This is a genomic window from Pseudomonas idahonensis (assembly GCF_037903935.1).
Lineage (GTDB): Bacteria > Pseudomonadota > Gammaproteobacteria > Pseudomonadales > Pseudomonadaceae > Aquipseudomonas > Aquipseudomonas danubii.
In genome coordinates this window covers 3497168-3553095 of the sequence record NZ_CP149586.1, presented here as the reverse complement: position 1 = coordinate 3553095, position 55928 = coordinate 3497168, and the positions used below count along the sequence as shown (strand labels likewise).

Sequence of the window (55928 nt, the reverse complement as noted above, 5' to 3'; positions counted from 1 at the left end):
GCCAGGCAGGTATCGCGGCACTCCTGCTCGATGAAGTGGCGCACGTACTCACCCACCTGGATGCCGCCGAAGTGCGCTTGCAGCTCGGCCGCCAGCCAGCTTTTGCCACTGGACTCGGGGCCGGTCAGCACCAGTACCTTCACGACTGCAACGCCGGGTCGGCGCGCCAGGTGCGCCAGCCCTGGACCGCCAGCAGGGTGAACAGGGCGTAGAGGGCCGCGGTCAGGTACAGCTCCTTGTAGATGAACAGACCCACGAAGATCACATCCACGGCGATCCACAGCGGCCAGCATTGCACGCGCTTCTGCGCCATCCACCACTGGGCTACCAGGCTGAAGGCGGTCAGGGCGGCGTCGAGCCAGGGTTGCGCGGCATCGGTCCAGTGGGCCATGGCCGCTCCCAGCATCAGGCTGCCCAGTGCGCCGAGGGTCAGGCCCTGGAGCAAGCCGACGGGCTGCAACTGGCTGACCGGGCGCCCCTGATGGCGGTCGCCGCCCCGGGTCCACTGCCACCAGCCATAGAGCTGCAGCACGGCGTAGACCACCTGCAGCAGCATGTCGGAATAGAGTTTGACCTCGTAGAAGATCCAGCTGTAGAGCAACACCATGACCAGGCCGATGGGCCAGCACCAGGGGTTCTGTTTAACCGTCAGCCAGACGGCAATGACGCCTAGCGCAGCGGCAAACAGTTCAAGCCCGGACATGGCGGTTCCTTGGGGAAGTGGAGGAGGGGGCGGATTGTACCCAGTCTGGGCCTTGGGCGTCAGCCCGGGGCCCAGACCCTGAAGTGACTCAGACGCGGAACTGACGCAGCAGGCCATTGAGCTGTTCCGACAGCTCCTTGAGGTGGCGGCTGGCGGCGCTGGAGTGCTGGGCCGCCAGAGCGGTGCCCTGGGACAGGCCTGCCGCCTGGCCGACGTTGTGGTTGATGTCTTCCACCACATGGGCCTGTTGCAGGGTGGCGCTGGCAATCGAGGCGTTCAGGCCGTTGAGGGTACGCAGTGCCTGGCCAATGGCATTGAGGCTGGTACCGGCCAGGCCTGCCTGCTCGATGGTCAACTGCGACGCGCGGCTGCTGTCGCCAATCACCTTGACCGCCGCTTCCGAGTGATTCTGCAAGCGCTCGATCATGCCCTGGATTTCTGCGGTCGATTGCTGAGTGCGCTGGGCCAGCAGGCGCACCTCGTCGGCCACCACGGCAAAACCCCGACCCTGTTCCCCGGCCCGGGCCGCCTCGATGGCGGCGTTCAGGGCCAGCAGGTTGGTCTGTTCGGCAATGGAGCGGATCACTTCCAGTACGGTGCCGATCTGGGTGCTTTCTGCCGCCAGGGTGCGGATCACTTCCACCGCCTGATCGATGGTGCTCGACAGCTGATCGATCTGCTGCAGGCTGCCGTCGATATTGACCTGGCCTTGCTGGGCCTGGGCTTCGGCCTCACGTACTTCACTGGCGGCGTGCTCGGCATTCCTGGCGACATCCTGAACGCCACTGGTGACCTGACTGATGGCTGCGGCCACCTGTTCCATCTGCTGGGACTGTTGCTGGCTGCGCTCCTGGGCCTCGGCGGCGTTGCTGCCCAGCTCGCTGGAGGACTGTTCCAGGGCCGCGGCGCTGGTCTGCAACTGCGTCACGACCCCACGCAATTTGGCGGTGAAAGCGTTGAAGTGTCGGGCCAGCTCGGTGACTTCATCCTGGCCATGGGTATCCAGGCTGCGGGTCAGGTCGCTTTCGCCGCTGGCGATATTGGCCATGGCGTGCACGGTCTCGCGCAGCGGGCTGACGATGCTGCGCACGATCAGCACCACCAGGCCCGCCATCAGCAGGGCAATCACCAGGCCGACAGAGGAGGCCCGCAGTACCTGGGCATAGAACTCCTGTTGCAGGTCATCGATGTAGATCCCGGAGCCGATGATCCAGCCCCAGGGCTGGAACAGCTGGATATAGGAGGTCTTCTGCACCGGCTGCTCGGCCCCGGGCTTGGGCCAGCGATAGTCCACCATGCCGGCGCCCTTGGACTTGGCCAGGGCCACCATTTCGTTGAACACTTCGAAGCCGTCCGGGTCCTTGACTGCCGCCAGGTTCTGTCCGTCGAGCTTGGGGTTGGCCGGGTGCATGATCATGACTGGCGTCAGATCGTTGATCCAGAAGTAGTCGTTCTGGTTGTAGCGCAGCCCGCGAATCACCTGCAGCGCCTGTTTCTGCGCCTGTTCGCGGCTCATGCTGCCGGCAGCTTCCAGGCCCTGGTAGTAAGTGAGCACGCCGGCGGCGGTCTGCACCACGTGCTGGGTCTTCTGCGCCTTGGCCTGGTACAGGTCGCCATGAATCTGCTTGAGCATCATCACGCCCAGGGTCACCAGGGTCAGCACCGCCACGATCAGGATCAGCCACAAACGCTGACTGATGGACATCTTGCGTAAGCTATTCATCATCCGGTCACTCCAGATTCTTGTTCTTGTCATAAAAGGCCGTGAGCATCCAAGCACGCCTGCCTTCGAGCGCCAACCCTACGGAAGTCCAATAACACCACAGGCGCATTTTGCGCCTGTCTGTTAGGATTTCGGCGCCTTCACGCAAAACCTGAACCTTTCTGAATTTTTCACAGAATTTTCATAGGTTTGTGTTGATCTTATGGGCGCCGAAAACTCGGCTACGCTCGTCGCAGTAATGGCTTTGAATACTTAAAAAAGAGGCATGCCTGGAGCATCGCCTTATGGGGGATTGATGGATTTTTGGACCGCCGCGCAGGCATTGATACTTGGGATTGTCGAAGGCCTGACCGAGTTTTTACCCATCAGCAGTACCGGGCACCAGATCATCGTCGCCGACTTGCTCGACTTTGGGGGCGAGCGGGCGATGGCCTTCAACATCATCATTCAACTGGGGGCGATTCTTGCGGTTGTCTGGGAATTTCGGCGCAAGATCTTCGATGTGGTACTGGGCTTGCCCACCCAACCCAAGGCCCAGCGCTTTACCGTCAACCTGCTGATCGCTTTCCTGCCAGCGGTGGTGCTGGGGGTGATCTTCGCCGACCTGATTCACGCTTACCTGTTCAACCCCATCACCGTGGCTTCGGCTCTGGTGGTTGGCGGCATCATCATGTTGTGGGCCGAGCGCCGGCAGCATCAGGTACATGCCGAGACGGTGGACGACATTACCTGGAAGGACGCGCTCAAGGTCGGTTGCGCCCAATGCCTGGCAATGATCCCGGGGACCTCGCGTTCCGGCTCGACCATCATTGGCGGGCTGCTGTTCGGCCTGTCGCGCAAGACCGCCACCGAGTTCTCGTTCTTCCTGGCGATGCCCACCATGGTGGGGGCCGCGGTGTACTCCGGCTACAAGTACCGCGACCTGTTCCAGCCGGATGATTTTCCGGTGTTCGCCATCGGCTTCGTCACGGCCTTCATCTTCGCCATGATCGCGGTCAAGGGCCTGCTGAAGTTCATTGCCAGCCACAGCTATGCGGCGTTTGCCTGGTATCGCATTGCCTTCGGCCTGCTGATCCTGGCGACCTGGCAGTTCGGTTGGGTCGACTGGACGGCGGTCCAGCCGTGACGACGGGCCGCAGTGAACCGCGCGCCGGCAGTGGCGCGCGCATCCACAATCTGAAGCTCAAGTTGCTGGTATGGGGCCTGCTGTGCGCACTGCCGTTGTTCGGCTCGTTATCCCTGTGGTGGCGAGCAATCTCGATCATCCCCCTGGTCGCCTATGGCGCCGTCAGCCTGTTGACCTTCCTGCTGTACTGGCACGACAAGCGCCGGGCCAGGGCCGAGGGGCAGCGCACGCCGGAGAAGGTCCTGCACGCTCTGGAGCTGGCCGGTGGCTGGCCCGGTGCCTTGCTGGCTCAGCAGCTGTTGCGGCACAAGACCCGCAAGGTGTCCTATCAGGCGCTGTTCTGGCTGATCGTGGCCTTGCATCAGGTCTATTGGATTGATCGGTTGTTCCTGGAAAGCGGGCTGCTGAGCCTGTTCTAGAGCAGCAGGCCGACCTGGGTGCGCTTGGGCAGCTTGCTCACCACCAATTGATGGGACGCTTGCAGCAGGGCTTTGAGTTCATCGGCCCCCAGCGGGTAGGGGCTGTGCATGATGATCCAGTGAGCCCGGGCCAGGTAGGGCGCCGGGGCAATGCCCGGACGGTCGACATGGCCAAGAAACAGTTCCCGGTCGACCTTGAAGGCCAGGGACTCGCCCCGCAGGTTCTGCAACGCAAACATCTTGTTGCCGGCAATCGAGAACACCCGCACGCCGCCCCATTTGTAGTCTTCCCGCGCGCCTGGCAGGTCCAGGCAGAATTGCGCCACTTGCTCTTCATTCAGGGTTGCAGCTTTCACAGGGCACGTTCTCCACAGCGTTCGAAGGATTCACTCAGGTGTTCGATCCAGGCCCGCACGGCCGGCAGCACACCCCGGCGGTGAGGATACACCGCTTGCAGCCAGCCGCCGGGCAGTGACCACTGGGGGAGCAGTTGCACCAGCTGACCGCTGGCCAGTTCGGCCTCGCAGTACAGCATCGGCAGCACGGTGCAGCCCAGGCCGGCGAGGGCGCAGGCGCGACGGACGATGAAGTCATCGATGCCCAGGCGCGCTTCCAGGGCCAGGTCGCAGGCGTTGCCCTGTTGATCCAGCAGCCGCAGGTGTACCAGCCGGTCGGCTTCCAGGGCGCCGAGTATGGGCAGGTACCTCAGGTCTTGCGGGTGGGTCACCGGGTTGTCCCGCAGGAAGGCCGGGGAGGCGACCATCGCCGTTTGCGCCGGGCGCAGACGCCGGGTGACCAACAAAGGGTCTTCGTCGCCTTGCTCGCGTACTCGCAGGGCCACATCTATGCCTTCGGTCACCAGGTCGACACGGCGGTTGAGCAACAGCATCTCCAGCTGCACCTGCGGGTATTTCTCCAGAAAGCTGCTCACCAGTGGCGTCAGCAATTCATGGGCCAGGCCCACCGGGCTCGACACCCGCAGGCGTCCCCGGGGTTCGCTGGCCATGCTGGCCACGGCTTCGTCGGCCATCTCCGCTTCCAGCAACATGGCCTGGCAATGGCGCAGGTAGCGCTCGCCCACGGCGGTGAGCTTGAGCTGCCGGGTCGTGCGCTGCAGCAGCCGGGCCTTGAGGCGCTCCTCCAGTTCGGCGATACGCCGCGACAGACGCGACTTGGGAATGCCCAATTGGCGCCCGGCGGCGGCGAAGCCACCGGCTTCCACCACTTTGGCGAAGTAATAGAGATCGTTGAGGTCTTGCATGGGGAAAGGCTCGATTGTCCTGCTGATGGGACGAACTATCGCATTTATGCCGACTAATCAGCTATTGAATTCATCTGTAGGATTGCCAGCATCCGATCGCCCAGTGGCGGTCCTCACTTGGAGATCCCACATGAAACTCTTGCATATCGATTCCAGCATCCTGGGTGACAACTCGGCGTCCCGCCAACTGAGCCACGCCGTGGTCCAGGCCTGGAAAGCCGCCCAGCCTGACCTGGCAGTGACCTATCGCGACCTGGCCGGCGATGCCATCAGCCACTTCTCCGCTGCGACCCTGGTGGCCGCCGGCACTGCCGCCGAATTGCGTGATGCTGCGCAAAAGCACGAAGCCGAACTCAGCGCCCAGGCCCTGGCCGAATTCCAGGCCGCCGACGCGGTGGTGATTGCGGCGCCCATGTACAACTTCACCATCCCGACCCAGCTCAAGGCCTGGATCGACCGCATCGCCGTGGCCGGCCAGACCTTCCGCTACACCGAAGCCGGCCCGCAAGGCCTGTGCGGCGGCAAGAAGGTCATAGTGGTCTCCACCTCCGGCGGCTTGCATGTCGGCCAGGCCACTGGGGCGGCTCATGAGGACTACCTCAAGGTGCTGTTCGGCTTCCTCGGTATCACCGATATCGAATTCGTTCGCGCTCACGGCCTGGGGTACGGTGAAGACGTGCGCAACAAAGCCATGAGCGACGCCCAGGCGCAGATCAGCGAACAGCTCTTCGCCGCGGCGTAAGGCTTGTGTAAAGACGCTTTCCGGCACGGCAAGCGCCACTAGACTCCGTATTCTGATGACTGTTTGAAGTGATCAGAATGCGGAGTTTTTTTGTGGGCGTTTTCAGTGTTGCTGGCCCAGGTTATGCAGGTTTTTCGAGGCCGGGAGTCCTGCTCCCTGGCCGTGCGTTCGCATTGATGGGCCAATCTTGTTTCAAGGCCTTGGCAGCAAGGGATGGCAGGGGTAACGGGCTTTCTCGATCCGGCAGCAAAGGTGGGCGTGTGATGAAGCGTGTTTGTGCAGTGTTACTGATGTGCCTGCTCGGCAGCCCGATTTCAGTGCAGGCCGCTCCCGCGCCACACCCGCACTGGAGCGTGGGCTTTCATGAGATGAGCTTTCTCGATCCCCTGGACCTGCAGCCGATGCGCGCCATTGCCTTTTACCCGTCCACCGGCATCGAGCACCCCAGTCGGGTCGAGGGGTATCAGATCGCCGCATCCCGGGATGCCAAGGTCGCCATCGGCCGCTTCCCGATGCTGATGCTGTCCCACGGCAATACCGGTACACCCCTGGCCCTGCATGACCTGGCGACGTCCCTGGCACGCAAGGGTTTTGTCGTGGTGGCGGTGATTCATCCCGGTGACAACTCCAAGGACCACAGCCGCCTGGGCACTTTGAGCAACCTCTACGGACGGCCGATCCAGATTTCCGAAGCCATAACCGCCACCCTTGGCGACCCGATGCTGTCGCCCTTCGTCAATGCCGATCAGGTCGGGGTCATCGGTTATTCCGCCGGCGGCGAGACCGCCTTGATCCTGTCCGGCGCCACGCCTGACCTGGACCGCCTGCGGCGTTACTGCCAGGAACGTCCCGATGATCGCGATGCCTGCAATACCCAGGGCGAACTGATTGTCGACCGCGAGGATCTGCAGCCAGTGGCCGACCCGCGGGTGCATGCACTGATGCTGATGGCGCCCCTGAGCCTGAAATTCGGTCGCCAGACCCTGGCCGGGGTGCATGTGCCCGTGCTGCTCTACAGCGGCGATGGCGACCAACTGGTGGCCCTGGACAAGAATGCCGCGGCCCTGGCGCGCAAGTTGCCCGTGGCCCCGGACTTCAAGCTGCTGGCCGGCGCCGGGCACTTCGTGTTCATGGCGCCGTGCAGCGCCGAGCAGTTGGCGGCCATGCCGGCCCTGTGCACCGATGCCGACGGCGTCGACCGCGAGGATATCCATCGCAACCTGATTGCCGAGGCCGGCAGGTTCTTCACCCATACCCTGGGCCGGCCGAGCCGGGCAGGGATGCAGACCGCCGTCCAGTAACTCAGGCACCGGCCCGGCGCTTGAGCAGCAGCGTCAGTCCCAGGCCGGTGATCGAGAGCAGGGCGGCGCAGAAGAAAATCCACGAATACCCCAGGTTCAGGGCCACCGCGCCCATCAAGGGGCCAGCGATGGCCAGGGCCAGATCGAAAAACACCGCATAGGCACTCAAACCGGCACCGCGGCTGCTGTTGGGCACTTGCTTGATGGCTTCCACCCCCAGCGCCGGGTACACCAGCGACAAGCCGAAGCCGGTGAGCCCGGCGCCGATCAGCGCCCAGGCCGTGGACGGCGCCAGCCAGAGCAGGGCCAGCCCCAGGGTTTCGACGCACATGCAGGCAATGGCCGAGCGAAAGCCGCCAAAGCGGCTGATGCTGGAGATGAACAGCAACCGCGAGCAGATGAAGCACACCCCGAACACCGTCAGGCAATAGGCGGCGCCGGTCCAGCCGCGGCTCAGGTAGAACAAGGTAATGAAGGTGGTCAGGGTGCCATAGCCGATGGAGGCCAGGCTGAGGCTGGCGCCGAAGGGGGCAATGCGCCCGAAGACCGCCCAAAACGGCAGGCGCTCGCCGCGAATCACCGGCACCGAGGGTTTGTTGCGAATCAGCAGCAGGGCCAGCACCGCCAGAACCGACAGGGCGATGCCCAGGCTGGTGAAACCGTATTGCTCAACCATCACCACCCCCAGCGGCGCGCCGATGGCAATGGCGCCGTAGGAGGCAATGCCGTTCCAGGAAATCGAGCGTGCCGTGTGTTCCGCGCCCACCTGGCCCATGCACCAGCTGATGGTGCCGACCCCGATCAAGCCTTGGGCCACGCCCAGCAGCAGGCGCCCGCCCAACAACACGGCAAGGCTCAGCAGTGGCCAGTGTTCCAGCCACACTGAGATCAGGGTCAAAAGCCCGCTGAGGAGAATCCCCAGCAAGCCGTAGATGATCGAGCGCTTGGTGCCCACGGTGTCGGACATGCGCCCGGCCATGGGCCGGCTGAGCAGGGTGGCCAGGTATTGCGCGCCGATGGTCAGCCCGGCAATCACCGCGCTGAAGCCCAACTGTTCGTGGACGTAGCCCGGCAGCACGGCGATTGGCAGGCCGATGCAGAGGAAGGCGATAAAGGTATAGAAGACGATGGAGACGATCTGCAGGGTGATCGCCATGGAGCTTTGAGCGGAGATCTGTGGCTCGGGCATGAAGGCTCGTTCGCGGGCGGCGGTTAGAGATCCGCATCATCGCGTGCCGCGATCATAAAAGGAAGCAGGCTAACTATCTTTCCCCAACGCCTCGCAGAGCGCTGATGTGCAAGGCCTGAAGGCTGCTTCGCCGATAAGCCCAGCGGCGCTGCGAGCCCTGCAAGCGCGGGCTTACCGGCGAAGACGCTGACCGATAGTGCACAAGGTTCGAAGGTTTCTGCACCGGCCAGCGAGGCCCAAATGAAAAAGCCCCGTCACACTGGACGGGGCTCTTTTCTGGTCGCTTGACGCTTGCTGCCGCCTTAGAACATCACGCCCTGGCTACGCAGGTAGTCGTCGTAGGTGCCGCTGAAGTCGGTCACGCCGCTTGGGCTCAACTCGATGATGCGAGTGGCCAGGGACGATACGAACTCACGGTCGTGGCTGACGAAGATCAGGGTGCCCGGGTAGTTTTCCAGGGCCAGGTTCAAGGCCTCGATGGATTCCATGTCCAAGTGGTTGGTCGGTTCGTCCATCACCAGCACGTTGGGCTTTTGCAGGATCAGCTTGCCGAACAGCATGCGGCCTTGCTCACCACCGGAAATCACCTTCACCGACTTGAGGATCTCGTCGTTGGAGAACAGCATGCGGCCCAGGGTGCCACGGATCATCTGCTCGCCCTGGGTCCACTGGCCCATCCAGTCGAACAGGCTGACGTCGTCTTCGAAGTCATGGGCGTGGTCCTGGGCGTAGTAGCCGATTTCCGCGCTTTCAGTCCACTTGACGGTACCGGCGTCCGGGGTCAGCTCGCCCACCAGGGTGCGCAGCAGGGTGGTCTTGCCGATACCGTTGGGGCCGATGATCGCCACGCGCTCGCCGGCTTCGACGGTGAAGCTGAAGTTCTGGAACAGGGTCTTGCCATCGAAACCCTTGGACATGCGCTCCAGGGTCACGGCCTGGCGGTGCAGCTTCTTGGTCTGTTCGAAGCGGATGAACGGGCTGACCCGGCTCGACGGCTTGACTTCGGCCAGCTGGATCTTGTCGATCTGCTTGGCCCGGGAAGTGGCCTGCTTGGCTTTCGAGGCGTTGGCCGAGAAGCGGCTGACGAAGGTCTGCAGTTCGGCGATCTGGGCTTTCTTCTTGGCGTTGTCCGACAGCAACTGCTCGCGGGACTGGGTCGCGGCGATCATGTACTCGTCGTAGTTGCCCGGGAACAGGCGCAGCTCGCCGTAGTCCAGGTCGGCCATGTGGGTGCAGACGCTGTTGAGGAAGTGCCGGTCGTGGGAAATGATGATCATGGTGCTGTTACGCGCCGTGAGAATGTTTTCCAGCCAGCGGATGGTGTTGATGTCCAGGTGGTTGGTCGGTTCGTCCAGCAGCAGCACTTCCGGATCGGAGAACAGTGCCTGGGCCAGCAGCACCCGCAGCTTCCAGCCTGGAGCGACTTCGGTCATCGGGCCGAAATGCTGTTCCAGGGGAATGCCCAGGCCCAGCAGCAGCTCACCGGCGCGGGATTCGGCGGTGTAGCCGTCCATCTCGGCGAATTCGGTTTCCAGCTCGGCCACGGCCATGCCGTCTTCTTCGGTCATTTCCGGCAGCGAGTAGATGCGGTCGCGCTCGGCCTTGACCTTCCACAGCTCTTCGTGACCCATGATCACGGTGTCGATCACGGTGAATTCTTCGTAGGCGAACTGGTCCTGGCGCAGTTTACCCAGGCGCACGTTCGGCTCCAGCATGACCTGGCCGCCGGACGGCTCGAGGTCGCCACCGAGGATTTTCATGAAGGTCGACTTGCCGCAACCGTTGGCGCCGATCAGGCCGTAACGGTTGCCACCGTTGAACTTGACCGAAACGTTCTCGAACAGTGGCTTGGCGCCGAACTGCATGGTGATGTTAGCTGTGGAGATCAATTACTTACCTACCAATGATTTAGCGCCAGCCTTGAATCCACGAAGCGCGATCTGGAGCCTTCCAGGTCGGGCCGGTCTGGGTGTGGAACTGAGCCAGCGGGCGTACGTCGAGCGCAACATTCCGGCGACGGGGCCGGGTTGCTGAGCAAAGAGTGCGGGGTGCATGTTGGAATTTGTGCGCATTGTCGCATATGTAACCGAGCAGTTGTATGACGCTCGGGTAGGGATTTTCGCCGCAATGGCCGATGTTCAACTGCCGTTAAGTGCAACCTGGGCCTGAGCCAACTCGTGCATGAACCGCTGCAAGTGCACGGCGGCCTCAGTGGGTGCGGCCTGCAGCAGGCAGTGGGGGCCGTCGATGGCCACCAGCCGGGCGTCCTTGCGCAGTTGCCGGATCAGGATGGATGCCGAGGCCGGCACCAGCCGGTCGTGGCGGGCCTGGAGGTAAAGCAGCGGTACATCCGTGGCCACCAGGGCCTGGCTAGCATCCACCGCAATCACTGACTGCAACCGGGCCCGCAGTACTTGGGGCGTCACCTGGGCGATGGCTGCCGCCAGGGCACTGCGCAGGGAGGCAGTGGAAAAGCCGCCGAGCAACAAGGCATCCATCGGCCAGAATGGCAGGTGTCGCAAGGGCAGCAGCTTGAGCAACGGTGACAGCGGCGCCAGTGCCGAACGTGGATTGCGCACAAAACTGCTGCACAGCACCAGCCCCAGCAAGGCGCTGGGTCGTCGGGCGGCGATGCTGACGGCCACCGGCCCGGAAAACGACTCGCCCAGCAACACGAAAGGACGGTTCAGCGGCAGTTGTTGCCATACCCGCTCTACCAGGGCGGGGTAGTCCAGCACCTGATCGGTGGGATAGCGCAGCACCTGCACCGCTACGTTCGGGGGCAGGGCGTGGAGCAGGGGGTCGAACAGCCTGCCGGTGCCATCCATTCCAGGCAGCAGGACCAGGATCGGGAGCGGTGTGGGGTCGATCAATTCAGCGATCCTTGCCGGGTACAAAGAAAAAAAGCGCCCGGCAGGATACCTCGGGAGTCCGGCCAACACAGCTCGTTTGTGCTGGCCAGAGCGCTGGAGGGCATTTTATTGAGCTGAAGCAAAACCTGGCGCAATACAGGCAAATTTCGACAGAAGTCGCGCAGCTTTTCACAAATTTGAGTTAACCATTGGTTACAAACTGTGGCTAAAATGCGATCCGACGGCCGGACGCCGAGGGTCGGATCGACGACGAAGATGTTCGCCGATTGCGCTTTTTTCAACTCAGACGCTGCCATTTGCCTTTGGCCCTTCGGGCTTTCAGGGGCGCAGCATGCTCTCTTCTGAAGTGTGACAATTTCCGTGAAACTCATCATTGCCGCTGTATACGTTTTATCCATTGCGTACGTACACCTGCGGGGGCGCGTGCGCCACAAGCTGGGTCGCCAACTGAGTGATCACTCCACCTTCCTGGCCCCCATCAACTGCTTCCTTTATCTGTTCTCCAAGTTTCCCAACCGGCCCTACCTGGACCCGGCCGACTTTCCCGAGATGAACAAGCTGCAGGAACACTGGGAGGAGATTCGTGCCGAGGGCCAGAACCTGTTGCAGGCCGGTGAGATCAAGCGCTCGGATCAGTACAACGATGTGGGTTTCAACTCGTTCTTCAAGACCGGCTGGAAACGCTTCTATCTGAAGTGGTACGGCGACAGCCACCCTTCGGCGATGAAGCTGTGCCCGCGCACCACCGAGCTGGTGCAGAGCATCGGCTCGATCAAGGCGGCGATGTTTGCCGAACTGCCACCGGGCTCCAAGCTGGTGCGTCACCGCGATCCGTATGCCGGTTCCTATCGCTACCATCTGGGGCTGTCCACGCCGAACAACGAAGGCTGCTACATCGAGGTCGATGGCGAGCGCTATCACTGGCGCGACGGCGAAGCGGTGATGTTCGACGAGACCTACATCCACTACGCGGAAAACACCACCGATCAGAACCGCATCATTCTGTTCTGCGACGTGGAGCGGCCGATGAAGTATCGCTGGGCTGCGGCGTTCAACGGCTGGTTCAGCCGCACGGTGATGTCCGCTGCCGGTTCGCCCAACGATGCCGGGGACAAGACCGGTGGCCTGAACCGTGCCTTCAACAAGCTGTACAAGATCCGCCTGCGGGGCAAGGAACTGAAGAAGCGCAACCGCACCCGTTACTACCTGGAAAAGTGGGCGATCTTCGCCGCACTGCTGTTGCTGTTCATCTATATCTGATGGGCCATCCGCCTTCTGCACAGCGGTAACGCGGCGCCGCCAATGGCGGGCCGCGGATACCGGGTGTTACATGTTCTGCAGGATTATTTAATTAACAAAGGCGAACCCTGGGCGTAGCGTGGAATCGTATTCGATACCTTGTCGCTCTTCAGGAGGCTTGTCATGAACAGTCTGGCTCGCAGGTTTGCCGCATTCATCGCGCTGAGTTGGGCCAGTGGCGCCGTCTGGGCCGCCGCTCCTGAACCGCTCCCGTCCCTGCACTTGCCCAGCACTCTGCTGCTGGCGCAGAACCTGCCCAACAGCGGCAACAACGATCCCTACAGCAACCCCATTCGCCGGGCCAATCCCAACAGCATGCAGGGCACCCAGCCCATCAGCCCGCCTGTGCGCGGCCCTAGTACCGCCCCCAGCGTCCGGCGGCCCACCCTGGAGAACGGCGGTATCGGCAACGGTTATCCCCGGGGCGGCGTGCAGCGCCCCAACCCCGATCCCCGAGTGCAAAGCCCCCGAGCCAACGATCCGAACAACCGGCGCTAAGATGCCGGTGTACTGCGTTGTCGGCGCCGCCTGCCTGGGGGCGCGAGGGAATTTCTTGATCCACAGAAGGAAGCGAGCATGTTGCGTAAAACCCTTTTCGCCACCTTGTGCGCCAGCGTCCTGCTGGGCAGCGCGTTGCCGGTCTCGGCGGCGGGCGAACAGTCGTTTCCCAGCGAGCAGGGCACTCTGAGCCTGACGCCGCTGGTGCAAGGTTTGAACCACCCCTGGGCCCTGGCCTTCCTGCCGGATCGCCAAGGCATGCTGGTTACCGAGCGTCCCGGCAGCCTGCGGCTGGTGAGCCCGGACGGCAAGCTTTCGGCCCCGTTGAACGGGGTGCCCAAGGTCTGGGCCAATGGCCAGGGCGGCTTGCTGGACGTGGTGTTGTCGCCGGACTTCAAGCAGGACCGCCTGGTGTATCTGTCCTACGCCGAAGGCGGTGGCGAGAACGGCACAGCCGGCACTGCGGTCGGCCGGGGCCGATTGGCCGACGACCTCAGCGGGCTCAAGGACTTCAAGGTGATCTTCCGCCAGGAGCCGAAGCTGTCCACCGGCAACCACTTCGGTTCTCGCCTGGTGTTCGACCGCGACGGCTACTTGTTCATCACCCTGGGCGAGAACAACAACCGGGCCACCGCCCAGGACCTGGACAAACTCCAGGGCAAGATCGTGCGCCTGTACGCCGATGGCCGGGTGCCGGACGACAACCCCTTTGTCGGCCAGCCCGGGGTGCGTCCGGAGATCTGGAGCTACGGCCACCGCAATCCGCAGGGCGCGACGCTCAACCCCTGGAGCGGCACCTTGTGGGAGAACGAGCACGGACCCAAGGGCGGTGACGAGATCAACCTCATCGAACGGGCCAAGAACTACGGCTGGCCTCTGGCGACTCACGGGGTCAACTACTCCGGCCAACCGATTCCCGAGGCCGGTGGCCAGACAGCGCCAGGCACCGTGGGCCCTCATCATGTCTGGGAGAAGTCACCCGGCATCAGCGGCATGGCGTTCTATGACGGTGATCGCTTCAAACCCTGGCAGCACAACCTGTTCATCGGCGCCCTGGCCAGCCGTGAACTGATCCGCCTGCAATTTGACGGCGACCGTGTCATCCATGAAGAGCGCCTGCTGGGCGACCTCAATGCGCGTATCCGTGACGTGCGCCAGGGCCCGGACGGTTATCTCTACATCCTCACCGACGAGGATCAGGGCGGCCTGTACAAGGTTGGCCTGGAATAATCCGCCAGCCCGACACCATTGCTGTAGGAGCTGGCTTGCCAGCGAAGGCGTCAACGAGGACAGCACAAGGCCCAAGCCGCTGCGCCGGCAAGCCGGCTCCTACGCTTGGGGGCACGTGGAGAGGATGACGGCGGCCCGCAGTTTGCTGCTGCCGAAGCTGCACATTTTGTCGAACTCGCTGTGGCTGACCGGCAGGTGCTGGCAGTCCATCGGCTGGCGATGCTGGCTATGGTCGACATCCGGGTCATGCAGGTAGACGAAGTCCTCGTCGCAATCGGTGACTATCACCCAATGGGGCGCCTTGGAGCGGGTCAGGCGATAGCTGCTGATCAGCACCAGGGGCTGGCCGCCCGCACTCAGTAACCTCGGCAGGTCCAGAGGGCCACCCAGTACCTGTTGCACATCGCTGGCATCCAGCTCCTTGCAGAACTCGTCGTGGACCAGGCGCATGACGTCCTTTTTATGCTCGTCGCGCACGCCGCTGAGAAACAATGGCCCGGCGCTGTTGACCTGCAGGCGCACGGCAAAGCCGCGGCGCCAGGCAGACAGCGCCAGGCCCTGGGGGCTGCAGCCGCCATGGCCGGCGGTCATGAATACGGTGGTGGCTTCACGCCAGATCTGCAGTTCCTCTCGGCGCTCCAGGGGCCGCGATGGCTGCAGGGCGGCCATGGCCATCAGCAAGCAGGCCGGACCGCAGGTGAAGTCGGTGGTCTGCTGGTAGTAGGGCACGCGGATGCTGCGGGTCTCACGGTGCTGGAGAATGCGTTTCTCCAGGCGCAAAGCGTCGGCGTGGTCTTCGTAGTAGTCGTGGATGCGGGCAAAACGCCGGTAGCCATGGCGTTCGTACAGGGCAATCGCGGCCGGGTTGTCGGTGCGCACTTCCAGGCGCAGATAGGCGCAGTCGTGTTCCAGGGCACAGGCCTCGATCCGTTGCAGCAGGCGCCGGCCCAGGCCAAGGCCCCGGGCGTCTTCGGCAATGGCGATGGAGTACAGCCGCGCCAGCGAGGTGCCGCGATGAAACAGCACCACGGCATAGCCCAGCAATCGCGCTTGATGCTCGGCCACCAGCAGTTGCCCGTGGGCGCGGCTGATCATCCATTGGAAGCTGCGTGGAGTCAGCCGGTCGCTGGTGAAACATTGCTGTTCCAGGGCCACCAGCGCCGGCAGATCGTCGGGGGTTGCAGTGCGAAAGACAAGATCCATATAACCGCCGTAAAAGTTGCGTAACGAAACGAGACTTCGAAAAAAGTTCGTGCTTAATAGAAAGGGTCAGGTTCTTAAGCGAGAGCGAACTTTATGTCAGCGGTACAAGGTCATTGGCGAGAAGTATCCGAGCAAAGTTTGCCGGCGACAATCACTTCGGCAAGTTATTTTTCCCCCGGGGATAAAGCTTCAAGTCAGGTGATTATCATTGTCGAACGCAAGGAAGACTGGGCTTCCTACTTTCCCAGTGAAGATATTCTCACGGCCCAGGAGTACCTCGAGCAGAGCCGCGAACGTGCTCCGGGAAAACGGGTTCAGGTGATCAACCTGTGCCGCAGCTACAAGTACCTGGGACACGGCTACTACTGCTCGCTGCTGGCTGAAGCCCGCGGCCACCGGGTGATTCCATCGGTACGGACCATCAGTGAACTGACCCGCAAGGCCCTCTATGGATTGGCCCTGGACGACCTGGACAAGGCCCTGGAAAAAGCCCTGAGCAATCACCTCTACAGTGATACCGAAGGTTTTACCCTGACGCTGTATTTTGGCCGGACCCATATCGAGCCCTTGCAGGAACTGGCTCGTCAGTTGTTCGAGCTGTTTCCGTGTCCGATCTTGTTAGTTGATTTCAAACGAACTAACACATGGCGTATCGAAGGCGTGAAGTCCGGTGCCTTGCATAAGTTGCGAGAGGATCAGGAAGATCAGTTCGCCAACTCCCTGGACAGTTTCAGTCGCAAGGTCTGGCGTATTCCACGCTCAAGGCAGTTGGCCCGTTATGACCTGGCGATACTTCACGATCCCCAAGAAGTCCTGCCGCCTTCCAATGCCCGGGCGCTGGAAAGCTTCATCCGGGTTGGCAAGGGGCTGGGCATCGATGTGGAGTTGATCGAGAAGAAGGATTACTCCCGTCTTGCCGAATACGATGCGTTGCTGATTCGCGAAACCACCAGCGTCGACAACCACACCTATCGTTTTGCCAAGAAGGCCGAGAGTGAAGGGCTGGTGGTGATGGATGACCCCACCTCGATCCTGCGCTGCACCAACAAGGTCTACCTCACTGACCTGCTCAAGGGCCATCAGTTGGGGATGCCCGCCACCGAGATCCTCTACAAGGAGCGACCGGAAGACTTCGAACGGGTCGGCGAACGCCTGGGCTTTCCCCTGGTGCTGAAGATTCCCGATGGCTGTTTCTCGCGAGGCGTGATCAAGGTCGAAAGCCAACAGGCCTTGCTGGCGGCCACCGCCGAACTGTTCGAGCACTCGGTGCTGCTGCTGGCCCAGGAGTTCTTCTACACCGAGTACGACTGGCGCATTGGCGTGCTCAACCGCAAGCCGATCTTTGCCTGCCAGTACTTCATGTCCAAGGGCCACTGGCAGATCTACAACCACAAGGCCAAGGGCCAGGACATCAACGGCGAGTGCCGCACCCTGGCAGTACACGAGGCGCCGCGGGCCGTGGTGGAGCTGGCTGTGAAGACGGCCAACCTGATCGGCGACGGTCTGTACGGGGTCGATCTCAAGCAGTCCGGCGACAAGGTGGTGGTGATCGAGGTCAACGACAACCCCAATCTGGACGCCGGTATCGAGGACGCCTACCTGCAGGACGACCTGTATTCCCTGGTACTGGAAGAGTTCGTGCGCCGCCTGGAGCTCAAGCGTCGCGGCCAGGCCTGGTGAGGCGGCGATGATCCACAGCTATCGACTGGCCCATGGCGGCCTGCAAGCCGTCCCGGAACTGGATGCCCAGGTCATGCTGTTCAGCAACCCGGACCTGGCAGAGCGTGATTTGCTGCACAGTGCCTTCAAGCTCGATGAGCACGCCCTGGCCTCGGCGCTGGACCCGGACGAGGTGTCGCGCATCGAGTTTCATCCCGATTACCTGTTCCTGATCTGGAAGCGCCCGGAAAACTATTCCGGCGGCGGCAGCCTGTCCTTCGAGGTGTCGTCCTGCGGCCTGCTGTTTTCTGCGGACCGGTTGCTGGTGATCGCTCCCGACGATACGCCGCTCCAAGGGCTGGGGGCGCGGCACAACCTGCACAGCCCGCTGGATGTGCTGCTGGACCTGCTGTTCAACAACATCCATCACTACCTGGGCCACCTCAAGGTGATCAAGCTGGTGGCCCGGGAGCTGCAGCACAAGTTCAACAGCTCGATGGAAAACCGCCACCTGATGCAGATGTTCAATCTCAGCGAGAGCCTGATCTATTACCTCAATGCCTTGCACAGCAACGGCGCGCTGCTGACCCGCCTGCGCAATCACGCCGAGAAGGAGCAGTTCGGCAGCCAGGCCATCGGCCTGATCGACGACCTGATCATCGAGAACAACCAGTGTTACAAGCAGGCGGAGATCTACTCCACGGTGTTCGCCGGGCTGATGGATGCCCGGGGCAATCTGATGAACAACAGCACCAACCAGTTGCTGCGCAAACTGACCCTGATCAACGTGGTGTTCCTGCCGCTGAACCTGATTGCCAGCATCGGCGGCATGTCCGAATTCAGCATGATGACCGCAGGCACGCCGTGGTGGATCGCCTACTCGCTGTTGCTGCTGGCCATGTTGCTGGCCGCTGGGGCCATGTCCCTGGGGCTGCGTCGGCTCACCGGCCATGGCGACAAGGTCATGTGAGCCTTATGGCGCTTGCAGGGTCAGCACTTCGAAACCGTCGCGGGTCACCGCCACCGTGTGTTCCCACTGGGCGGAGAGGCCATGGTCGCGGGTGACCACGGTCCAGCCGTCCTTGAGCCCGCGGACCCGGGCACTGCCCTGGTTGAGCATGGGTTCGATGGTGAAGACCATGCCTTCGCGCAGTTCCAGGCCGGTGCCTGGGCGGCCGAAGTGCAGGATCTGCGGTTCTTCGTGCATCTGCCGGCCAATGCCGTGGCCGCAGTATTCGCGGACCACGCTGTAACCCCTGGCTTCGGCGTGAGACTGGATGGCATGACCGATGTCGCCGAGGCGAGCGCCCGGGCGCACCACCTTGATCGCCGCCCACATGGCCTCGAAGGTGGTGTCGACCAGGCGTTGAGCCTTGGGGCCGACCTGGCCGATCAGGTACATCTTGCTGGCGTCGGCGATGTAGCCGTGCTTCTCCAGGGTGATGTCGATGTTGACGATATCCCCGTCCTTGAGCACCGCTTTGGGGTGCGGCATGCCGTGGCACACCACTTCGTTGATCGAGGTGTTGATGCAGTAGGGGTAGTTGTACTGACCCTTGCTCGCCGGGCGTGCCTTGAGCTCATGGCGGATGAAATGTTCCACCGCGCTGTCCAGCTCCAGGGTGGACAGGCCGGCGGCGACAAAACCGTCGAGAAAGTCGAACACCTGGGCTAGCAGGCGCCCGGATTCGCGCATCAGCGCCAGTTGTTCCGGGGTCTTGATCAGGGCCTGGGTCATGGGCGCCCCCTGAGCAGGTCGGGTTTGTTCAGCAGCAGTTTGTTGATCAGGTCGTTATAGGCCAGGTGTGGGTTGAGCTCGGCCAAGAGACCGATCTTGATCCAGAATTCGGCCTGGGCGTTGATCGAGCGGTCCATGGCGGCGCTGGCGACGCGGATCTGCTGGTGCAGTTCATCGGAGATTTTGACGATACCCATGTGGATAGGGGGCTCTCTTGAGGGGATATATGAATCGTATATGTTTCGTATAGTCAGCCGCAAGCGGGGAGCAGGCGGGGGAGCGGTGTTGCTGTAGGTGAGCCTCGCAGAAATGCGTTGACCGCCAGGGGCTGGCGCGGTTAGTTTCCGGTCCATGACTTTTTCTGCCAATCGTTCCCAGCCAAGCATTATTACCGCCATTCCTGATTGGCGGGCTTGCTGACGACTGCACCCAACCCGCCCTGGAGGCGGGTTTTTTCTCTCTGTCTCCCGGGCTCCGAACACAGCCAGGAGATCCATCATGCATTGCCCCAGCCGTCTTGCCAGCACGCCCCAGCCCAGCGCCGACATGGTCCTGCTGGAACGCTATGTGAAGATGATCCTCGCCGCGCCGGTCTACGACCTGGCAATCTGCACGCCGCTGCAGGCGGCGCCCGCCTTGTCGCAGCGGCTGGGCAACCAGATTCTGCTCAAGCGCGAAGACCTGCAGCCGACCTTTTCCTTCAAGATCCGCGGCGCCTATAACCGTCTGGCCCAGCTCACCGCCGAGCAAAGGCAGCGCGGGGTGGTCACCGCGTCCGCCGGCAATCATGCCCAGGGTGTGGCCCTGGCGGCGCGGGAGCTGGGGATCAAGGCCAGCATCGTCATGCCCGACAGCACTCCTGAGCTCAAGGTATTGGGCGTAAGCAGTCGTGGCGCCGAGGCGATCCTGCATGGCGAAAGCTTTCCCTTTGCCCTGGCCCACGCCCTGAGCCTGGCCCAGCGCACTGGGGGCACCTTTGTTTCACCTTTCGACGACCCCCATGTGATTGCCGGCCAAGGCACCGTGGCCATGGAGATCCTGCGCCAGCAACAGGGGGCGCTGGACGCGATCTTCGTCCCGGTGGGCGGTGGTGGGTTGATCGCCGGGATCGCCGCCTACGTCAAATACCTGCGGCCGGAGATCCGTATCGTGGGTGTCGAATCCGAGCATTCCAATTGCCTGCAACAGGCGCTCGCCGCGGGGGAACGGGTGGTATTGCCCCGGGTCGGGACCTTTGCCGACGGCGTTGCAGTGGCGCAGATCGGCGAGCATGGCTTCCAGATCTGCCGCCATCACGTGGATCAGGTGATCAGCGTCAGCAACGACCAGTTGTGCGCCGCGATCAAGGACATCTACGACGACACCCGCTCCATCACCGAGCCGTCGGGCGCCCTGGCGGTGGCCGGGATCAAGGAATACGTAGCCCGCAGCGGCAGCAGCGGCCAGACCCTGGTGGCCATCGACTCCGGCGCCAACATCAATTTCGACAGCCTGCGCCACGTCGTCGAACGCGCCGCCTTGAGCAGCCTGCCGATGTAGACGCGAGCTTGCCAACGAAGATGCCGGCTAGGGCGGCACCCGCCTTTCAGGCTTCTTCGCCGGCAAGCGGAACGCCGCCCGGCAGGTTCTTAGGAGAGCAGCGGGCGCAGGAAGCTGCGCTCGTAACTGAGGATGAATTTTTTCTTCATCACCGACGCCACCAGGGCCACGCTGTCCGGATCGCTCAGAGCGCTCTGGCGGTAGGCTTCGTAATCGGCCAGGGACGGGAAGCTGAACAGGCAATAGGCAATGTTGCTGGCCCCTTCCGAGGGCAGGAAATAGCCATGATGGGTGCCGCCCAAACGCCTGACCACAGCGATCCAGGCTTTGGAATAGGCTTCGAACTCGGCCAGTTGGTAGGGATCGATCACGTATTTGACATGGCAGGTAATCAAGGAGGGAACTCCGGGCGAGGGCAAGGATCAGCCTTGTATCAGGTGTGACTCTTCGAGCGGGCCACGCTGTTGAGCAAGGCTGGCACAACGACCCGGGCATTCTGCGGGGCGGCAAACCAACAGCGCAACCGCCTGCCATTCCCGGCGTTAAAGTCAAAACCCCTGGTACTGAGAGCGAAATCGAATTTAGCAAGGTCGCCAAAGCCGCTTACTCTGTAGTCTGGCTTCGTCTGTCAGGACAAAACGGACCTGAGCCAGAATCGCTAGCGAACATGGACGTCGCGGCCAGCAGGCATTCGCCCAATCATTGGTCGTGTTGAATAAAAGGAGAGCGTCAGCATGTTTTTATCTGCCCTGGAACTGCGCAACATCATTGAGAGCAGCTTTCTGCCCAAACGCTGCCAATGCACCCTGAGCCCGGACCTGTCGATGACGGTCAAGGTCTATGGTGACCATGAAACCGACCGGGTCGAGCTGGTGGTCAGCGGTATCGACGCTGCGCAGCTCAATGGCTGCCGGGAAATCAACGAATTGATCGCCGAACTGCGCTACGACCTGGCCAATGCCCCGGGCGGGCTGTCTGGCCTCAAGCGCAGGGCCCATTGAGCGCGGTCCCCTGACAACGCTCACCAGCGCGGGCCGCTCTGGCTAGGGCACGGCGCATCAGTTTTCGTACATGCAGGCGTGGGCGTGCTTCTGGTAGGAGATTTCCGCCAGTTCTCCAGCCTTGTTGATGTAGCGCATATTGGCGGTCACGACTTCACAGCGGCTGGTCGGCGGCTCGGTCATGGAGATGACCTTGGCGACGTCCAGGCGCATGCCGTACTCATAGGGCACCACCTCGACATTAACATCCGAGGCCTGGGCCAGGCCGCTGAATCCGCACAGGGCCAGGGCGGCCAGGGCAAAGCGCTTGTGTGTGTTCATATTGGTTCTCCATTACAGGCAATGACGGTTCAGTCTGGGGACTGAACCCGCTGCACGAAGCCCTGAAAGCGTTGCGGGCCAGTGCGCTCCGGAACAGAGTGCTGATTTAGGATTAATCTATCATTAAGAGATCATTGATAGATTTTGAAATATTTAGTTCCCGTCCCATATACGATCCAGCGACCGACTGCTCCCGGGTCACGCCCGGTCCGGTTTCACAGTTCGCTGTAGGCAATCCGCTGATGACTGGGCAAGGCGCGGTTCAACAGTTGCTCCAGGGATTGTTCCGGGGGCAGGTAATCGTCGCCAAAATCGCCGTCGGCCAACTGCGTCGGGTGGGCCACCACTTCGACCACCCCCATGGGGATGAAGCCGTCCAGCAGATCCTTCGGCGTACACACCGTGTTCACCCAGCGTCCCGCGAGCCAGTTAATGCGCCGGTTCAACGCACTTTTGAACAGGCGCTTGAGGGGGCCGATATTGCCGCCGACATTGCGCGCCAGGCGCACCGGCACCCCTTGGCGGGCGGCGAAGCGGGCAACGATGGCCGCCACCGGCCATAGATTGTGCACGTGCTGGTGGGAGTCGATGTGACTGGGCCGCAGCCCCTGGTCGACACAGCGCTGCCATTGCGCCGCCAGTTCCTGCCACACGGCCTCTGCGGCTGCCGGCGGCAGGCGCAGGACGGAGCGCGGCAGGTTCAGGTCGAACTGCCCCTGGGCATTGCAGAACAGTGCCTGGCTGCGGATGCCCTGGCTCAGGGGCGTGCCGTAGGTCAGGTTGAAATGCAGGCCTATGCGTCCCAGCAAGGCGTGCTCGTGGCTCAAGCGACAGGCATCCTCGAAGGCCGGCATGTTGGCCATCAGGGTGGCGGAACTGATCACCCCGCGCTGGAAGGCACGCAGGGTCAGTTGGTTGTAGTCCAGGTCGAGGCCGAAGTCGTCGGCGTTGACGATGACCCGCTGCGCTCGGGTGACGGCCAGGGTGTGTTTCATGGGCGAGCCCCTTGTGCGGTGGTGGTCTGGCGGCGCTCGCGCCAGGCCTTGAGATGAGGTTTGAGCTGTTGCCAGAGGCGCTCGGCAACACCGGCCAGCAGGCCCCGGGGACGCCAGGAGTAGAAGCTCCAGCGCTGGTGCTCCACCAGGCCGCTCATGCGTTCATGCAACTGATGGCTGGAGCGGCTGAGGCTGACCCGGGAAGCGTCCACCCACTGCCAGCCTTCCTCCAGGCCCCAGCGAATCCATTCGTCCAGCAGCAGGCGGCCACTGCCCAGATTGGCGTAGTCGGCGAGGAAGGCGATGTTGTAGTCATACAGGCGACCGCGCTCCAGCAGGCCCAGGCGATAGCTGATGCAGCGGCCCTGGTGTTCCAGCATCACTACCCGCACGCAACCCTCGGCCGCCAGGCCATGCAACGCGGTGTGCATCCACTGTTGGCGTTGTGCTCCAGAGAAGATCCCCAGGCCGTCGGCGCCTTTCCAACTGGCCTGTTCCACCTCGCGGAGCATGTCCAGTACCGCATCGATACCGTCGGCCTGGGGCGTCACGCGGATCACCCGGGCGTCAATCTCCGCACAGCGCTTTTTCGCCCTGCGCAGCTCGTAACGTAGGGTGCCGCTGGCTTCCTCCTGGTCACTGGGGACGATCAGGTGTTCTGGCGCGCGGCAGCTCAGGGACTGTTCGCTGTACCCGCTTGCCCGGCGCCAGGGCGCCAGCAGGGGGGCGGCATCCACCAGTTCATGGAATTGCAGCAGGTCATGGGGCAGTTGCCGGCGGATTTCCCGCAGGGCCGCGGGCATGGCGTCTTGTGCTTGAGCGGCCACCAGCAGCGCCAGGCGGTCGCTCAAGGGATGGCCCAGGTGGCGGACCACCTGCAGGGGCAGCCCGGCCCTGGATTCGCGGCCGCGGATCAGCGGCAGGCACAGCAGCAGGCGCTGGTCCTGCCAGCCCAGCAGAATCTGCAGCTGCTGATCCTGCAGTGCCTGTTCGGCGCCTCGCAACCAGCTCAAACGATTGAACGGCGTGGCCTGCTCGACGGTTTGTCGCAGCTGTTCATAGGCCTTTACGGGGAAATCCTGGGCACTCAGGCTGGTGCACCATTGCCAACGCAGGTTCACGTCCGCTCCTTGTCTATTTCAGTGGCTGGGGCCGGTGACTCGGCCAGGCGACCCCGGCGCAAGTGATGCAGGCGTGTCTGGTGATAAGGGCGACGCCGGTGGAAATGCAGGCAGCGCAGCAGGCAGTAGACGTGCAGGGATTCACCGACTTCCTGGAAACCCAGGCGCATGTGCATCTTCAGCGCCGGCTCGTTGCGCACATTGACCAGGGCCCGGGTGGCCTTGAAGCCCCGCTCGCGGTACTCGTCCCAGAGCATCTTCTGCGCCAGGATCACCACCCCCGAGCCGCGAAACGGCGGCGCGCATTCACCGGCGAACTGATACAGGCAGCCCGGCGGCATGCGCATCCAGCAGCGGTACAGCTGATCGTCGTAGTAATCGCGCTCGCTGACCCAGACCATCATCATCACGTTGCCGTCCGGGTCCAGGTGCGCGCTGCCCCGGTTGCCCTTGTCCAGCAGGCCGCGAATGGCCGGCAGCTGGGCCTTGAAGTACTTGTCGAAGGCCGGCAGCAACTCCCGGGTAATGTGCACCTGGGGCCAGCGGCTGGGGTTGATGGGGCAGGGCACCGGCAAGGCCAGGGAGCGCTCCAGGGTCAGCAGCTCCCAGTGGTAATAGAAGAAGCGTTCAGAAAAGACCCGCAGGCTGCCCCGCAGGCCCTTGCGGCGGATTTTGGCCAACAGGCCGGTCAAGCGACTCATAGGGTTTTCCAGGTCAAGGCAAACAGGGTTTCACCGGGCACTTGGAAGCTGGCCCGGCCATCGCTGCAGTGCAGCTCGGTGTGACGGCTGCGGCCATCGGCGCCCAGCAGTTCGAGGGTGGGGTTCGCTTGGCAGATGCTGGCGTCGCCCAGTTCGACGTTTTGCGTGCGCGGCGTCTTGGCCACCCCCAGCAGGCTGTGGCGCTGACCATCGCGCAGGGCCAGGGCATCCACCTCAAAGGAGGGGTTGTCCAGGGCTTGGACCTGGCCCAGCCAATGCTGCCGGATGAACTGTTGGGCCACGGCCACCGGCTTCAGGCTGAAGCGCTGGGCATCCTGCTGGGACAGCATGCCCTTGGGGTATTCGGGTTCGTCGGCGGCCTGGAACCAGTTGAGCATGTCCAGCAGGCCGTCCTGGGAGGCGTTGATCACCACCGAGGTCCACCACAGCGCGGCGTAGTGGGTGTCCTGCTGATAGGGGCTCAGGTCCGGGCCGCTGGAGATGTTGGTCTGGCTCAGCAACAGCGCCTTGCGTGGCCGGCCCTGCGCATCGAGGCCCACCAGATCGGCGGCGGCGCGCACGCTGGTGCGATAGCGACGGGTGGCCAGCAGGTCGCGGACCATCCATTCGTGCCAGGCCAGGGCATCGATGTCGGCACCGTGTTCGGCCAGCAGTTGCCGGGCCCAGTCGATGCCCCGGCGTTGCCCGGCGCCAATGCGAAAGGGACCGTCCAGCAGTCGTGAACTCACCGGCATGGCAATGCGCACTCCGGCGGCGCGGGCGTCGGAGTTGGCCTTGGTGTGTTCCAGCATTTGCGCAAAATAGGCGGCAAACGCTGCGTAGCTGGGGAAGTTGAGGTTGGGTTCGTCGGCAAAGGCCAGGTAATGCAGGCCCTGGTTGCCCAGGCGCACGCTGTCCGCCAGCCAGGCGTCGAGCCCGGCCAGGGTGGCGCTGTCGGCGTCCAGCACGGCCCGGCGTCCGGTGCCGGCCAGCAAGGTGATGTCGCGCTCGATCTTGAAGTCTTCGCGGTACAGCCGGCGAAAGGTGATTTCCCGCTGGGGTTCTTGCTGGATCACATCGACGAAGCTGTAGAAGTTGGCAGCCTGCGGGCCCAGGGCGCGCAGCAGTTCGAAGGTCGACGACGGCGGCTCGGCATAGGGCAGGGCGATCCCCAGGTGCGGGCTGGGACCGCGCACCTGGGGTTTGAGGCGCAGCTCGACCCGCGCCGGCGTCCATTGCAGCGGGTGCAGCTGACGCAGGTCCTGGGCGAACAGGTTGGCAGTGCCGTCGAGCCAGAACGCCACCTTGCCGGAGCCGCCCAGGGACAGGCGCCAGACTTCGTCCTGCTGGGCCACCGGCAAGGCGCTCTGGTCGAACTGCCCATAGTGCGGGTGCTCCACCAACGGCAGGCGTACCTGCTGGCCGTCGCTCAGACGCGTGGCCTGAAGCACGCTGACCCCGCCGTAGTATTTGCCCGCCAACTGCGCCTGCTCTCCGGCGGCCACGCGAAAGTACAGCTCGACGCCGCTGGGCACATCGGCACTGAAATGCACCTTGGCCGGCTCGAACTGGGCCAGGGTCGAACGGTCGTGGCCGACCTTGAAGTTGCGAAAGCTGTAGCCCGGCACTTGCAGGCGATAGTCGCCGCGGGCGGCGGGCAGCTGGATCTCCCGCTGGCCGTAAGGTTGGTCGGCGCGGATGTCCAGCTGTTGCAGCAACTGGCCGTCCGGTTGCAGCAGGTACAGCTGTTCCTGGTTGGCGTCGCTTTGCCAGGCCGGGCTCCAGCGCAGTTGCAGGGTGTCGGCGCTGTCGGCTTGCAGATACAGGCTGCCGTCGCGGATATCCCCCCATTGCATGGGCTCCGCGTGCAGGGATGAGGCCGCCGCGATCAGCATCAGGGCGAGCAGGGAACAGGGTTTCATCAGGCCGTTTCCTTAGGGCGCAGTAGATGGCGCACGTAGACAATGTCTCCAGGTAGCAGGATCAGGGTGCGGTACCAGGCCACGCCGCTGAGGTGGCAGTACAGGCCGAGCATCACCAGGCTCACCGCCAGGTAGGCCATCGACGAGGCCAGGCCGGCGCCGACGATGCCCAGTGGCGCAATCAATACCGCGTTGAGGATCAGGTTCAGCAGCGCGCCCCCGGCCAGCAGCAGCGACAGGCTGCCGGGGCGCTGTTTGCCCAGCAGGTCCAGGCGCAGGATGCTGGCGTAGCACAGGCCGAACAGCCCCGGCAGCAGGGCCAGCAGCGCGTCGTAGGCTGGGGCGTAGGCGGCGCCGAACAGGGTGACGATCAGCCACTGGCCGATCAGCGCCATGCCCAGGCAGGCGCCAAGCATTACCGTGGCCGTCAGGCGCAGGGCCAGGGCCGTCAGTTCTTCGATACCGGAACCTTGCTGCAGCAGGCGTTTCATCAGCGGCGTGGTCACCGCCTCGGGAATGATCAGCAGCAGTTCGGCGGCGGCGCTGGCCATGGCGTACCAGCCCAGGGCGACGGGGTCCAGCAGGGCGCCGATGAACAGGTAGTCCGAGCGCAGCATCAACTGTTGCGACAACACCCCCGGGTGGCTCTGGGCGCTGTAGCGCAGCAACTTGCCCTGTTCACCGGCCTGCCAGCGCAAGCGCAGGTCATGCCAGCGGCGCAGCCAGCACCAGCCGACCACCACCACCAGCACGGTGCCGCCCAGCCAGCTGACCAGGGCCGCCGACAGCGGCTGGTCGCGCCAGATCCACCACAGCCCGACGAACAGCAGCAGTGGCACCAGGGATTCCAGCAGGCGCAGGGCATTGAAGGCCTCGACCCGACCGTCCGCGTTGTGCAGGGTCAACAGACCGCTCTTGAGCACGGTGATCGGCACCGCCAGCAACAACAGCCAGGCCAGGTCGCCCAGTTGCAGGCTCAGTTCCCAGTGACTGCCCCAGGTGTTCATCAGGGCCAGCCCGGCCAGCGTCAGCAGGCTGGCCAGCAGGCAGCCGTAGACCAGCACCTGAGTCAGCAACAGTCCCATGGGGCTTTGGCGGGCGGCTTCATAGCCGACGGCGGTATTGAGGCCGCCGCTGGTCAGGGCCGCGATCAGGTCCGGCAGGGTGCTGAGCAGGGCGAACAGGCCGCGATCCGCCGGGCCCAGCAGGCGCGCCAGCAACACGTTGCGCAGCAGCCGCAGGCCGATCATCGCCAGTCGGGTGCCCATGCTCAGGGCCAGGTGCCAGAGGTAGCTGCCGCGCTTCATGCTCGGGCTCCCTGGAGCAGGCGCCAGGCCAGCAGCCCGGGGCGTCCGGCGCTGGCGTGGCTGACATCGATGCGGGGCAGGGCCAGCAGCGGATTGCCATCGGCCTCGATCAGCCCCGGGCGGGTGCCCAGGGCATAGCGATAACCCAGTTCGGCCACCGCTGCGCGCACCTCGGGATTGTGATCGCCATTGGGGTAGCAATAGACCCCCAGCGGCGCCTGACAGTGCTCCTGCAAGGCGTGGTGGGAGCGCTGCAGATCGGCTCGCATCGCGGCGCCGTCAAGCCGGGTGAGAATGCCGTGGCTGGCACCATGGGGACCAAAGCGCACCAGTGCCGAGCGTTCCAGGCGCTGGACCTGGGCCCAGTCCAGGCTGTGGGGCGCGCTGTCGTCGGGACAACTGTCGGCCAGGGCTTGCAGGGTCTGGGGCGGCAGGCCTTTGAGCTGTTGCAGGTAGCCCCCGAGGATGCCGCTGCGAGCGCGGCTGGCGCCGGGTTGCAATAGCTCCGGTGGTGGTGCCAGCGCCAGGGCCCGCAACTGTGTCAACAGCGGTTGAGCGGCGGCGCTGTCGGCCTGTTGCCACAGGGTTTCACCAATGGACTCCCACCAGAAACCCTGGCGCTTGCCGATGAAGTCCGTGGACAGGAAGATGCTCGCCGGCACCTCGTAGCGCTCCAGCAGGGGATAGGCGACCTCGGCATTGTCCCGCCAGCCATCGTCGAAGGTCAGGGCCACCCGGGGCCGGTCGCCCGCGGGCAACTCCAGCAGGTGCTGCAAGGGCACACAGTCGAAGTGCCGGCGCAGCCAGCGCAGCAAGTGTTCGAAATGCCCCTGGCCGACACACAGCGGCGCCCGATGGGGCAGGCTGGCGTCCGTGGAATCGGCCACTACCCGGTGCAGCATCAGCACCGCGCCGGCGTCGCTCAGGCGGATACGGCCGAAGCTGTGCAGATAGGCGCTGCCCAGCAGGCGCTTGAAGGATTGTTTGATGGCCATGTCAGCGATTCTGTTGTGGGTTCCACAGGGCGTAGCGCCGCCCGCGGAGAAACTGCCAGAGGCCCATGCTCATGCCGGCCAGGGTCACCAGCACGAAGCCGGCGAGACGAAATACCTTGGGCAGGCGCCCGCGACTGTCCAGCAGCCCCATCACGCCGGCCGCGTAACCCAGCAGTTGGGCCGTCAGGCCCAGGCTGTAGAAAGCGCCGGCGTTCCACAGCCACAGATTGCTCAACAGCAATGGCAGCAACAGCACCGGGGCCAGGCGGCGGATCAGCTTGTGGCTGATCAGGGCAATGGCGTAGGCACCGTGGCGCAAGGGGTTCATCAGCTCGCGGCGCTGAGCCAGGCTCTGCAGGCCGCCGACCGTGACCCGCAGGCGCCGGCGATATTGCTTGCCGGCTTCGTCCACGCCCTGGTCCAGGACCTGGGCCTCCTCCACATAGACGATGCGCTTGCCGGCCACCGGGGCGCAGGTACTGATGAAGAAGTCATCGTTGACCTCGGCGGGAATGTGCTGGAACAGCTCGCGGCGCAGGGCCAGCAGCGCGCCGTCGGCGGACACCATGCAGCCGGTGCGGTTCTCGGCCTGGCGCAACCAGGCTTCGTAGTGCCGGTACAGGCTGTCGCCCAGGCTCAGGTTGTGCCCCGGGTCGGGGATGATCATGTGCCCGCCGCAGGCGCCAACCTGTGGGTCGGCCAGGGGCGCCAGGAGCTTGCCCAGGGTGTCGCCGGACCATTGGTTGTCGGCGTCGGTGAACACCAGGATGTCGTTGCGCGCCAGTTCCACTGCGGCGTTCAGGGCCCCGGCCTTGCCCACCCGGGGCAGGTCCAGGACCAGCACCCGTGAGTCGCGCACCGCCAGGGCGGTGGCCACGGTATCGTCGCTGGAACCGTCGCTGGCGAGGATGATCTGCAGGTCCGTGGCCGGGTAGTCCTGCTGCAGCAAGGTGCGCAGCTTGTGCTCGATGTGCGGGCCTTCGTTGTGGGCGGCGATGATCACGCTGACCGACAGCGGCTCACCCGTCTGCAGCGGGCGCGGCCGCACGAACAGGCTGAGCAGGGCCAGCAGCAGGGGATAACCGATCCAGGCATAGAAGGGCAGTAACAGGCACAGCCAGAAAATAGTTTTAGCCACGGTCAGGTCTCACGACGGAACGGTTGAACAGACCCTGCACCAGGGCCACGGCGCCCAGGTGCAGGCGCACCCAATGCAGCAGCCAGAGTTGCAGGACAAACAGCAGATCGCGCTGGCGCAGCCCCTGACGCAGGGCCAGGACCAGGGGCGCCAGGGAACCCAGCAGCAGGCATAGCGCGGCGCCGCCCGGCTGGCCCAGCAGCAGGCCGAACAGCGCCAGCAGACTCAGCAAGGCACAGGCCAGGCACAGCAGGGGAAAGCGCAACAGACGCAGATTGAGGCCGCCACCCTTGAGCAACTGCAGGTGGCTGCCCTGGCGCCAGCGCTCCTTGCCGGCCCATTCGCCCCAGCTGCCTTCAAAACCCCAATGCAGCACCTGGGGCTCAGACAGGCTCAACTGGCGGGCGCCGGCAGCGTGCAGCCGCAGACCGAAGTCCTTGTCTTCGCCGGTGCGCAAGTGTTCGTCGAAGCCGCCGACCCGCTCGAACCAGACCCGTTTCAGGCACAGGTTGGGGGTTGGCATCCAATGCAGCAGGCGCGCCGGCTGACTGCCCGCCAGGCTGCGGCGTTGCCAGGCCCGGGCGAACCAGGGCGCGCAGTCCGGGGCGGCGCAGTCCAGGGCAAAGACCTCGGCGCGGTTGTCCGCCAGGGCCTGCTGCCAGAGTTGCAGCCAGTTGCCGGGCACCTCGATGTCGGCGTCGAGAAACGCCAGGCAATCGCCAGTGGCCACGGCGGCGCCGCGATTGCGCAAGGCGCCGATGCCCAGGCCCGGGCACAGCAGCACTCGCGCCCCCAGCTCACGGGCCCGTTGCGGCCCCTGGTCGGTGGAGCCGTTGTCCACCACGATCAACTCGTAGTCGATGGCCGCGACCCGGGCGGCGAGGATCACGCTGTCCAGGGTCCGGGTGATGTGACGTGCCTCGTTGTACATGGGCACGATCACGCTGATCCTTTGCATCTTTGCCTCCCTTGGCCAGGTTTGCATTTATGAGGTGGGCGCCGGATCTTCTTCGGCTTCGAGCCGCAGCACGCTGGACAGGGCCAGGAAGATCCACAGGTACTTGTGGTTCGGCGCGCTGAGAAACAGTAGGAACAGCGCCATGGCCAACAGGCTCAGGCCCAGGTGGGTGGCGATGTCCGCCTGTTCACGCTGGCCCCGGGCGAGGAAGCCCTGGCGCGCCCGCTCGAAGTTGCGCAGGCCCATGAGCATCAGCACCACGAAGCTCAAGCCGCCGGGAATGCCCAGTTCGCTGAACAGTTCCAGGTAGGTGTTGTGGGCCCGGCGGAACAGGTCGGGCTCGTTCATGTTTTCCGAGAAGCTGCTGGCGAAGCCGGTCTGCGCGTAATGAATCGGGAAGGTGCCCAGCCCCGAGCCCAGCAGCGGGTTCTCGCGGATCATCTGGCCTCCCACCACCAGGTAGGAAGTCCGTCGGCCCAGGGAGGTGTCCGCCGAATGCGCGCCGGACTTGAGCATGCTCAGGGACTGAATCCGCGTTACGTATTCGGCTGGCAGCACCGCGATGCCCAGGGGCACGACGATCGCCACGGCGAACATGGCGAACCCCAGGTGCTTGGGCCGCAGGCCCTTGAGCCGGTCGCGGTAGTGCCACAGGCCAATAGCGATGGTGAACAGCACCACCAACAGGCCGGAGCGCGAGTCGGTCTTGGTCATCCCGGCCATCAGGGTCAGGCTGATGCCGACCCAGAACAGCCGCCCCGGCCAGTGGGGCGAGCGCAGGGCGAGGAGGATCGCCGGCGGCACCGCCATGGCGATCAGCAGGGCAAAGTAGTTGGCGTCCTGCAGCAGGCCGATGGCCCGACCGCCGACCTGATACTTGGCGGAGATCAGCGCGATCACACAGGTGATGGCCACGCTGACCGCCAGCAGGCGGCAGAGCATCAGCAGGTTGGTTTCCCGGGCGATCAGCAAGGTGACGAAGAACAGCACCAGGCCCACGGCCAGTTCTCGCAGGCTGTCCAGGGACACCAGCAGGTTCTCGCTGTACATCAGGCTCAGCAGCAGGCACAGCAGGAACGGCCCCAGGGCCCGCCACAGGTTGCTGCGCAGGCGGGTATCGGGGATGTGCCGCAACAGCAGCTTGAACAGCATGATCAGGATCAGCGAGGCCCCCAGCAGCTTGGCCCCGGAGAACGCGCTGTCCTTGAACAGGCCCTCGAAGGGCACCAGGGCGCAGATGCCCAGCAGGCCCCAACCCGGACGGCGATAGAGCAGGGCCAGGCCCACCAGCCCGAGCACCACCAGCGGCGCCAGAAACGGCCAGGGGCTGGCGAGCAGCAGCAGGCTGGCCAGGCCCAGCAGGAGGCCGAGAAACGGGGCGGCGATCATACCGGGGTGCTCTCCCTGGCCAGGCGATACAGCTCATCCCAACTGCGGGCCAGGGTGGGCAGGTGATAGTGCTTGCGCTGGGTGACGCGGGCGGCCTGGGCCAGTTCCTCGGCCAGGGCCGGCTGATCCAGCAATTGGCCGATGCGCCGCTCCAGATCGACGCTGTCCAGGGGCTTGGCCAGCAAGCCGTTCTGCCGGTGTTGCAGGACATCGGGAATGCCGCCCACGGCAAAGGCCACCACCGGGGTGCCGGCCTGCATGGCTTCCAGCAGGATCATCGGTGTGCCTTCGGTGCGCGAACTGAGCACCAGCACATTCAGGCGCTTGAGCCAGGGCTGCATGTCCTGCTGGTAACCGGGCAACAGAATGCGCAGCGACAGCCCGGCAGCGTCGATGCGCTGGCGCAAGGCCTGGTTCTGTTCGCCGTCACCGAGCAGCACCGCCTTGAGCGTGGGGCGCTGCCGGCACAGGTTGATCAGTGCGTCGAGAAACAGGTCCGGGCCCTTTTCCGCGCTCAGGCGTCCGACGAAGCCCACCATCGGCTCCATCTCGTCGCGGCGTATTTCGGCCTCCCGCAGCGGCGGCCCTTCCTGGTTCACCGGCAGCCCCCGCTTGGGCTCGGGCAGGCCGTTGGGAATGACCCGCAGCTTGCCCTCGGCCACGCCGGCCTGGCGGTGCAACTGGGCAATGCTTTGGGCCACACAGGCCACCCGGCGCACCTGAGGGCTGCGGCACAGGCGCAGGCTGATCCAGGTGTAGAGCTTCTGTTTCAGGCTGCGCGGCGTGAAGCCGTGCTGGGTCAGCACCAGGGGCAGTTGCAGGCGCCGGGCACAGACCCAGGCGAACACCTGGGCCTTGAAGTTGTGGGCGTTGAGCAGGCCGGGCTGCTGCCGCAGATGGGCCAGCAGCGCCTTCAAACAGTGGCAGTTATGGCTGGGCACTCCGGCCTCGTTGAACCGCTGCAGCAAGCTCTGCGGGGCATTGATGAACACCACCCGATGCTGTCCCGGAGTGATCCGGCAATGATCCAGCAGCATGCGTTCGGCGCCATAGAAGCCGCCGCTGTGGATCAGGTGCACGATAGGCTGTGCGGCCAGGCTCAGGTCGTTCACTGTTTGGCCCAATACCAGGCCCAGCGCCAGGTCCAGCGTGGATAGGGATTGACCTGTTGCTCTTCAACCGCGTTGAGCACCATCAGCACCGGCAGGCCAAGGTGATCACTGACCTGGGCCGGGTGCTTGAAGCGGTGATCGAAGAACTCGTAGACATAACCCAGGGCAATCGCCAGCAGCAGGCCGGTGAGCAGGCCCAGGGGAATGATCAGCATCGGCTTGGGAAAGGCCGCTTCGCTGGGTTCGTAAGGCTGGCTGAGCACCCGGGCGTTGGACAGCTCGCCACTGATCAGGCGTTCGCCGCGGCTCTCTTCGTAGCGCTGGGTGTAGGTGAAGAAGGCTTTGTGCAAGGCGTCGATTTCAGTGTCCAGTTGGCGCAGCTTGCTCAGCACTTCCTGCAGGTCGCGGACCCGGGCCTTGTAGTCGTTGATGCGCGCGGTTTTCTGCGCGATCACCGATTGGGTGATCTGCAGGTCGCTGCTGCGCTCGCGAACACGGTTTTCCACCACTTTGAGGAACTGCGCCCGGGCCCGCACGATCTGCTCGCGCTGCTGCTGCATCGGCACGCTGTCGGCGCGGTAGGTGTCGGCGGTGGTGCCGTACTGGCTGACCAGATTGGTCAGTTGTTCGCCCAGTTGCTTGATCTCGCGGTCTTCGTAGGCAACGTTGTCCACGGTGTTGGCGAAGGCGAAGGGGAAGGTGTAGTCGGTGATGCCGGCCTTGCGTGCGGCGCTCAGGTTCTTCTGCAGGTAATCCAGGCGGCGCTGGTTCTCCAGGGCCTGGTCGCGGTAGCCGTTGAGGGACTGTTCCTCGGTGTTGATGGCATTGAGGCGGAAGGTGATCTCTTCCTTAGGGTCGGAGGCATGGGCCGCTTCCAGCAGGGCCTGACGCTTGCCTTCCAGGTCATCCAGGCGCGACTGGTACTGGGCCTTCTTCTGCTCGTAGAAGGCTTCGGGCAGTTCGTTGGATTGCAGGTCCTGGCGGTTCTTCAGGTAGTTGGCCAGCAGGCGCTCGACGAAGCGCGTGCCTTCGGCGGCATTGGGGCTGGCGTAGACGATGGAGATCACATTGGAGCCGGGCAGGGTGCCGATCTTCAGGTCCTTGACCGCCTGGTCGGTGAAGGCATCCAGGCTGGTGTCACGCACCGGGTCCACGGCCAGGCCGAAGAAACCGCGTACCGGGTTGATCACATGGTTGCGCAGCGGATCGATCAGGCCATTGCGGATGGGCTTGAAGATCAGCCGGGTCAACAGGCCTTCGCTGCCGCCGAACTGGCCTTCGCGGCGCAGCTGGTCGATGGTGTCGCGAATCAGGGTCGGCGAGCGCAGGATATTGCTCTCGGTCTCCATGTCCGCCAGGGACGGCGGGATGAACTTGTCGCTGTCCGGGGTAAGCACGGTGTTGGCGTCGGTCTGCGACAGTTTCTTGGACTGCACAATGACTTCGGCGGTGATCTCGAAGCTCTGCTTGAGCACCAGCGGCAGCACCAGCGCAATCAGGGCGAAACCGAGGAACACCCGCTTGATCAGGCGTCGATTGACAAAGAACACGAGCAGAAACTCGTGCAGGTAGTTTTCGATCTTGGTCATCAAGAGGGAACTCAGTTGTTGTTCGTTTCTTTGTTGTCGACGCGGTAGCCGAAGCTGAACCCGACACCCTGGAACATGATCACGTCCGCCAGCTGCTTGCTCAGGGCCCCGGCCTTGGCCAGGCGGGTCTTGGGCACGTAGAGCATGTCGTCCGGTTGCAGGTAGGCGAACTGCAGGGCCTTGCCGTCCAGCGCCGCATCGGCGTCATAGACCCGGGCTTCGACCTGATTGCCCTTGCGCCGCATGATCACCACCGAGTCCAGGCGCGCGGTGGGTCCGGCGCCCTTGGCCAGGGTCAGGGCTTCAAGCACCGAGATCGGCCGGCGGATCGGGTAGGCCCCGGGCTGGCCGACTTCGCCCATCACGAACACTTCGTTGGCGGCGGTGGTCTTGAGCAGCACGTCGACGCTGACCTGGCCCACTTCCTTGGCGTAGCGCTGGTTGATCAGGGTCTGCAGCTCGCTGAGGCTCTTGCCCTGCAAAGACAGGCTGCCCAGCAGCGGAAAGCTGGCGCGGCCATCGGAACCCACCACGATCTCCCGGCTCAGGCCGGTGGCCGGGTTGGTCAGGCTGGTGCGCAGGTTGTCCAGCTGGGCCATGGCGTGGGAGATCGAGAAGGTGATCTGCGGCTTCTTCAGCACCTTGGCGTACTGGGCTTCCAGGGCCTGGCGCGCCTGTTCGGCGGACAGCCCGGCGACCTGGAGATTGCCCACGTAGGGCATGTCGATGCTGCCGTCGGGCAGCACCAGCTTGCTGCCCCCCAGTTCCGGCGCGGTGAGGAAGCTCACGTCCACCTGATCGCCGGGCTGCACCCGATACGGCTGCTGGCTGGTGGTGCCGATATGGAAGATCACATCGAGCACGTCCTGCGGGCGCAGCACCTGTTCGATGGGCATGACCTCGGTGAGCTGGGCCTGGTCGGCCGGGGCGCTGAGGATCTGCACCGGCATCTGCTGCGGCTCGCGGTTGACGCAGCCGCCGAGGGCGGCCAGCAACGACAGGCCCAGCAGGGAGAGTCTTGGCTTGTTCATGGTTACACGGTCCTTGTGCCGGTCAGAGACGGTCATAAACCCACTTGGGCATGTAGTACTTGCGGGCGTTGAACACGCTGCCGATCAGCTTCGCCTCGGCCTGGATCAAGCGCTGCGCCGCGGCCTGGGCCACTTCCCAGCGGGTTTCCTCGCTGCGTACCACCAGCACCACGCCGTCCACCTGAGTGCTCAGGGTGAGGATGTCGCCGCTGCTGTACACCGGGTCGCCGTCGATGATCACGAAGCGATAGTCCGCGGCCAGGGCCTGCAACAGTTCCTGCAGCAGTTCCGGGGTCAGGCGCTCGGCGTATTGCTGGCGGCGGCCCAGGGGCAGGAAATCGAAGCCCAGTTCATCGCTGCTTTCGATGCACTGCGCCAGGAGCGGCGGGGTATCGGCCAGGGCCAGGTCAAGAAAGCCCGGGCGTTCGCCCAGGTCCAGGCGCCGGGTCAGGCTGTTGTCCGAAAGGCTGGTGTCCACCAGCAGGACCCGGCCGCGGCTGGTGCGCGCCAGTTCGCTGACCATGCTCAGGCTGCTGCTGGTGATGCCGCTGTTGCGGTTGGCCGCCGTCAGCAGGATCACCCGCAGCTCGCGGTCGAGCACGGTCACCGCCAGGTTGCTTTCGCTGGGACGCTGGATCTTCAGACTGGCTAGGGTTGCTGCCGCCATTTCAACTTGCTCCATGGCCATTGAGGACCTTGAAAGGGGTTTTGATCAGGATCTTCAGGTCGAGCCAGGGGCTCTGCTGGAAGATGTAGGTCATGTCGAGGGTGACCCGACCGTCGAAGTCCACGTCGCTGCGTCCGGACACTTGCCACAGGCCGGTGATCCCGGGGTAGATGCTCAGGCGCCCGAGGTGGTGTTCCTTGTAGGTCTGGGCGTGGAACGAGGTCGGACGCGGGCCGACGATGCGCATCTGGCCGAGTACCACGTTGATCAGGTTCGGCAATTCGTCGAGGCTGGTGCGCCGCAGGAAACCGCCGATGCCGGTGATCCGCGGGTCGCGGTCGATCTTGAAGTCCACCGAATCCGGGCCGTGCTTGTTCAGGTGGCGCACCGAGTCCTTCAGGGCTTCGGCGTTGACCACCATGGTGCGGAATTTGTACATGCCGAAGCGCCGGCCACGAAAACCGGTGCGCAACTGGACGAAGAACACCGGCCCGGGGCTGCTGAGCTTGATCAACAGCGCGACCGTCAACAGCACCGGCGACAGCAGCACCAGCAGCGTCGCCGCCAGCAGCGCCGAGGTCAGGCGCTTGCTGCGTGACAGGGTCCAGGGCCGGCCGCCGTCGCGGCCGCTGATCCAGCCATGCTGTTGCAGCTCGATGGCGGCCTGGACTTTGCGCCGGAACGGATCGTTGCGCCGGTCGATGCGAGCAGGCGCCGGCACCTCGGTTGCAGGCAATGAGAAGGGTCTTTCCATATCCACCGGGAATACTTCCATAGCAAAGGTTGGGTAAAAACGCCCAGGGGCGTGGGCTCAGGACGCGCCGCCCGGGTAGTAGCTCAGGTACCACTGGACGAAGTGCTTCAGGCCCTCTTCCAGGGTCACCTGGGGGCCGAAGCCGGTGAGGTTTTCCAGGGCACTGACGTCGGCGCAGGTGTTGAGCACGTCACCGGGCTGCAGGGGCAGGTAATCCACCTGGGCCTGGCGTCCGAGGAGCTTTTCCAGGGTTGCCACGTACTCCTTGAGTTCCACCGGACGCTGGCCGCCGATGTTGAACAGCCGCCAGGGCGCCATGCTGGTGGACGGGTCCGGTTGTTCGCGGTCCCACAGCGGGTCGCGCACCGGCGGCTTGCCCAGCAGGCGTACCAGGGACTCGACGATGTCGTCGACATAGGTGAAGTCGCGCTGGTGCAGGCCGTAGTTGAACAGCTTCAACGGCCGGCCCTGGCTGATGGCGTCGGCGAACAGGATCGGCGACATGTCCGGCCGGCCCCAGGGACCGTAGACGGTGAAGAAGCGCAGGCCGGTGGCCGGCACCCCGAACAGGTGGCTGTAACTGTGGGCCATCAGCTCGTTGGCTTTCTTGCTCGCCGCGTACAGCGACAGCGGGTGGTCGACGTTGTCGCTGACCTTGTACGGCGTTTGCTGGTTGGCCCCGTACACCGAGCTGGACGAGGCGTAGATCAGGTGCTCCACCGGGTAGCGCCGGCACATTTCCAGCAGGTTGAGGAACCCTGAGAGGTTGCTGTCCAGGTAGGCCTTGGGGTTTTCCAGGGAGTAGCGCACCCCGGCCTGGGCGGCGAGGTTGATCACCACCTGGGGCCGGACTTCGGCGAACAGCCGCTCCAGGCCCTCGCTGTCCGCCAGGTCCAGGCGTTGCAGGGGGAAGTGTCCCACTTGCTGTTCGACCCAGCGCACCCGGTCGCGCTTGAGCTGGGGGTCGTAGTAGTCGTTGAAATTATCCAGTCCGGTGACCTGATGCCCATCCTTGAGCAAGCGCAGTGCGGTATGGGCGCCGATGAAACCGGCGGCCCCGGTGATCAGGATATTCATGCGCGCAGCGCCTCCGGTACGCGGTAGGGCAGGCCGATGCTCAGGTAATGCAGGCCGGCGTCCGCTGCCTGTTGCGGGTTGTACAGGTTGCGGCCGTCGACGATCAGGCGATCGTTGAGGGTGTCGTGCAGCAGCTTGAAGTCCACCACGCGAAAGGCTTTCCACTCGGTGCAGATCACCAGGGCGTCTGCGCCTTGCAGGGTGTCGTCACGGGTTGCGCACAGCTGCAGGTCGTCGCGGTAGCCGTACAACCGTCGGCATTCGGTCATGGCTTCCGGGTCATAGGCATGGACCTTGGCCCCGGCTTGCCACAGCGCTTCCATCAGGTAGCGGCTGGTGGCTTCGCGCATGTCATCGGTGTTGGGCTTGAAGGCCAGCCCCCACAACGCAATGACCTTGCCCTTGAGGTTGTCCCCCAAGTGCGCCTTGAGCTTGCGAAACAGCACATGGCGCTGCTGTTCATTGACGTCACGCACGGTCTTGAGCATGTGCGGCTCCAGCCCGTGGCTTTCCGCGGTGTGGATCAGCGCCCGCAGGTCCTTGGGGAAGCACGAGCCGCCGAAACCGGCGCCGGGGTAAATGAAGTGGTAGCCGATGCGCGGGTCGGCGCCGATGCCTTTGCGCACAGCATTGATGTCCACCCCCAGGCGCTCCGCCAGGTTGGCCATCTCGTTCATGAAGCTGATGCGAGTGGCGAGCATCGCGTTGGCGGCGTACTTGACCAGTTCGGCACTGCGGTTATCCATGAACATCAGGCGGTCATGGTTGTGGTTGAACGGTGCGTACAGCTCGCTCAACTGCTGGCGGGGCCGTTCGTGGGAACAGCCGACGACGATCCGGTCCGGACGCATGCAGTCGGCCACCGCCGAGCCCTCCTTGAGAAACTCCGGATTGGAGGCCACGTGCACCCGCAGTTGGGACTTGCCCAGGTCCGCCAGTTGTTCGGCGACCGTCTCGATCACCAGGTCAGCAGTACCCACCGGTACGGTGGATTTGATCACCAGGGTCTTGTCGCTGTGCATCAGACTGGCAATGTTGCGGGCCACCGCCAGGACATGGTCCAGGTCCGCCGAGCCGTCTTCGTTGGAGGGCGTGCCGACTGCGATGAAAATCACCTGGCCATGGCCCACTGCATCGCTGGCCTGGGTGGTGAAGTGCAGTCGGCCGGCCTTTTGATTCTCTTCGATCAGGGTCGCCAGACCCGGCTCGTGAATCGGAGGAATGGAACGTTGCAGCTGGGCAATCTTATGGCTGTCGATATCGACACAGACCACGTTATGCCCGACATCGGCGAGGGCAACTGCTTGCACCAGGCCAACATAGCCAGTACCAAAAACGCTGACTTCCAAGGGAACGACCTCGTCCATGATGAGTGTTGGGTGAGGGCATGCCTCACCTTCTGAAAAAGGCGTGTGGCACATGGCCGCTATCACGCTCTTTTTTTGACACTATCATAAGGTTGAGACGGTTAATTGACGTTTTGCAGTGATGCATAAATGACGCTGGCGTTTTCGGTGAATCTTTTATTGATAACAAATCCTTTTAAAACAATAAGTTAGATTGATTGATGATGGTCATAATGGAAATCGTCAAATACTTGATCAGTTGTTCAGAAAGAATAATAAAACCGACGAACGGTAGATAAAAACGTAAAAAATATGATGCTTTTTCGCCACTATTGACTACTGCGCTGTCTTGGTCAGGTGGTTTTCTGATTATTTAGTCAGGTTTTTTGACCGGTCTTATCGTGCTGAAATTTGCCAAAATTGACAGCTTTTCTGCTGGTTATGGCTGTTCGACGGCTTGGGCAGTGAGTGCAGTCGCGGCGACTGGGGGAGTCAGACTAAAGTCGGGTTGGGGGCAGGGCGGGCCATCTGCCATCATTGCCGACCTTCATTGATTCAATCAATTCAGCCTGCGACTTTTGATTCGTGGGATGGATTTCACCTGGGTCTTTCTTTACCTCGCGTCACTGATTTTCTGCTGGAGCCCGTTCATGCGTCCCCCTTTTGCGTTACTCAATCCGTGCCCACTCCTGGGCCTCGGAGCTGTCGTCCTGTGCGCAGGATTTGCCCCGCAGGCCCAGGCCGGTGGTTTTGTCGAGGACAGCAGCGCCAAGCTGGAGTCACGTACGGTCTACTTCAATCGGGACTTTCGCGACGGTCACACCCGCACTGATCAGGGGGCTTCCAAGCGTGAAGAGTCGGCCCAGGGTTTCATCCTCAACCTGCAATCGGGCTACACCGAAGGCACCGTGGGTGTTGGCCTGGATGCCTTGGGCATGTTGGGCATCAAGCTGGATTCCAGCCCCGACCGCAGCAACAGTGGTCTCTTGCCTTCCAGCGGACACGACCCACGGGGTTCTGCGGATCAGTACGCCAAGCTGGGCTTGACCGCCAAGGTGCGAATGTCCCGGACGGTGTTCAAATACGGTGCGCAACTGCCGGACCTGCCATTGCTCAAGTACAACGACGGACGCCTGCTGCCGACGATGTTCAACGGTGCCGTGCTCACGTCCAAGGAGGTCAAGGGCCTGACCCTGACGGCTGCGCGCCTGAACCGCTACACCGCCCGGGATTCCACCGATGCCCAGGACATTCGCGTGCACTGCAAGAACAAGCGCTATGCCTGCAACACCACCGCGGACCACTTCGACACCTACGGCGTGGACTACCAGTTCAATGAGCGCCTGACCGGCCAGTACCACTACGCCGAGCTGGAAGACATCTACCGCCAGCATTTTGTCGGCCTGTTGGCCAACCAGCCGCTGGGGCCCGGGGTATTGAAGGGCGACTTGCGCCTGCTCAAGAGCGCCGACAGTGGCGCCGAGCGCGCCGGCAGCATCGATAACCGTGCCTTGAGCACCCTCTTGGGCTACAGCCTGGGCGGCCATGTGTTCAGTGCCGGCTGGCAGCGCATGTATGGCGACAACTCGATGCCCTACCTGGATGGCAGCAACCCGTACCTGGTGAACTACGTCCAGGTCAACGACTTCGCCGCGATCCAGGAACGTTCCTGGCAACTGCGCTACGACTACGACTTCAAGGCACTCGGCCTCAATGGCTTGAGCTTCCTGACCCGTTACGTCAGCGGTGACCACATCAAGGTGCCGGGCAGCCTGCGTGAAGGTCGCGAGTGGGAGCGCGACAGCGAGCTCAAATACGTGGTGCAGAGCGGCACCTTCAAGGACGTGAGCCTGCGCCTGCGTAACGCCACTTACCGCAGCAACTACCAGAAGATCGCCCGTGACATGGACGAGACCCGCCTGATCGTCAGCTACAACTTCTCGTTGCTCTGACCAAGGCCCAGGAAAAGCACCACGGTGGCGCTGAATGTTGTAGGAACTGGCTTGCCGGCGAAGGCGTCGCCCGAATCGGCGCAAGGCTGACGGGCCTCTTCGCCGGCAAGCCGGTTTCTATAGCGGTTGCAGTTGATGGCGGTAGGGCAGGTCCGGGCCGGTGCGGGTGCAGGTCAGCGCCGCGGCCTGGACGGCAAATCGCAGCAGGCTGTCGATCTGGGCAGGGGTCAGTTGCCCCAGGCCCTGAGGCGAGTCCAGGCCCTGTTCGGTGAGCCAGGCGATCAACGCCGCCTGGAAGGTGTCACCGGCGCCCACGGTGTCGGCCACGACCACCGTCTGCGCCGCTACCGACCAACTGCCATGGTCGCGACTGAACACCGTCGCTCCCTGGCTGCCCCGGGTCAGGAACACCAACTGCGCATGCTCTTGCAGCCAGCCCTGGATCAGTTCCTCGGGCGCCTGCCCGGGATACAGCTGGGCCAGGTCCTCGTCGCTGACCTTGATCAGGTCGGCATGCTGCACCAGTTCACCGATACGCTGGCGCCACAGCTGGATATCCGGCTGCGGGTTGAGTCGCACATTGGGATCGAGACTGATCAGGCGCCGCCCTCGCTCACGAAGCACCAGGGCCAGCAGGGTGTCGGCAATCGGCTGCACCACCAGGGAAAACGAGCCGATGTGCAAGCCGCGCACGCTCGGCTCCAGCTCCGGCAGGTGCTCCTGCAGAAGCTGGCGATCGGCACAGCCTTCACCACGGAAGCTGTAGTGGGGCGAGCCGTCGGCGCCGACCGCCACCATGGCCAGGGTGGTGGGGGCGTCGAACTCCTGCAGGTATCGGGTGTTGACCCCTTCGTCCTGCAGTACCCGTTGCAGGCGTTGGCCCAGGTAATCCCGCGACAGCCCGGCCAGCAGGGCCACGTCAATGCCCATTCGGCGCAGGCCCAGCGCCACGTTGAAGGGCGAGCCCCCGGCAATGGCCTGGAACTGCACTTTATTGGCTTGGGTACTTGCGTCATCGACGCTGAAACAATCGAACAGCGCTTCGCCACACACCAGATACATAGTCATTCGCTCTTCAAAGGGTTGCCAGATGCTGTTGATAGCGTGCATACGCCGGCTCGTAGGCTTTCACCTGTTCGGCCTGGGGCCAGGTCTGGCTGTCGAGGTCGAGGCTTACGCAGCGTTCACAGAGTTGCGCCAGGCTAAAGGCCGGGTCTGTCTGCCGTCCATGGCACCAGGCCGCCTGGATCGCCGCACCCAGGGCGGCGGCTTCGGCTTCACGGGTGCAGATCACCGGGGTGTGCATGATATCGGCGACCATCTGCCGCCATAGCGGACTCTTCGAGCCGCCGCCGATCAGGCGGATGCTCTGGCTTTGCAAGCCATTGGCCCGCAACAGGTCGAGGCCGTAGCGCAGGCCGAAGGTGGTGCCCTCCAGCACCGCGCGGCACAGGTTGGCCTGGGTCAGGTTGTCCAGGGTCATGCCCAGCAGGCTGCCACGGGCCTGGGGCAGGGCGGGGACCCGCTCGCCATTGAAGAACGGCAGCAGGCACAAGCCTTCGGCGCCGATTGGCGCCTGGCCCGCCAAGCGGTTGAAGCTGTCCAGGTCCAGCTCCAGCAGTTGGCGCACCAGGGTGGTGGCGTTGGTCAGGTTCATGGTGCAGATCAGCGGCAGCCAGCCACCGCTGGACGAGCAGAAGGACGCCACCGACGCGTGGCTGACCAGCGGCTGCTCGGCATAGGCATACAGGGTGCCGGAAGAGCCCAGGCTCAGGGTGATGATGCCGGGCTCGATATTGCCGGTGCCGATGGCCCCGAGCATGTTGTCGCCACCGCCGCTGGCCACCAGGGCCTGGGGGTTGATGCCCAGGAGCCCGGCCATCTGCGGCAGTATCGGCCCCACCGGCTGCTGGGCCTGGATCAGTTCCGGCAAGGCACGCTCCAGGCGGCCCTCGGGGTCGATGTGGGCCAGCAGGGCCCGGTCCCAGTCACGCCGGCGGACATTGAAGTAACCGGTGCCGGAGGCGTCGCCGTATTCGCTGCAGCAGCGCCCGGTCAGCCAGAAGTTGAGGTAATCGTGGGGCAGCAGGATATGGGCGATGCGCTGGAACAAGGCGGGGTGCTGTTCCCGGGTCCACAGCAGCTTCGACAGGGTGTACCCCGGCGCCAGGGCGATACCCAGGCGCTCAAGAGACCCTTGTTCGCCCCCCAGGTGATCCAGCAGGCGCTGGTTCTCGGCCACGGTTTCGGTGTCGCACCAGAGCTTTGCCGGACGCAGCACCTGGCCTTGGTCATCCAGCAGCACCAGGCCGTGCTGCTGGCCGGAGACCGCAAGGCCAAGAATGTCCCGGCCATCGACCCCGGCCGCCTGCAACGCCTGGTGGGTGGCGCTGATGCAGGCTTGCAGCCATTGCCCGGGGTCTTGCTCGCGTCGGCCGTTGGCGCCGCTGATCAGGCTGTGGGGGGCGGCGCCCAGGCCCAGGACGGCGCCGCTGTGGCTGTCGAGGATCAGGGCCTTGGTGCCCTGGGTGCCACAATCTAGACCCAGGTACAGCGCGGCTGTGCTCATCCTGCGCTCCGCGCTGGACGCGCTGGCTTGGCCAGCAGGCGTTCCAGGGTCCGGCTGACGCCCTGCTCGCGCAGGCTGTTGAAGCAGCGCTCAAAGGCGTCGACGAACTCGGCGGACCTGGGGATCGCCGGGCCGAAGATCTCCTCCACTCCCAGCAGGCGCTGGGTCAGCAGGGTGTCGTCCGCCACCAGGGCCTGGCAGAACTCGGCCCGTGGATCGGCAATCGTGTAGCGCACGCCGTTTTCGTCCACGCCCCGCAGGTACAGGGCCCAGGCGGCCACCACCAGGGCCGCCCGCTCGGTATCGCGGCCCTCGGCGATCAGGCGGTTGAGGGTGGGCACGGTGAACTTGGGAAATTTCGACGAGCCGTCGCTGCACACCCGCTCCAGCTGGTCGGCGATGGCCTGGTTGGAAAAGCGCTGGACCAGCGTGTCCTTGTAGGCCGCCAGGTCGATGCCCGGCACCGGCGCCAGTTGCGGGGTCACGTCCAGGTCCATGTAGGCGCGCATGTAGGCGACGAACAGCGGGTCGTTCATGGTTTCGTGGACGAAGCGGTAGCCCTTGAGAAAGCCCAGGTAGGTCAGGGCCAGGTGGCTGCCGTTGAGCAGCTTGATCTTCATCTCTTCATAGGGCGTGACGTCGTCGGTGAACTGCACGCCCACCTGTTCCCAGGCCGGGCGGCCGTTGACGAACTGGTCTTCCAGGACCCACTGCACAAAGGGCTCGCACACCACCGGCCAGGCATCGTCGATGCCGTGCTGGTCGTGCAGTTGCAGGCGGTGGGCGGTGCTGGTCATGGGGGTGATGCGGTCCACCATGGCATTGGGAAAGCTCACCTGGCTGGCGATCCAGTCGTGCAGGTCGGCGTCGCGCCGGGCGGCAAACGCCAGCAGTGCCTTGCGGGTCACGGCGCCGTTGTGGGGCAGGTTATCGCAGGACATCAGGGTGAAAGCCGCAATGCCCGCGGCGCGACGCTTGGCCAGGGCGGCACAGAGGAAGCCGAACACCGTGCGTGGCTGCTGGGGGTGGGCCAGGTCGTGCTGGATCTGCGGCAGGTGGAGCATGAACTCGCCGCTGCTGTCATCGATGCAGTAACCGCCCTCGGTGATGGTCAGGGAGACGATGCGGATCTCTGGGCTGGCCAGCTTGTCGATCAGCGTCTGGGGGCCGTCTTCGGCCAGCAGCATCTGGCTGATGGAGCCGATCACCCGCACTTCGTGGTCGTCACCGTCCCCCAGTTCGAACAGGGTGTAGAGGCAGTCCTGGCCCGCCAGGTCGTCCCGGGCGCGGCGGTCCTCGGCGCGCAGGCCGACCCCGCAGATGCTCCAGTCCAGGCCCAGGCCCTGGTTCATCAGGGCGTCGGTGTAGTAGGCCTGGTGCGCCCGGTGAAAACCGCCGACGCCGATGTGCACGATGCCTTGGCGGGTGTCGGCGGCACTGTAGGCCGGCACCTGCACCTGGGGCGGGAGCTGGCTGAGGTTGAAGCGATTGAGTTTCATGCAAGGGCTCTCGGTAATCGGGCGGCGGCCATCAGGCGGCGGCGCGCAGGGAACGGGGAACAGCGACGCCTTGGGCATCGAACAGGTGGCAGTGCTCGGGGTTCAGGCGCAGGTGCAGTTGCTCGCCGCAGCGGCTGGCCAGATCACCGCGGATGCGCAGGGTCAGGGCCTCGCCGCAGGTGCTGCGCACATGACAGAAGGTGTCGCTGCCCAGGCGCTCGGCCACGTCGCTGGTGACTGGCAGGCTGCCGGGGCCGGGCTCGCCCAGCTCCAGGTGTTCGGGGCGAATGCCCAGGGTCACCGGACTGCCGACCTTGAGCTGCGGATGGCTTTGGCTCAGGCGCAGGCGCGCTCCGGCCTGCAGTTGCACCTCGCACCCCTGGCCGTCCACCTGGCTGACGCTGCCCTTGAGAAAGCCCATCTTCGGTGTGCCGAGAAAGCCTGCGACAAACAGGTTGGCCGGGCGGTGATAGAGCTCCAGGGGCGAACCCACCTGTTCCACCCGGCCGCCGTTGAGCACCACCACCTTGTCCGCCAGGGTCATGGCTTCGACCTGATCGTGGGTCACGTAGATCATGGTGGCCTGCAGCTCCTGGTGCAGGCGCGCCAGCTCCAGGCGCATCTGCACCCGCAGCGCGGCATCGAGGTTGGACAGGGGTTCGTCGAACAGGAAGATCTTCGGGTTGCGCACGATGGCCCGGCCGATGGCCACGCGCTGGCGCTGGCCGCCGGAGAGTTGCTTGGGCTTGCGTTCGAGCATCGGCCCCAGTTCGAGAATGCGCGCCGCCTCGTCGACCTTCTGTTGCACCTGGGCCTTGTCGACCCCGGCCAGGTCCAGGGCGAAGGACATGTTCTTGCGCACGCTCATGTGCGGGTACAGGGCGTAGGTCTGGAACACCATGGCCAGGTCGCGCTTGGCCGGGCTGACTTGGGTGATGTCGCGCCCGTCCAGCTCGATGCTGCCGTCGCTGACTTCCTCCAGCCCGGCGATCAGCCGCAACAGGGTGGACTTGCCGCAGCCCGAGGGGCCGACGAAGACCACGAATTCCTTGTCGTTCACTTCAAGGTCGATGCCCTTGATGATCTCGAAGCCTTCGAAGCCTTTTTGCAGGTTGTTGATTTTCAGGTGAGCCATTGGGGTGTCTCCAGAATTCGAGGGTTACTTCACCGCGCCAAAGGACAGGCCGCGCACCAGTTGCTTCTGGCTGATCCAGCCGAAGATCAGGATCGGCGCGCAGGCCAGGGTCGAAACCGCCGAGAGCTTGGCCCAGAACAGCCCTTCGGGGCTGGAGTAGGAGGCGATCAGCGCGGTCAGCGGGGCGGCGTTGGAGGAGGTCAGGTTGAGCGACCAGAAGGCTTCGTTCCAGCACAGGATCAGCGACAACAGCGCGGTGGAGGCCAGGCCGCCCTTGGCAATGGGCATGAGTACCCGCAGCATCTCCTGGGCCAGGGTGGCGCCGTCCAGCCGGGCGGCTTCGAGAATGTCCCGGGGGATGTCCTTGAAGTAGGTGTAAACCATCCACACCACGATCGGCAGGTTGATCAGGGTGTAGATCACGATCAGCGCGATGCGCGTATCCAGCAGGCCGAAACTCTTGGCCAGCAGGTAGATGGGCATCAGCACCCCCACCGGCGGCAGCATCTTGGTGGAGAGCATCCACAGCAGGGTGCGCTTGGTGTTGCGAGTCTCGTAGAAGGCCATGGAGTAGGCGGCCGGCACCGCGATCAGCAGGCACAAAGCGGTGGCGCTGAAGGAGATCACCACCGAGTTCCAGGCGAAGGCCAGGTAGTTGCTGCGCTCGTTGATGTGCAGGTAGTTCTCAAGCGTTGGCGTGAAGATGAACTGCGGCGGCGTGGCAAAGGCGTCGATCTCGCTCTTGAAGCTGGTCAGCACCATCCAGAAGATCGGGAAGAAGATCAGGATCGCGATGGCCCAGGCCAGGGTGCCCAGTAGCAGGCTTTGCAGGCGTCGGGATTGTTGCAGGGTCATGGCGGGCACCTCAGCTCTGGTCAGTCAGGTTCTTGCCGATCATCCGTACCAGGATGATCGCGGCGATGTTGGCGATGACCACGGCGATCAGGCCGCCGGCGGAAGCCATGCCCACGTCGAACTGCACCAGCGCCTGGTTGTAGATCAGGTAGGCCAGGTTGGTCGAGGCGTAGCCCGGGCCGCCGTTGGTGGTGGTGAAGATTTCGGCGAACACCGAGAGCAGGAAGATGGTCTCGATCATCACCACCACGGCGATGGGGCGCGCCAGGTGGGGCAGGGTCAGGTGCCAGAAGATCGCGATGGGGCCGGCACCGTCCAGGCGCGCGGCCTCTTTCTGTTCCTGGTCCAGGGACTGCATGGCGGTCATCAGGATCAGGATGGCGAACGGCAGCCACTGCCAGGAGACGATGATGATGATCGACAGCAGCGGGTAGTGGGCCAGCCAGTCCACCGGCTGGGCGCCGAACAGCTTCCACAGCGCCGCCAGAATCCCCGAGACCGGGTGGAAAATCAGGTTCTTCCAGATCAGCGCGCCCACCGTGGGCATGATGAAGAACGGCGAGATCAGCAGGACCCGGACAATGCCCCGGCCGAGGAATTCGCTGGCCTCCAGCAGGGCACTGATCAGCACTCCGAGCACCACGCTGATCAGCAGCACGCTGCCCACCAGCAACAGGGTGTTGGTGGCCCCGGGCACAAAGCCCGAGTCGCTGAGGAAGTAGCTGAAGTTCTCCAGGCCCACGAACTGGTTTTCACCGGGGTACAGCAGGTTGTAGCGGATCAGCGAAAAGTACAGGGTCATGCCCAGGGGCACGATCATCCACAGCAGCAACAACGCCACCGAGGGGCTGACCAGGAACCAGCCGGGGCTGGCCAGGCGACGCTTGCGGGGGGCCGCCTGCGCTGGCAGATGGAGCTTGGCAGTCGAGGTATTCATGAGGATCACAACCAGTTGGGTATGAGGGGGCGCGACACTGCGCTGGCATGGCCGGATTGCGCGTAGGAGCTGTCTTGCCAGCGAAGGCGTCCTTGAACACTGCGCAAGACTCAAGGGCCTCTTCGCCGGCCAGCCGGCTCCTACAAGGCGTGCCGGGTTATTTCGGGTAGCCGGTGCGCTTCATTTCCCGCTCGGTGCTCTGCTGCGCGGCTGCCAGGGCCTGGTCCACGGTGGTCTGGCCGATCAGCGCCGCGGAAAACAGCTTGCCGACCTGGGTGCCGATGGCCTGGAACTCGGGAATGGTCACCAGCTGGATGCCGATGTAGGGCACCGGCTTGAGGGTCGGTTTGCTCGGGTCCACGGCCTTCAGCGATTCCAGGGTGATCCGAGCGAACGGCGCGGCGCTCATGTAGGCCTGGCTGTAGGTGGAGGCGCGGGTGCCCGGCGGCACATTGGCGATGCCGTCCTTCTCGGCCACCAGGGCTGCGTATTCCTTGGAGGTGGCCCAGGTGGTGAAGGTCTTCGCGGCGTCCTTGGCCTTGGAGCTGGCGGGGATCGCCAGGGACCAGGAGTACAGCCAGGCGCTGCCCTTGTCGGTGACCTGGTGCGGCGCGTAGGTGAAGCCCACCTGCTCGGCGACCTTGCTCTGGCTCTGGTCGGTGACAAAGGAGCCGGCCACGCTGGCGTCGACCCAGATCGCGCACTTGCCACTGTTGAACAGCGCCAGGTTTTCATTGAAACCGTTGCTGGAGGCCCCGGGCGGGCCGGACTGCTTCATGTTGTCGACATAGAAGCTCAGGGCGTTCTTCCATTCTGGCCCGCTGAACTCGGGCTGCCATTGTTCATCGAACCAGCGTGCGCCGTAGCTGTTGGCCAAGGTGGTGATCAGGGCCATGTTCTCGCCCCAGCCGGCCTTGCCCCGCAGGCACAGGCCGTATTGCTCCTGCTCGGGCTTGTTGAGCTTGGCGGCGAATTCGCCAATCTGCTCCCAGGTCGGCCGCTCCGGCATGCTCAGGCCGGCCGCCTGGAACAGGTCGGTGCGGTAGTAGGTCATGGAGCTTTCGGCATAGAACGGCAGGGCGTAGAGGGTGCCCTTGACCGACAGCCCTTCACGGACCGAAGGGAAGACATCGTCCAGGTCATAGGCGGCGGGCAGGTCCTGGATCGGTTGCAGCCAGCCCTTGGCGCCCCAGAGTGCGGCTTCGTACATGCCGATGGTGAGCACGTCGAACTGGCCGCCCTGGGTGGCGATGTCGGTGGTCAGGCGCTGGCGCAGGACGTTTTCTTCCAGCACCACCCAGTTCAGCTGGATGTCCGGGTGCTGGCTCTCGAAGGTTTTCGACAGCCGTTGCATGCGGATCATGTCGCTGTTGTTGACGGTGGCGATGGTCAGGGTCTGGGCGCCGAAGGTGACGCTGCTGAGGGTCATGCAGGTGCTGAGGAGCAGGGCTTGGGTGCAAGGTTTCATCGGTCACTCCTCTTCTGCGCCAGTGCTGACGACAGAAGGACGGTTATTGTTGTTATGTCTTCCGCCAGAGAGGAAGAATGTGGGCTGATTACAGCCCTCAAACGCGGCGCTGACAAATCATCCATGACACTGGAGTTGATACTTTTTTGCACTGCTTTGCTGCCGCTGCCAGGGCCCGGGTCTCGATTTGCAGGGCTTGCCCCGGGTTCAAGCCGCTACGGAGCCCGCGAATCCGTATCGGTTTCAAGGTGGGCGGGAGGCGACTCTTAGCCCAAAGCCCACTGGCATTTTTCCGATCACTGCCTAAGATGGCCGTCCTAAACCCCGATCCAGGAAACCCTTGGCCACGATGTCCGAAAAAGACACCATCTCCATGCAACTGGTGCGTGAGGCGCTGCTGCAAAGCTGCGCTCCGGGCGCGGCCACCGATGAAGTGCTGCACAAGGTCGGCATCGATCCGGCGGGCTTGCAGCAGAGCCGGGCACGGGTCCCGGCCAGTGCCTATGCGCGGCTCTGGCGCCTGCTGGCTCGGCGTCTGGATGACGAGTTCTTCGGTATGGACCCGCGCAAGCTGAAGTCCGGCAGCCTGGCCTTTCTCTGTCGCTCGGCCATGGCCCAGCCGACCCTGGCCACGGGGCTGGACTCGGTGCTGGGCTTTCTGTCGCTGATGTTCGAGCGCCTGCCGGCGCAACTGGTGCACCAGCAGAGCCTGGCGGAAATCGTCCTGCTGGAGGATGAGCACGAGCCGCGGCGGGCCTTTACCTACTTCACTTACTGGATGATCGTCCACGGCGTGGCCTGCTGGCTGGCGGGTCGGCGGATTCCGATCCTGGCCATCGAACTGCGTTGCCCGCAGCCGGATTTCTGCGACGACTACCGGGTGATGTTCTCCGACAACCTGCGCTTTGATCGACCGCGCACGCGGATGATCATCGCCGCCGACTGCCTGGACCTGCCCATCAAGCGCAGCGAGGCGGAACTCAAGCGCTTTCTGGCCCATGCCCCGGCCAATATCCTGGTGAAATACCGCGATCCCGAAAGCTTGGCCAGCCGCATCAAGCAGCAACTGCGGCAATTGCCGGGTGAGCAGTGGCCGGAGAGTGAAAGCCTGGCCCAGAGCCTGTGCATGTCCGCCTCGACCCTGCGCCGGCGCCTGGCGGAAGAGGGCCAGAGCTACCAGGCCCTCAAGGACAGCGTGCGCAAGGAACTGGCGATTGTCTGGCTGGCGGAGCCGCAACTGAGTTTCGCCGAGATAGCCGGGCGCCTGGGGTTTGCCGACACCAGCTCGTTCTACAAGGCGTTTCGCAAATGGTCCGGCTCCAACCCCGGGCACTATCGCAGCCTGATCCTCAACGACCCGGACCTCTCGTAGCAACTGTGTTCCTCACGCGATTTGCGCAGAAGCCTGCAAGGCTTCGCGCATTCGCGCGTTCAAGATAGTGACGAGCTTGCGCATGGCTGCAACCAGCGCCAGTTTCTTCGACTTGCCTCGACCAACCAGCCCCTCGTAAAACGCTTTGAGGACAGGGTCATATCGAATCGAACTCAAAGCCGCCATGTAGATCACCGCTCGTGGACTAGCACGCCCACCCCAGGTAATCCGTCTTCCATGGGACTTACCGCTATCCCTGGCCAGGGGCGCCACACCGTATAGCTTGGCGATAGCCTTGCGATTCAAATAACCCAGTTCAGGCATGTCGCAAACAAGCGTCGAGAGAACAACTGGACCAACGCCTTTGATCGTCGAGGCTACTTGCGCTTGCAGCGTCCCTTTGAGCTGCTCGGCAATCTTAACGTCCAGCTCATCTCGATCAGCTTCCAAGCGCTGGATGTTGCGCTCGAGCATATGGCGCATGGCCGGATGCTCAGTCAGACGACGCCGCTGCTTTTCAGCAGCCAACATTTGGACCACTTGCTGACGGCGCCGATGACAAGCGTGCAGGAACTGAGACTTTTCGCTCAGCGGCTGATAACGATTGAGCTTGAGAACACTGGCCATATGGGCAAGCACGCTGGCATCCAAGCGGTCCGTTTTGGCCAACTGGCCTGTGGACCGCGCAAAGTCCCGGGCTTGTCGAGGATTGACCCTGACCATGGGTAAACCTGCGTTATAAAGGGCTTCCAGTGCCTTCAGCTCATAGCCGCCGGTGGCCTCAAGTACGACTTGCTGAGGAGCAAATGGGGCTAGCCAGTCAATGATTCGCTGCCATCCTGCTGGGTCATTGGTGGTGAGCAGTTGGGGCTTATGTCCGTCCACCTTTACATCCAGGGTGTCCTTGCTGACATCGATACCGGCACCTATGCAGCCCATGATGATCTCCTCTAGTCTTGAGACGTCGAGAGTTCTCCTCGGCAGCCCAGCCTTATCTTCGAGTGTCGGCTCGAGCAACTGTACGGGCGTCGCTGAGGAGATATCGGCGTGGAGACCTTGCTACGAGGCGATCGTTTGGATCTAGGAGCTAGCGATCGTCCACGCCGACTCTCGACACCTAATTTGGCAGATCTAGAACAGATAAGGAGCCGGCTTGCCGGCGAAGAGGCCCGCAAGCCATGCGCCGCTCCGACAGATCCGGCCATCTCGCTGGGGCAGCGCGGGCGCTTGGCCAAACCGGTCACGCAACTTGATAGCTTTGACCATTGTTCCGCGAGGGCTCTGGCGCCAGTATTTCCCCGGTTTTCATGAGGTTCCCATCCTAATAAGAACAGCGAGGGATTCTGGCAATGCGCAACTACCTGTCCGCTATCAAAGAGTTCAACTATCAGCACACCGTCGACGCCGCCCTTGCAGGCTCGCTGTCGGCGCTCAATGCCTGTGTCGAATGTTGTGACCGGCATGCATTGCCTGGTCGTATCGCGCTGTTCTGGGAAGGCCGGGACGGCAGCAGCGCCACCTACACCTTCACTGAATTGCAGGACAAGGCCGCACGCCTGGCCAACTTCCTCCTGGCCCAGGGGGTCGGCAAGGGCGACAAGGTCGCCGGACTGTTGCCGCGCAATGTCGAACTCTTGATCACGGTGCTTGCCACCTGGCGTATCGGCGCGGTGTACCAGCCGCTGTTCACTGCCTTTGGCCCCAAGGCCATCGAGCATCGCTTGAACAGTTCCCAGGCCAAGGTGGTGGTCACCGATGGGGTCAACCGACCCAAGCTCCTGGAGGTCGCCGATTGCCCCACCGTCGTCACAGTGGGAGGCGCCAAGGGCCAGGGCATCGTGCGCGGCGATTTCAGTTTCTGGGCCGAGCTGGAACAGTACCCGGCCCAGTGCGAACCGCTGCTGCTCAGTGGTGAAGACCCCTTCCTGCTGATGTTCACCTCCGGCACCACCGGCCCGTCCAAGGCCCTGGAAGTGCCGCTCAAGGCCATTGTCGCGTTCCAGGCCTACACCCGCGACGCCGTGGACCTGCGCCCGGAAGACGCCTTCTGGAACGTCGCCGACCCGGGCTGGGCCTATGGCATCTATTTCGGCGTCACCGGGCCCCTGGGCCTGGGTCACCCGATCACTTTCTACGACGGCCCCTTCACCCTGGAAAGCACCTGCCGGGTGATCAACAAGTACGGCATCACCAACCTCACTGGTTCGCCCACGGCCTACCGCCTGCTGATCGCCGGTGGCGACCAGTTCGCCCGGTCGATCAAGGGCCGCCTGCGCATCGTCAGCAGCGCCGGCGAGCCGCTGAACCCGGAAGTGATCCGTTGGTTCGCCGAGCAGCTGGACGTGGTGATCCACGACCACTACGGCCAGACCGAGCTGGGCATGGTGCTGTGCAACCACCACGGCCTGGACCACCCGGTGCATGTCGGCGCCGCCGGCTTTGCCTCGCCGGGCCACCGCATCGTAGTGCTGGACGAAGAGTACCGGGAGCTGGGTGTCGGGCAGCCGGGGATCCTGGCCATCGACCGCAGGCAGTCGCCGATGTGCTGGTTCGCCGGTTACGCCGGGGTGCCGACCAAGGCCTTTGTCGGCGATTACTACCTCAGCGGAGACACCGTCGAGCTGAACCAGGACGGCAGCATCAGCTTTGTCGGCCGCAGCGATGATGTGATCACCACCTCCGGCTATCGGGTGGGCCCTTTCGATGTGGAAAGCGCCCTGATCGAACACCCGGCGGTGGTGGAAGCGGCGGTGGTAGGCAAGCCCGATCCCGAACGCACCGAGCTGGTGAAAGCCTTTGTGGTGCTCAGCGAGCAGTACCGCGCCACCCCGGAGTTGGCCGAGGAGTTGCGCCAGCACGTGCGCAAGCGCCTGGCGGCCCATTCCTACCCCCGCGAAATCGAATTTGTCAGCGACTTGCCGAAAACCCCCAGCGGCAAATTGCAGCGCTTTATCTTGCGCAACCAGGAAATCGCCAAGGCTCAAGAGGCCGCGGCGTCAACAGCTACCGCATGAACAGGATTTGAATGATGGACATTGCAAACCAGGTGTTTCTCGTCAGTGGCGGTGCGTCGGGCCTCGGTGCCGCCAGCGCTGAAATGCTCGTCGCCGCCGGCGCAAAAGTGATGCTCGTGGACCTCAACGCCGAGGCCGTGGCGGCCAAGGCCCAGCAACTGGGCTGCCAGAGCGTGGTGGCGGACATCAGCCAGGAAGCGGCGGCCGAAGCGGCGGTGCAGGCCACGGTCAAGGCCTTTGGCAAGCTCAACGGGCTGGTCAACTGCGCCGGTATCGTGCGGGGCGAGAAAATCCTCGGCAAGAATGGCCCCCACGCTTTGGCCAGCTTCAGCCAGGTGATCAACGTCAACCTGATCGGCAGTTTCAACCTGTTGCGCCTGGCCGCGGCGGCCATCGCCGAAAGCACTGCCAATGCCGAGGGCGAGCGCGGGGTGATCATCAACACCGCCTCCATCGCCGCCTTCGACGGGCAGATCGGCCAGGCCGCCTATGCCGCCTCCAAGGGCGCGATTGCCAGCCTGACCCTGCCGGTGGCCCGTGAGCTGGCACGCTTCGGCATCCGGGTGATGACCATCGCTCCGGGGATCTTCGAAACCCCGATGATGGCCGGCATGAGCGAGGAAGTACGGGCCGGTCTGGCCGCTGGCGTGCCGTTTCCGCCACGCCTGGGCAAACCCGCCGAGTACGCTGCGCTGGTGCGGCATATCATTGAAAACAGCATGCTCAACGGTGAGGTGATCCGTCTCGACGGTGCCTTGCGCATGGCCGCCAAGTAAGGAGGAATTCTCATGTCCATTGCCCACGATCCGATTGTCATTGTCAGCGCCGTCCGCACCCCCATGGGCGGTTTCCAGGGGGAACTCAAAGGCCTCAGCGCCCCGCAACTAGGGAGCGAGGCCATCCGCGCCGCGGTGCAGCGCGCCGGCATTGCGGCTGACGCAGTAGAAGAAGTGCTGTTCGGCTGCGTGCTGTCTGCCGGCCTCGGCCAGGCCCCGGCGCGCCAGGCCGCCCTGGGCGCGGGCCTGGACAAGGGCACCCGTTGCACCACCCTGAACAAGATGTGCGGTTCCGGCATGGAGGCCACCATCCTGGCCCACGACATGCTGCTGGCCGGCAGCGCCGAGGTGGTGATCGCCGGTGGTATGGAGAGCATGTCCAACGCCCCATACCTGCTGGACCGTGCCCGCAGCGGCTACCGCA

The 55928-nt window shown here is 63.8% G+C and carries 53 protein-coding genes and 1 pseudogene (2 of these 54 running past the window's edge); 16 read left to right on the top strand and 38 right to left on the bottom strand.

The features are described from left to right. The 3 genes from WIN67_RS16015 to WIN67_RS16005 all read right to left on the bottom strand — a co-directional run. Positions 1-143: the 5' end (the start) of an AAA family ATPase gene (locus tag WIN67_RS16015; RefSeq protein ID WP_339069212.1), read on the bottom strand. It extends 382 nt beyond the left edge of the window; 143 of the gene's 525 nt are visible here — the first part of the coding sequence; the start codon lies at positions 141-143; the stop codon falls past the left edge of the window. Continuing rightward, a complete protein-coding gene (gene pnuC / locus WIN67_RS16010) occupies positions 140-703 on the bottom strand; it encodes a nicotinamide riboside transporter PnuC (protein WP_102879254.1) in 564 nt (187 codons plus the stop codon). The genes WIN67_RS16015 and pnuC overlap by 4 nt, the downstream gene beginning before the upstream one ends. An 88-nt stretch (positions 704-791) precedes the next feature. Then, positions 792-2426 (bottom strand): methyl-accepting chemotaxis protein, encoded by a 1635-nt coding sequence (locus WIN67_RS16005; protein WP_339071719.1) that lies wholly within the window; start codon positions 2424-2426, stop codon positions 792-794. Between the two features lie 295 nt (positions 2427-2721). Between WIN67_RS16005 and WIN67_RS16000 the strand changes: the two genes are divergently transcribed. Further along, complete coding sequence (locus WIN67_RS16000) at positions 2722-3552, top strand: undecaprenyl-diphosphate phosphatase (RefSeq protein ID WP_102879255.1); 831 nt, start codon at positions 2722-2724, stop codon at positions 3550-3552. Next, on the top strand, positions 3549-3971 hold the full coding sequence (locus WIN67_RS15995; RefSeq protein WP_102879256.1) for a DUF1294 domain-containing protein: 423 nt from the start codon (positions 3549-3551) through the stop codon (positions 3969-3971). The genes WIN67_RS16000 and WIN67_RS15995 overlap by 4 nt, the downstream gene beginning before the upstream one ends. Here WIN67_RS15995 and WIN67_RS15990 read toward each other — a convergent pair. Both WIN67_RS15990 and WIN67_RS15985 read right to left on the bottom strand, forming a co-directional pair. After that, on the bottom strand, positions 3968-4327 hold the full coding sequence (locus tag WIN67_RS15990; RefSeq protein ID WP_102879257.1) for an MmcQ/YjbR family DNA-binding protein: 360 nt from the start codon (positions 4325-4327) through the stop codon (positions 3968-3970). The genes WIN67_RS15995 and WIN67_RS15990 overlap by 4 nt on opposite strands. Next, positions 4324-5232 carry a LysR substrate-binding domain-containing protein gene (locus WIN67_RS15985; RefSeq protein WP_339069207.1) on the bottom strand — a complete coding sequence of 303 codons (909 nt, stop codon included), beginning with the start codon at positions 5230-5232 and terminating at the stop codon, positions 4324-4326. Before WIN67_RS15985 ends, WIN67_RS15990 begins: the two co-directional genes overlap by 4 nt. 130 nt (positions 5233-5362) lie before the next feature. Between WIN67_RS15985 and WIN67_RS15980 the strand changes: the two genes are divergently transcribed. Further along, complete coding sequence (locus WIN67_RS15980; protein WP_110597039.1) at positions 5363-5974, top strand: FMN-dependent NADH-azoreductase; 612 nt, start codon at positions 5363-5365, stop codon at positions 5972-5974. A gap of 263 nt (positions 5975-6237) precedes the next feature. Further along, on the top strand, positions 6238-7275 hold the full coding sequence (locus WIN67_RS15975) for a dienelactone hydrolase (RefSeq protein ID WP_339069204.1): 1038 nt from the start codon (positions 6238-6240) through the stop codon (positions 7273-7275). A gap of 1 nt (position 7276) precedes the next feature. Here the strand turns inward: WIN67_RS15975 and WIN67_RS15970 are convergent, their stop codons facing one another. From WIN67_RS15970 to WIN67_RS15955, 4 genes are all read right to left on the bottom strand, one after another. Further along, positions 7277-8464, bottom strand: coding sequence for an MFS transporter (locus WIN67_RS15970; RefSeq protein ID WP_267268242.1), 1188 nt, complete (start codon positions 8462-8464; stop codon positions 7277-7279). A gap of 302 nt (positions 8465-8766) precedes the next feature. Continuing rightward, entirely contained in the window at positions 8767-10353 is a 1587-nt protein-coding gene (locus WIN67_RS15965; protein ID WP_102863518.1) for an ABC-F family ATPase, read from the bottom strand. A 249-nt stretch (positions 10354-10602) separates the two neighbouring features. Further along, on the bottom strand, positions 10603-11337 hold the full coding sequence (locus WIN67_RS15960) for an alpha/beta hydrolase (RefSeq protein ID WP_339069200.1): 735 nt from the start codon (positions 11335-11337) through the stop codon (positions 10603-10605). Next, the gene (locus WIN67_RS15955) at positions 11334-11735 is read right to left on the bottom strand and encodes a hypothetical protein (RefSeq protein ID WP_170002766.1); all 402 of its coding nucleotides are present in this window, start codon (positions 11733-11735) and stop codon (positions 11334-11336) included. The genes WIN67_RS15960 and WIN67_RS15955 overlap by 4 nt, the downstream gene beginning before the upstream one ends. Here WIN67_RS15955 and lpxO point away from each other — a divergent pair. From lpxO to WIN67_RS15940, 3 genes are all read left to right on the top strand, one after another. Beyond that, positions 11698-12597, top strand: a complete 900-nt coding sequence (lpxO, locus tag WIN67_RS15950; RefSeq protein ID WP_102863520.1) for a lipid A hydroxylase LpxO — start codon at positions 11698-11700, stop codon at positions 12595-12597. The two genes, WIN67_RS15955 and lpxO, sit on opposite strands and share 38 nt — an antisense overlap. Positions 12598-12759: 162 nt before the next feature. Further along, positions 12760-13134 (top strand): hypothetical protein, encoded by a 375-nt coding sequence (locus WIN67_RS15945; RefSeq protein WP_339069197.1) that lies wholly within the window; start codon positions 12760-12762, stop codon positions 13132-13134. Positions 13135-13212: 78 nt separating this feature from the next. Beyond that, positions 13213-14364: a PQQ-dependent sugar dehydrogenase gene (locus WIN67_RS15940; protein WP_170002826.1), complete on the top strand. Its 1152-nt coding sequence runs from the start codon at positions 13213-13215 to the stop codon at positions 14362-14364. Positions 14365-14463: 99 nt separating this feature from the next. Here WIN67_RS15940 and rimI read toward each other — a convergent pair whose 3' ends face one another. Continuing rightward, positions 14464-15567, bottom strand: a complete 1104-nt coding sequence (gene rimI, locus WIN67_RS15935; RefSeq protein ID WP_339069194.1) for a ribosomal protein S18-alanine N-acetyltransferase — start codon at positions 15565-15567, stop codon at positions 14464-14466. 93 nt (positions 15568-15660) lie between these two features. Here rimI and WIN67_RS15930 point away from each other — a divergent pair, with 93 nt between their 5' ends. Together WIN67_RS15930 and WIN67_RS15925 are read left to right on the top strand one after the other, a co-directional pair. Continuing rightward, positions 15661-17247 carry a RimK family protein gene (locus WIN67_RS15930; protein ID WP_102879267.1) on the top strand — a complete coding sequence of 529 codons (1587 nt, stop codon included), beginning with the start codon at positions 15661-15663 and terminating at the stop codon, positions 17245-17247. A gap of 7 nt (positions 17248-17254) precedes the next feature. Then, positions 17255-18196: a magnesium transporter CorA family protein gene (locus tag WIN67_RS15925; protein ID WP_110597034.1), complete on the top strand. Its 942-nt coding sequence runs from the start codon at positions 17255-17257 to the stop codon at positions 18194-18196. A 3-nt stretch (positions 18197-18199) separates the two neighbouring features. Here the strand turns inward: WIN67_RS15925 and map are convergent, their stop codons facing one another. Both map and WIN67_RS15915 read right to left on the bottom strand, forming a co-directional pair. Then, entirely contained in the window at positions 18200-18964 is a 765-nt protein-coding gene (gene map, locus WIN67_RS15920) for a type I methionyl aminopeptidase (protein ID WP_102863526.1), read from the bottom strand. Then, positions 18961-19161, bottom strand: a complete 201-nt coding sequence (locus WIN67_RS15915; RefSeq protein WP_102863527.1) for a ParD-like family protein — start codon at positions 19159-19161, stop codon at positions 18961-18963. Before WIN67_RS15915 ends, map begins: the two co-directional genes overlap by 4 nt. A 301-nt stretch (positions 19162-19462) precedes the next feature. Here WIN67_RS15915 and ilvA point away from each other — a divergent pair. After that, a pseudogene (ilvA, locus tag WIN67_RS15910) lies at positions 19463-20485 on the top strand (threonine ammonia-lyase, biosynthetic); the annotation flags it as partial. Between the two features lie 107 nt (positions 20486-20592). On the opposite strand, the gene WIN67_RS15905 reads toward ilvA, so the two are convergent. Next, positions 20593-20898: an NIPSNAP family protein gene (locus WIN67_RS15905; RefSeq protein ID WP_102863529.1), complete on the bottom strand. Its 306-nt coding sequence runs from the start codon at positions 20896-20898 to the stop codon at positions 20593-20595. Between the two features lie 339 nt (positions 20899-21237). Between WIN67_RS15905 and WIN67_RS15900 the strand changes: the two genes are divergently transcribed. Next, on the top strand, positions 21238-21504 hold the full coding sequence (locus tag WIN67_RS15900) for a DUF1652 domain-containing protein (RefSeq protein ID WP_102863530.1): 267 nt from the start codon (positions 21238-21240) through the stop codon (positions 21502-21504). 57 nt (positions 21505-21561) lie between these two features. Here WIN67_RS15900 and WIN67_RS15895 read toward each other — a convergent pair whose 3' ends face one another. The 17 genes from WIN67_RS15895 to WIN67_RS15815 all read right to left on the bottom strand — a co-directional run bounded on the left by WIN67_RS15895 (position 21562) and on the right by WIN67_RS15815 (position 39930). Further along, positions 21562-21825, bottom strand: coding sequence for a DUF2790 domain-containing protein (locus WIN67_RS15895; RefSeq protein ID WP_102879271.1), 264 nt, complete (start codon positions 21823-21825; stop codon positions 21562-21564). 215 nt (positions 21826-22040) lie between these two features. Then, on the bottom strand, positions 22041-22820 hold the full coding sequence (locus WIN67_RS15890) for a ChbG/HpnK family deacetylase (protein WP_339069188.1): 780 nt from the start codon (positions 22818-22820) through the stop codon (positions 22041-22043). Continuing rightward, a complete protein-coding gene (locus tag WIN67_RS15885; protein WP_306393478.1) occupies positions 22817-23941 on the bottom strand; it encodes a GNAT family N-acetyltransferase in 1125 nt (374 codons plus the stop codon). Before WIN67_RS15885 ends, WIN67_RS15890 begins: the two co-directional genes overlap by 4 nt. Beyond that, a complete protein-coding gene (locus WIN67_RS15880) occupies positions 23938-24642 on the bottom strand; it encodes an N-acetyltransferase (protein ID WP_339069187.1) in 705 nt (234 codons plus the stop codon). The genes WIN67_RS15885 and WIN67_RS15880 overlap by 4 nt, the downstream gene beginning before the upstream one ends. Then, positions 24639-26564 (bottom strand): hypothetical protein, encoded by a 1926-nt coding sequence (locus WIN67_RS15875; protein WP_273922665.1) that lies wholly within the window; start codon positions 26562-26564, stop codon positions 24639-24641. The genes WIN67_RS15880 and WIN67_RS15875 overlap by 4 nt, the downstream gene beginning before the upstream one ends. Beyond that, positions 26564-27871, bottom strand: a complete 1308-nt coding sequence (locus tag WIN67_RS15870) for a lipopolysaccharide biosynthesis protein (RefSeq protein WP_339069185.1) — start codon at positions 27869-27871, stop codon at positions 26564-26566. Before WIN67_RS15870 ends, WIN67_RS15875 begins: the two co-directional genes overlap by 1 nt. Further along, positions 27868-28866: a polysaccharide deacetylase family protein gene (locus WIN67_RS15865; RefSeq protein WP_110653187.1), complete on the bottom strand. Its 999-nt coding sequence runs from the start codon at positions 28864-28866 to the stop codon at positions 27868-27870. The genes WIN67_RS15870 and WIN67_RS15865 overlap by 4 nt, the downstream gene beginning before the upstream one ends. Before the next feature lies 1 nt (position 28867). Then, positions 28868-30004 (bottom strand): glycosyltransferase, encoded by a 1137-nt coding sequence (locus tag WIN67_RS15860; RefSeq protein WP_339069184.1) that lies wholly within the window; start codon positions 30002-30004, stop codon positions 28868-28870. Next, complete coding sequence (locus WIN67_RS15855) at positions 29997-30962, bottom strand: glycosyltransferase (protein WP_170002834.1); 966 nt, start codon at positions 30960-30962, stop codon at positions 29997-29999. The genes WIN67_RS15860 and WIN67_RS15855 overlap by 8 nt, the downstream gene beginning before the upstream one ends. A 27-nt stretch (positions 30963-30989) precedes the next feature. Further along, positions 30990-32351, bottom strand: coding sequence for an O-antigen ligase family protein (locus WIN67_RS15850; RefSeq protein ID WP_339069179.1), 1362 nt, complete (start codon positions 32349-32351; stop codon positions 30990-30992). Further along, complete coding sequence (locus tag WIN67_RS15845; RefSeq protein ID WP_339069177.1) at positions 32348-33475, bottom strand: glycosyltransferase family 4 protein; 1128 nt, start codon at positions 33473-33475, stop codon at positions 32348-32350. The genes WIN67_RS15850 and WIN67_RS15845 overlap by 4 nt, the downstream gene beginning before the upstream one ends. Further along, a complete protein-coding gene (locus WIN67_RS15840; RefSeq protein WP_110597023.1) occupies positions 33460-35052 on the bottom strand; it encodes a GumC family protein in 1593 nt (530 codons plus the stop codon). Before WIN67_RS15840 ends, WIN67_RS15845 begins: the two co-directional genes overlap by 16 nt. An 11-nt stretch (positions 35053-35063) precedes the next feature. After that, entirely contained in the window at positions 35064-36083 is a 1020-nt protein-coding gene (locus tag WIN67_RS15835) for a polysaccharide biosynthesis/export family protein (RefSeq protein WP_102879282.1), read from the bottom strand. A gap of 22 nt (positions 36084-36105) precedes the next feature. After that, positions 36106-36750 carry a CpsD/CapB family tyrosine-protein kinase gene (locus WIN67_RS15830; protein ID WP_339069171.1) on the bottom strand — a complete coding sequence of 215 codons (645 nt, stop codon included), beginning with the start codon at positions 36748-36750 and terminating at the stop codon, positions 36106-36108. Between the two features lies 1 nt (position 36751). Further along, a complete protein-coding gene (locus WIN67_RS15825) occupies positions 36752-37504 on the bottom strand; it encodes a sugar transferase (protein WP_102879284.1) in 753 nt (250 codons plus the stop codon). A 57-nt stretch (positions 37505-37561) separates the two neighbouring features. After that, positions 37562-38581 (bottom strand): NAD-dependent epimerase, encoded by a 1020-nt coding sequence (locus tag WIN67_RS15820; RefSeq protein ID WP_339069168.1) that lies wholly within the window; start codon positions 38579-38581, stop codon positions 37562-37564. After that, a complete protein-coding gene (locus WIN67_RS15815; RefSeq protein WP_110653237.1) occupies positions 38578-39930 on the bottom strand; it encodes a UDP-glucose dehydrogenase family protein in 1353 nt (450 codons plus the stop codon). Before WIN67_RS15815 ends, WIN67_RS15820 begins: the two co-directional genes overlap by 4 nt. Before the next feature lie 647 nt (positions 39931-40577). Here WIN67_RS15815 and WIN67_RS15810 point away from each other — a divergent pair. After that, complete coding sequence (locus tag WIN67_RS15810; RefSeq protein WP_339069164.1) at positions 40578-41879, top strand: OprD family porin; 1302 nt, start codon at positions 40578-40580, stop codon at positions 41877-41879. Positions 41880-41996: 117 nt separating this feature from the next. Here WIN67_RS15810 and WIN67_RS15805 read toward each other — a convergent pair whose 3' ends face one another. The 7 genes from WIN67_RS15805 to WIN67_RS15775 all read right to left on the bottom strand — a co-directional run bounded on the left by WIN67_RS15805 (position 41997) and on the right by WIN67_RS15775 (position 50303). Further along, positions 41997-42941 (bottom strand): carbohydrate kinase, encoded by a 945-nt coding sequence (locus WIN67_RS15805; protein ID WP_339071718.1) that lies wholly within the window; start codon positions 42939-42941, stop codon positions 41997-41999. 13 nt (positions 42942-42954) lie between these two features. Continuing rightward, positions 42955-44448, bottom strand: coding sequence for a xylulokinase (gene xylB / locus WIN67_RS15800; protein ID WP_110595738.1), 1494 nt, complete (start codon positions 44446-44448; stop codon positions 42955-42957). Further along, the gene (locus WIN67_RS15795) at positions 44445-45947 is read right to left on the bottom strand and encodes a mannitol dehydrogenase family protein (RefSeq protein ID WP_339069161.1); all 1503 of its coding nucleotides are present in this window, start codon (positions 45945-45947) and stop codon (positions 44445-44447) included. The genes xylB and WIN67_RS15795 overlap by 4 nt, the downstream gene beginning before the upstream one ends. 31 nt (positions 45948-45978) lie before the next feature. Continuing rightward, complete coding sequence (locus WIN67_RS15790; protein ID WP_339069159.1) at positions 45979-47082, bottom strand: sn-glycerol-3-phosphate ABC transporter ATP-binding protein UgpC; 1104 nt, start codon at positions 47080-47082, stop codon at positions 45979-45981. 24 nt (positions 47083-47106) lie between these two features. Next, positions 47107-47937 (bottom strand): carbohydrate ABC transporter permease, encoded by an 831-nt coding sequence (locus WIN67_RS15785; protein ID WP_102863552.1) that lies wholly within the window; start codon positions 47935-47937, stop codon positions 47107-47109. 10 nt (positions 47938-47947) lie between these two features. Beyond that, entirely contained in the window at positions 47948-48874 is a 927-nt protein-coding gene (locus WIN67_RS15780; protein WP_102879291.1) for a carbohydrate ABC transporter permease, read from the bottom strand. Positions 48875-49031: 157 nt separating this feature from the next. Continuing rightward, a complete protein-coding gene (locus WIN67_RS15775; RefSeq protein WP_339071717.1) occupies positions 49032-50303 on the bottom strand; it encodes a sugar ABC transporter substrate-binding protein in 1272 nt (423 codons plus the stop codon). Positions 50304-50691: 388 nt separating this feature from the next. Between WIN67_RS15775 and WIN67_RS15770 the strand changes: the two genes are divergently transcribed. Then, positions 50692-51714, top strand: coding sequence for an AraC family transcriptional regulator (locus tag WIN67_RS15770; RefSeq protein ID WP_306393457.1), 1023 nt, complete (start codon positions 50692-50694; stop codon positions 51712-51714). Between the two features lie 12 nt (positions 51715-51726). Here WIN67_RS15770 and WIN67_RS15765 read toward each other — a convergent pair whose 3' ends face one another. Beyond that, a complete protein-coding gene (locus WIN67_RS15765) occupies positions 51727-52653 on the bottom strand; it encodes a transposase (RefSeq protein WP_339069156.1) in 927 nt (308 codons plus the stop codon). Between the two features lie 410 nt (positions 52654-53063). On the opposite strand from WIN67_RS15765, the gene WIN67_RS15760 reads away from it, so the two are divergent. The 3 genes in view from WIN67_RS15760 to WIN67_RS15750 are tightly spaced (at most 14 nt apart) and all read left to right on the top strand, a layout consistent with a single transcriptional unit that may run on beyond the window. Then, positions 53064-54728: an AMP-binding protein gene (locus WIN67_RS15760; protein WP_267268229.1), complete on the top strand. Its 1665-nt coding sequence runs from the start codon at positions 53064-53066 to the stop codon at positions 54726-54728. Between the two features lie 14 nt (positions 54729-54742). After that, complete coding sequence (locus WIN67_RS15755) at positions 54743-55504, top strand: SDR family NAD(P)-dependent oxidoreductase (RefSeq protein ID WP_123390772.1); 762 nt, start codon at positions 54743-54745, stop codon at positions 55502-55504. Positions 55505-55516: 12 nt separating this feature from the next. Further along, positions 55517-55928, top strand: the 5' portion of a protein-coding gene (locus tag WIN67_RS15750) for an acetyl-CoA C-acyltransferase (RefSeq protein WP_339069151.1). It continues 779 nt past the right edge of the window; the window shows 412 of its 1191 coding nt (coding positions 1-412); its start codon is at positions 55517-55519; its stop codon lies off the right edge, out of view.

Bases quoted from the DNA above. Each gene is read 5' to 3' on its own strand.
- pnuC (WP_102879254.1), bottom strand. From the start codon at position 703: ATGTCCGGGCTTGAACTGTTTGCCGCTGCGCTAGGCGTCATTGCCGTC.
- WIN67_RS16005 (WP_339071719.1), bottom strand. From the start codon at position 2,426: ATGAATAGCTTACGCAAGATGTCCATCAGTCAGCGTTTGTGGCTGATC.
- WIN67_RS16000 (WP_102879255.1), top strand. From the start codon at position 2,722: ATGGATTTTTGGACCGCCGCGCAGGCATTGATACTTGGGATTGTCGAA.
- WIN67_RS15985 (WP_339069207.1), bottom strand. From the start codon at position 5,232: ATGCAAGACCTCAACGATCTCTATTACTTCGCCAAAGTGGTGGAAGCC.
- WIN67_RS15980 (WP_110597039.1), top strand. From the start codon at position 5,363: ATGAAACTCTTGCATATCGATTCCAGCATCCTGGGTGACAACTCGGCG.
- WIN67_RS15975 (WP_339069204.1), top strand. From the start codon at position 6,238: ATGAAGCGTGTTTGTGCAGTGTTACTGATGTGCCTGCTCGGCAGCCCG.
- WIN67_RS15970 (WP_267268242.1), bottom strand. From the start codon at position 8,464: ATGCCCGAGCCACAGATCTCCGCTCAAAGCTCCATGGCGATCACCCTG.
- WIN67_RS15955 (WP_170002766.1), bottom strand. From the start codon at position 11,735: ATGGATAAAACGTATACAGCGGCAATGATGAGTTTCACGGAAATTGTC.
- WIN67_RS15945 (WP_339069197.1), top strand. From the start codon at position 12,760: ATGAACAGTCTGGCTCGCAGGTTTGCCGCATTCATCGCGCTGAGTTGG.
- WIN67_RS15940 (WP_170002826.1), top strand. From the start codon at position 13,213: ATGTTGCGTAAAACCCTTTTCGCCACCTTGTGCGCCAGCGTCCTGCTG.
- rimI (WP_339069194.1), bottom strand. From the start codon at position 15,567: ATGGATCTTGTCTTTCGCACTGCAACCCCCGACGATCTGCCGGCGCTG.
- WIN67_RS15930 (WP_102879267.1), top strand. From the start codon at position 15,661: ATGTCAGCGGTACAAGGTCATTGGCGAGAAGTATCCGAGCAAAGTTTG.
- WIN67_RS15925 (WP_110597034.1), top strand. From the start codon at position 17,255: ATGATCCACAGCTATCGACTGGCCCATGGCGGCCTGCAAGCCGTCCCG.
- map (WP_102863526.1), bottom strand. From the start codon at position 18,964: ATGACCCAGGCCCTGATCAAGACCCCGGAACAACTGGCGCTGATGCGC.
- WIN67_RS15915 (WP_102863527.1), bottom strand. From the start codon at position 19,161: ATGGGTATCGTCAAAATCTCCGATGAACTGCACCAGCAGATCCGCGTC.
- WIN67_RS15900 (WP_102863530.1), top strand. From the start codon at position 21,238: ATGTTTTTATCTGCCCTGGAACTGCGCAACATCATTGAGAGCAGCTTT.
- WIN67_RS15895 (WP_102879271.1), bottom strand. From the start codon at position 21,825: ATGAACACACACAAGCGCTTTGCCCTGGCCGCCCTGGCCCTGTGCGGA.
- WIN67_RS15890 (WP_339069188.1), bottom strand. From the start codon at position 22,820: ATGAAACACACCCTGGCCGTCACCCGAGCGCAGCGGGTCATCGTCAAC.
- WIN67_RS15880 (WP_339069187.1), bottom strand. From the start codon at position 24,642: ATGAGTCGCTTGACCGGCCTGTTGGCCAAAATCCGCCGCAAGGGCCTG.
- WIN67_RS15875 (WP_273922665.1), bottom strand. From the start codon at position 26,564: ATGAAACCCTGTTCCCTGCTCGCCCTGATGCTGATCGCGGCGGCCTCA.
- WIN67_RS15870 (WP_339069185.1), bottom strand. From the start codon at position 27,871: ATGAAGCGCGGCAGCTACCTCTGGCACCTGGCCCTGAGCATGGGCACC.
- WIN67_RS15865 (WP_110653187.1), bottom strand. From the start codon at position 28,866: ATGGCCATCAAACAATCCTTCAAGCGCCTGCTGGGCAGCGCCTATCTG.
- WIN67_RS15855 (WP_170002834.1), bottom strand. From the start codon at position 30,962: ATGCAAAGGATCAGCGTGATCGTGCCCATGTACAACGAGGCACGTCAC.
- WIN67_RS15850 (WP_339069179.1), bottom strand. From the start codon at position 32,351: ATGATCGCCGCCCCGTTTCTCGGCCTCCTGCTGGGCCTGGCCAGCCTG.
- WIN67_RS15840 (WP_110597023.1), bottom strand. From the start codon at position 35,052: ATGACCAAGATCGAAAACTACCTGCACGAGTTTCTGCTCGTGTTCTTT.
- WIN67_RS15835 (WP_102879282.1), bottom strand. From the start codon at position 36,083: ATGAACAAGCCAAGACTCTCCCTGCTGGGCCTGTCGTTGCTGGCCGCC.
- WIN67_RS15830 (WP_339069171.1), bottom strand. From the start codon at position 36,750: ATGGCGGCAGCAACCCTAGCCAGTCTGAAGATCCAGCGTCCCAGCGAA.
- WIN67_RS15825 (WP_102879284.1), bottom strand. From the start codon at position 37,504: ATGGAAAGACCCTTCTCATTGCCTGCAACCGAGGTGCCGGCGCCTGCT.
- WIN67_RS15820 (WP_339069168.1), bottom strand. From the start codon at position 38,581: ATGAATATCCTGATCACCGGGGCCGCCGGTTTCATCGGCGCCCATACC.
- WIN67_RS15810 (WP_339069164.1), top strand. From the start codon at position 40,578: ATGCGTCCCCCTTTTGCGTTACTCAATCCGTGCCCACTCCTGGGCCTC.
- WIN67_RS15805 (WP_339071718.1), bottom strand. From the start codon at position 42,941: ATGTATCTGGTGTGTGGCGAAGCGCTGTTCGATTGTTTCAGCGTCGAT.
- xylB (WP_110595738.1), bottom strand. From the start codon at position 44,448: ATGAGCACAGCCGCGCTGTACCTGGGTCTAGATTGTGGCACCCAGGGC.
- WIN67_RS15795 (WP_339069161.1), bottom strand. From the start codon at position 45,947: ATGAAACTCAATCGCTTCAACCTCAGCCAGCTCCCGCCCCAGGTGCAG.
- WIN67_RS15790 (WP_339069159.1), bottom strand. From the start codon at position 47,082: ATGGCTCACCTGAAAATCAACAACCTGCAAAAAGGCTTCGAAGGCTTC.
- WIN67_RS15785 (WP_102863552.1), bottom strand. From the start codon at position 47,937: ATGACCCTGCAACAATCCCGACGCCTGCAAAGCCTGCTACTGGGCACC.
- WIN67_RS15780 (WP_102879291.1), bottom strand. From the start codon at position 48,874: ATGAATACCTCGACTGCCAAGCTCCATCTGCCAGCGCAGGCGGCCCCC.
- WIN67_RS15775 (WP_339071717.1), bottom strand. From the start codon at position 50,303: ATGACCCTCAGCAGCGTCACCTTCGGCGCCCAGACCCTGACCATCGCC.
- WIN67_RS15770 (WP_306393457.1), top strand. From the start codon at position 50,692: ATGTCCGAAAAAGACACCATCTCCATGCAACTGGTGCGTGAGGCGCTG.
- WIN67_RS15765 (WP_339069156.1), bottom strand. From the start codon at position 52,653: ATGGGCTGCATAGGTGCCGGTATCGATGTCAGCAAGGACACCCTGGAT.
- WIN67_RS15760 (WP_267268229.1), top strand. From the start codon at position 53,064: ATGCGCAACTACCTGTCCGCTATCAAAGAGTTCAACTATCAGCACACC.
- WIN67_RS15755 (WP_123390772.1), top strand. From the start codon at position 54,743: ATGGACATTGCAAACCAGGTGTTTCTCGTCAGTGGCGGTGCGTCGGGC.